Source organism: Microbacterium terrisoli (assembly GCF_030866805.1).
Lineage (GTDB): Bacteria > Actinomycetota > Actinomycetes > Actinomycetales > Microbacteriaceae > Microbacterium > Microbacterium terrisoli.
In genome coordinates this window covers 2852923-2910188 of the sequence record NZ_CP133019.1, presented here as the reverse complement: position 1 = coordinate 2910188, position 57266 = coordinate 2852923, and the positions used below count along the sequence as shown (strand labels likewise).

The 57266-nt window shown below is 70.1% G+C and carries 50 protein-coding genes and 1 tRNA gene (2 of these 51 only partly in view); 29 read left to right on the top strand and 22 right to left on the bottom strand.

Features of this window, described 5'->3' with window-relative positions; all coding sequences use genetic code 11:
• Positions 1-773: the 5' portion of a sodium-dependent transporter gene (locus tag QU603_RS13185; RefSeq protein WP_308491835.1), read on the bottom strand. Its footprint begins 817 nt before the window's first position; the window shows 773 of its 1590 coding nt (coding positions 1-773); it begins with the start codon at positions 771-773; the stop codon falls past the left edge of the window.
• Positions 774-885: 112 nt separating this feature from the next.
• Here QU603_RS13185 and QU603_RS13180 point away from each other — a divergent pair, with 112 nt between their 5' ends.
• The gene (locus QU603_RS13180) at positions 886-1893 is read left to right on the top strand and encodes a LacI family DNA-binding transcriptional regulator (protein ID WP_308491834.1); all 1008 of its coding nucleotides are present in this window, start codon (positions 886-888) and stop codon (positions 1891-1893) included.
• A 50-nt stretch (positions 1894-1943) separates the two neighbouring features.
• Here QU603_RS13180 and QU603_RS13175 read toward each other — a convergent pair whose 3' ends face one another.
• Genes QU603_RS13175 through QU603_RS13165 form a run of 3 tightly spaced genes read right to left on the bottom strand, consistent with a single transcriptional unit; the run spans position 1944 to position 5154 of the window.
• Complete coding sequence (locus QU603_RS13175) at positions 1944-2846, bottom strand: carbohydrate ABC transporter permease (protein ID WP_308491833.1); 903 nt, start codon at positions 2844-2846, stop codon at positions 1944-1946.
• 1 nt (position 2847) lies between these two features.
• Complete coding sequence (locus QU603_RS13170) at positions 2848-3789, bottom strand: carbohydrate ABC transporter permease (protein WP_308491832.1); 942 nt, start codon at positions 3787-3789, stop codon at positions 2848-2850.
• Positions 3790-3813: 24 nt separating this feature from the next.
• On the bottom strand, positions 3814-5154 hold the full coding sequence (locus QU603_RS13165; protein WP_308491831.1) for an extracellular solute-binding protein: 1341 nt from the start codon (positions 5152-5154) through the stop codon (positions 3814-3816).
• A gap of 155 nt (positions 5155-5309) precedes the next feature.
• Here QU603_RS13165 and arfA point away from each other — a divergent pair, with 155 nt between their 5' ends.
• Positions 5310-6851 carry an arabinosylfuranosidase ArfA gene (arfA, locus tag QU603_RS13160; RefSeq protein ID WP_308491830.1) on the top strand — a complete coding sequence of 514 codons (1542 nt, stop codon included), beginning with the start codon at positions 5310-5312 and terminating at the stop codon, positions 6849-6851.
• Between the two features lie 30 nt (positions 6852-6881).
• The gene (locus QU603_RS13155) at positions 6882-8123 is read left to right on the top strand and encodes an FAD-binding protein (RefSeq protein ID WP_308491829.1); all 1242 of its coding nucleotides are present in this window, start codon (positions 6882-6884) and stop codon (positions 8121-8123) included.
• On the opposite strand, the gene QU603_RS13150 is transcribed toward QU603_RS13155, so the two are convergent.
• A complete protein-coding gene (locus QU603_RS13150; protein WP_308491828.1) occupies positions 8120-8734 on the bottom strand; it encodes a CapA family protein in 615 nt (204 codons plus the stop codon). The two genes, QU603_RS13155 and QU603_RS13150, sit on opposite strands and share 4 nt — an antisense overlap.
• Here QU603_RS13150 and QU603_RS13145 point away from each other — a divergent pair.
• Positions 8733-9704, top strand: coding sequence for a 2-hydroxyacyl-CoA dehydratase (locus QU603_RS13145; RefSeq protein WP_308491827.1), 972 nt, complete (start codon positions 8733-8735; stop codon positions 9702-9704). The genes QU603_RS13150 and QU603_RS13145 overlap by 2 nt on opposite strands.
• Before the next feature lie 21 nt (positions 9705-9725).
• Here the strand turns inward: QU603_RS13145 and QU603_RS13140 are convergent, their stop codons facing one another.
• Together QU603_RS13140 and QU603_RS13135 are read right to left on the bottom strand one after the other, a co-directional pair.
• Positions 9726-10640 carry an NAD-dependent epimerase/dehydratase family protein gene (locus QU603_RS13140; RefSeq protein ID WP_308491826.1) on the bottom strand — a complete coding sequence of 305 codons (915 nt, stop codon included), beginning with the start codon at positions 10638-10640 and terminating at the stop codon, positions 9726-9728.
• Positions 10641-10675: 35 nt separating this feature from the next.
• On the bottom strand, positions 10676-12595 hold the full coding sequence (locus QU603_RS13135; protein ID WP_308491825.1) for a glycoside hydrolase family 127 protein: 1920 nt from the start codon (positions 12593-12595) through the stop codon (positions 10676-10678).
• Positions 12596-12709: 114 nt separating this feature from the next.
• On the opposite strand from QU603_RS13135, the gene QU603_RS13130 reads away from it, so the two are divergent.
• The 4 genes from QU603_RS13130 (at position 12710) to QU603_RS13115 (ending at position 17737) form a co-directional block, all read left to right on the top strand.
• Positions 12710-13441, top strand: coding sequence for an L-ribulose-5-phosphate 4-epimerase (locus QU603_RS13130; protein WP_308491824.1), 732 nt, complete (start codon positions 12710-12712; stop codon positions 13439-13441).
• Positions 13438-15015, top strand: a complete 1578-nt coding sequence (locus tag QU603_RS13125; RefSeq protein WP_308491823.1) for a xylulokinase — start codon at positions 13438-13440, stop codon at positions 15013-15015. Before QU603_RS13130 ends, QU603_RS13125 begins: the two co-directional genes overlap by 4 nt.
• A gap of 130 nt (positions 15016-15145) precedes the next feature.
• Positions 15146-16648: an L-arabinose isomerase gene (gene araA, locus QU603_RS13120; RefSeq protein ID WP_308491822.1), complete on the top strand. Its 1503-nt coding sequence runs from the start codon at positions 15146-15148 to the stop codon at positions 16646-16648.
• Between the two features lie 48 nt (positions 16649-16696).
• A complete protein-coding gene (locus QU603_RS13115) occupies positions 16697-17737 on the top strand; it encodes an NAD(P)H-dependent flavin oxidoreductase (RefSeq protein WP_308491821.1) in 1041 nt (346 codons plus the stop codon).
• A 108-nt stretch (positions 17738-17845) separates the two neighbouring features.
• On the opposite strand, the gene QU603_RS13110 is transcribed toward QU603_RS13115, so the two are convergent.
• Positions 17846-18436 carry a DnaJ family domain-containing protein gene (locus tag QU603_RS13110; RefSeq protein ID WP_308491820.1) on the bottom strand — a complete coding sequence of 197 codons (591 nt, stop codon included), beginning with the start codon at positions 18434-18436 and terminating at the stop codon, positions 17846-17848.
• A 182-nt stretch (positions 18437-18618) separates the two neighbouring features.
• Between QU603_RS13110 and QU603_RS13105 the strand changes: the two genes are divergently transcribed.
• The 7 genes from QU603_RS13105 to QU603_RS13075 all read left to right on the top strand — a co-directional run bounded on the left by QU603_RS13105 (position 18619) and on the right by QU603_RS13075 (position 26510).
• The gene (locus QU603_RS13105; RefSeq protein ID WP_308491819.1) at positions 18619-19569 is read left to right on the top strand and encodes an aldose 1-epimerase family protein; all 951 of its coding nucleotides are present in this window, start codon (positions 18619-18621) and stop codon (positions 19567-19569) included.
• A 168-nt stretch (positions 19570-19737) separates the two neighbouring features.
• On the top strand, positions 19738-20346 hold the full coding sequence (locus QU603_RS13100; RefSeq protein WP_308491818.1) for an asparagine synthase: 609 nt from the start codon (positions 19738-19740) through the stop codon (positions 20344-20346).
• A 66-nt stretch (positions 20347-20412) separates the two neighbouring features.
• Positions 20413-20485, top strand: a tRNA-Arg gene (locus tag QU603_RS13095).
• 75 nt (positions 20486-20560) lie between these two features.
• On the top strand, positions 20561-22051 hold the full coding sequence (locus tag QU603_RS13090; protein WP_308491817.1) for an L-serine ammonia-lyase, iron-sulfur-dependent, subunit alpha: 1491 nt from the start codon (positions 20561-20563) through the stop codon (positions 22049-22051).
• Between the two features lie 90 nt (positions 22052-22141).
• On the top strand, positions 22142-23515 hold the full coding sequence (locus QU603_RS13085) for an MFS transporter (RefSeq protein WP_308491816.1): 1374 nt from the start codon (positions 22142-22144) through the stop codon (positions 23513-23515).
• A 2-nt stretch (positions 23516-23517) separates the two neighbouring features.
• Positions 23518-25485: a glycoside hydrolase family 2 protein gene (locus QU603_RS13080; protein WP_308494022.1), complete on the top strand. Its 1968-nt coding sequence runs from the start codon at positions 23518-23520 to the stop codon at positions 25483-25485.
• Positions 25467-26510: a DUF2804 domain-containing protein gene (locus tag QU603_RS13075; protein ID WP_308491815.1), complete on the top strand. Its 1044-nt coding sequence runs from the start codon at positions 25467-25469 to the stop codon at positions 26508-26510. Before QU603_RS13080 ends, QU603_RS13075 begins: the two co-directional genes overlap by 19 nt.
• Before the next feature lie 18 nt (positions 26511-26528).
• Here the strand turns inward: QU603_RS13075 and QU603_RS13070 are convergent, their stop codons facing one another.
• Positions 26529-26984, bottom strand: coding sequence for a MarR family winged helix-turn-helix transcriptional regulator (locus QU603_RS13070; RefSeq protein ID WP_308491814.1), 456 nt, complete (start codon positions 26982-26984; stop codon positions 26529-26531).
• A 35-nt stretch (positions 26985-27019) separates the two neighbouring features.
• On the opposite strand from QU603_RS13070, the gene QU603_RS13065 reads away from it, so the two are divergent.
• Positions 27020-28906 carry a DUF2207 domain-containing protein gene (locus tag QU603_RS13065; protein ID WP_308491813.1) on the top strand — a complete coding sequence of 629 codons (1887 nt, stop codon included), beginning with the start codon at positions 27020-27022 and terminating at the stop codon, positions 28904-28906.
• A 22-nt stretch (positions 28907-28928) separates the two neighbouring features.
• Here the strand turns inward: QU603_RS13065 and QU603_RS13060 are convergent, their stop codons facing one another.
• Complete coding sequence (locus QU603_RS13060) at positions 28929-30236, bottom strand: HNH endonuclease signature motif containing protein (RefSeq protein ID WP_308491812.1); 1308 nt, start codon at positions 30234-30236, stop codon at positions 28929-28931.
• 420 nt (positions 30237-30656) lie between these two features.
• Between QU603_RS13060 and QU603_RS13055 the strand changes: the two genes are divergently transcribed.
• The gene (locus tag QU603_RS13055; RefSeq protein WP_308491811.1) at positions 30657-32675 is read left to right on the top strand and encodes an FUSC family protein; all 2019 of its coding nucleotides are present in this window, start codon (positions 30657-30659) and stop codon (positions 32673-32675) included.
• 27 nt (positions 32676-32702) lie between these two features.
• On the opposite strand, the gene QU603_RS13050 is transcribed toward QU603_RS13055, so the two are convergent.
• Positions 32703-33473, bottom strand: coding sequence for an MBL fold metallo-hydrolase (locus tag QU603_RS13050; RefSeq protein WP_308491810.1), 771 nt, complete (start codon positions 33471-33473; stop codon positions 32703-32705).
• A 23-nt stretch (positions 33474-33496) separates the two neighbouring features.
• Positions 33497-34141: a TetR/AcrR family transcriptional regulator gene (locus QU603_RS13045; protein ID WP_308491809.1), complete on the bottom strand. Its 645-nt coding sequence runs from the start codon at positions 34139-34141 to the stop codon at positions 33497-33499.
• 90 nt (positions 34142-34231) lie between these two features.
• Here QU603_RS13045 and QU603_RS13040 point away from each other — a divergent pair, with 90 nt between their 5' ends.
• From QU603_RS13040 to QU603_RS13020, 5 genes are all read left to right on the top strand, one after another.
• Positions 34232-34933, top strand: coding sequence for a DUF899 domain-containing protein (locus QU603_RS13040; RefSeq protein WP_308491808.1), 702 nt, complete (start codon positions 34232-34234; stop codon positions 34931-34933).
• Between the two features lie 83 nt (positions 34934-35016).
• Complete coding sequence (locus tag QU603_RS13035; protein WP_308491807.1) at positions 35017-35919, top strand: amidohydrolase family protein; 903 nt, start codon at positions 35017-35019, stop codon at positions 35917-35919.
• Positions 35920-36011: 92 nt separating this feature from the next.
• Entirely contained in the window at positions 36012-36317 is a 306-nt protein-coding gene (locus tag QU603_RS13030; RefSeq protein WP_308491806.1) for a cupin domain-containing protein, read from the top strand.
• A 62-nt stretch (positions 36318-36379) separates the two neighbouring features.
• Complete coding sequence (locus tag QU603_RS13025) at positions 36380-37411, top strand: Dyp-type peroxidase (protein ID WP_308491805.1); 1032 nt, start codon at positions 36380-36382, stop codon at positions 37409-37411.
• Positions 37412-37427: 16 nt separating this feature from the next.
• Positions 37428-38222, top strand: a complete 795-nt coding sequence (locus tag QU603_RS13020; protein WP_308491804.1) for a family 1 encapsulin nanocompartment shell protein — start codon at positions 37428-37430, stop codon at positions 38220-38222.
• On the opposite strand, the gene QU603_RS13015 is transcribed toward QU603_RS13020, so the two are convergent.
• Together QU603_RS13015 and pip are read right to left on the bottom strand one after the other, a co-directional pair.
• Positions 38212-38736 (bottom strand): RDD family protein, encoded by a 525-nt coding sequence (locus QU603_RS13015; protein ID WP_308491803.1) that lies wholly within the window; start codon positions 38734-38736, stop codon positions 38212-38214. The genes QU603_RS13020 and QU603_RS13015 overlap by 11 nt on opposite strands.
• Positions 38733-39689, bottom strand: coding sequence for a prolyl aminopeptidase (gene pip / locus QU603_RS13010; RefSeq protein WP_308491802.1), 957 nt, complete (start codon positions 39687-39689; stop codon positions 38733-38735). The genes QU603_RS13015 and pip overlap by 4 nt, the downstream gene beginning before the upstream one ends.
• Positions 39690-39784: 95 nt before the next feature.
• Between pip and QU603_RS13005 the strand changes: the two genes are divergently transcribed.
• Both QU603_RS13005 and QU603_RS13000 read left to right on the top strand, forming a co-directional pair.
• Positions 39785-40624, top strand: coding sequence for an aldo/keto reductase (locus QU603_RS13005; protein WP_370655306.1), 840 nt, complete (start codon positions 39785-39787; stop codon positions 40622-40624).
• A gap of 297 nt (positions 40625-40921) precedes the next feature.
• Positions 40922-41209, top strand: coding sequence for a hypothetical protein (locus tag QU603_RS13000; RefSeq protein WP_308491800.1), 288 nt, complete (start codon positions 40922-40924; stop codon positions 41207-41209).
• 36 nt (positions 41210-41245) lie between these two features.
• Here QU603_RS13000 and pgi read toward each other — a convergent pair whose 3' ends face one another.
• The 3 genes from pgi to QU603_RS12985 form a co-directional block, all read right to left on the bottom strand.
• The gene (pgi, locus tag QU603_RS12995; RefSeq protein ID WP_308491799.1) at positions 41246-42925 is read right to left on the bottom strand and encodes a glucose-6-phosphate isomerase; all 1680 of its coding nucleotides are present in this window, start codon (positions 42923-42925) and stop codon (positions 41246-41248) included.
• 148 nt (positions 42926-43073) lie between these two features.
• Positions 43074-43709, bottom strand: coding sequence for an NADPH-dependent F420 reductase (locus QU603_RS12990; protein WP_308491798.1), 636 nt, complete (start codon positions 43707-43709; stop codon positions 43074-43076).
• Between the two features lie 27 nt (positions 43710-43736).
• A complete protein-coding gene (locus QU603_RS12985; RefSeq protein ID WP_308491797.1) occupies positions 43737-45431 on the bottom strand; it encodes a class I adenylate-forming enzyme family protein in 1695 nt (564 codons plus the stop codon).
• Positions 45432-45491: 60 nt separating this feature from the next.
• Between QU603_RS12985 and QU603_RS12980 the strand changes: the two genes are divergently transcribed.
• Positions 45492-46328: an aldo/keto reductase gene (locus tag QU603_RS12980; RefSeq protein ID WP_308491796.1), complete on the top strand. Its 837-nt coding sequence runs from the start codon at positions 45492-45494 to the stop codon at positions 46326-46328.
• A 51-nt stretch (positions 46329-46379) separates the two neighbouring features.
• Positions 46380-48485, top strand: a complete 2106-nt coding sequence (locus QU603_RS12975) for a S9 family peptidase (RefSeq protein ID WP_308491795.1) — start codon at positions 46380-46382, stop codon at positions 48483-48485.
• 31 nt (positions 48486-48516) lie between these two features.
• On the opposite strand, the gene QU603_RS12970 is transcribed toward QU603_RS12975, so the two are convergent.
• The 5 genes from QU603_RS12970 to QU603_RS12950 all read right to left on the bottom strand — a co-directional run bounded on the left by QU603_RS12970 (position 48517) and on the right by QU603_RS12950 (position 52717).
• The gene (locus tag QU603_RS12970) at positions 48517-49125 is read right to left on the bottom strand and encodes a YdeI/OmpD-associated family protein (protein ID WP_308491794.1); all 609 of its coding nucleotides are present in this window, start codon (positions 49123-49125) and stop codon (positions 48517-48519) included.
• Positions 49092-49508 carry a VOC family protein gene (locus QU603_RS12965; RefSeq protein WP_308491793.1) on the bottom strand — a complete coding sequence of 139 codons (417 nt, stop codon included), beginning with the start codon at positions 49506-49508 and terminating at the stop codon, positions 49092-49094. The genes QU603_RS12970 and QU603_RS12965 overlap by 34 nt, the downstream gene beginning before the upstream one ends.
• A gap of 58 nt (positions 49509-49566) precedes the next feature.
• A complete protein-coding gene (locus QU603_RS12960) occupies positions 49567-50568 on the bottom strand; it encodes a DNA-3-methyladenine glycosylase family protein (protein ID WP_370655359.1) in 1002 nt (333 codons plus the stop codon).
• Between the two features lie 93 nt (positions 50569-50661).
• Complete coding sequence (locus tag QU603_RS12955) at positions 50662-51903, bottom strand: FGGY family carbohydrate kinase (protein ID WP_308491791.1); 1242 nt, start codon at positions 51901-51903, stop codon at positions 50662-50664.
• Between the two features lie 64 nt (positions 51904-51967).
• Entirely contained in the window at positions 51968-52717 is a 750-nt protein-coding gene (locus QU603_RS12950) for a winged helix-turn-helix domain-containing protein (RefSeq protein WP_308491790.1), read from the bottom strand.
• Positions 52718-53273: 556 nt separating this feature from the next.
• Between QU603_RS12950 and QU603_RS12945 the strand changes: the two genes are divergently transcribed.
• The 3 genes from QU603_RS12945 to QU603_RS12935 all read left to right on the top strand — a co-directional run.
• On the top strand, positions 53274-53570 hold the full coding sequence (locus tag QU603_RS12945; RefSeq protein WP_308494021.1) for a GNAT family N-acetyltransferase: 297 nt from the start codon (positions 53274-53276) through the stop codon (positions 53568-53570).
• A gap of 112 nt (positions 53571-53682) precedes the next feature.
• On the top strand, positions 53683-54831 hold the full coding sequence (locus tag QU603_RS12940) for an exonuclease SbcCD subunit D (protein ID WP_308491789.1): 1149 nt from the start codon (positions 53683-53685) through the stop codon (positions 54829-54831).
• Positions 54828-57266 carry the 5' portion of an AAA family ATPase gene (locus QU603_RS12935; protein WP_308491788.1) on the top strand. It continues 609 nt past the right edge of the window, so the window shows 2439 of its 3048 coding nt (coding positions 1-2439); it begins with the start codon at positions 54828-54830; the stop codon falls past the right edge of the window. The genes QU603_RS12940 and QU603_RS12935 overlap by 4 nt, the downstream gene beginning before the upstream one ends.

The window sequence follows — 57266 nt, the reverse complement described above, 5'->3', positions numbered from 1 at the left end:
GACGCGTAGGTGATCATGATGCCGAAGGCGATCGACAGCGAGAAGAAGATCTGGCTGTAGGCGGCGATCCACACGTCCGGATTGCCCAGGGCGTCCCACTTCGGGGTGAACAGGGCGTTGAGGCCGTCGGCCGCGCCGGGCAGGAACAGGGCGCGCACGACGAGGATCGTGAATCCGACCGCCAGAAGCGGCAGGAACACGTAGTTCACCGTCTGCAGGCCCTTGGCCACGCCCAGCACCAGCACCACGATGGCGGCGATCCAGATGAGCACGAGCGGGATCAGCACGGCGGGCACGAACTGCAGGCTGAAGCCGGGATCGCCGGACTGCAGGTAGTCGTTGACGAGGAACCCCGTCGGGTCATCTCCCCACCGCAGGTCGAACGAGAACACGAAATAGCTGACGGCCCAGGCGATGACGACCGTGTAGTACAGACCGATGACGAACGGAATGGCCACCTGGAACCATCCCAGCGATTCGGTCCAGCGGCCGAACCGTCGACCCACACGGCGGAACACGGTGGGCGCGGACCCGCGGAAGCGGTGCCCGAGCGCGTAGTCGAGGAACAGGATCGGGATGCCGGCGGTCACCAACGCCACCAGGTACGGGATGAGGAACGCGCCGCCGCCGTTCTCGTAGGCGACGCCGGGGAACCTCCAGATGTTGCCCAGGCCCACCGCGGACCCGATGGCAGAGAGGATGAACCCGAGCTGCCCGGCCCACTCCTCGCGGGGTGCATCGGTCGATGCGGGGGTCGTCGTGGTCCGCGACATGGCATCACTCCTCGTCGTCACCGTCGGTGCCGGTGCAGTGTCGGTACGATATCAGCCGCGTCGGCGGTGGAGAGTGCATCCGGATGAGTAGGCTGACACCGCAGGGGGTGCGATGCGTGCAACGCTCAAGGATGTCGCGGCGCAGGCGAACGTGTCGCCGAAGACCGTCTCGAACGTGATCAACGGCAGCGCCGTGGTGAGTCCGGACACACGGGCCCGAGTCGAAGCGGCACTCGTCGAACTCGACTATGTGCCCAATCTCAGCGCGCGCGGCCTGCGCAACGGCCGTTCCGGGGTCATCGCACTCGCCCTGCCGGACCTTGCGACGGCATACTCCGCCGAGACCGCGCACGCCTTCGTCGAGGCTGCGCACGAGCACGGCTGGGCCGTGCAGATCGAAGAGACCGGAGGTCGGCCGCATCGTGAGGCCACACTCCTCTCGCGCGCCCGTGCACGGATGGTCGACGGGGTCGTGCTCAATCCGACGGTCGCCGACGAGTTCGAACTGCCCGAGGACCCGCAACTGCGACCCGCGGCCGTGCTCCTGGGCGAGGTGCCACAGAACCAACTCGATCAGGTCACCGTGGACTCCGATGCCGCCGCGTACGACATGACCATGCTGCTCGTGCGGACGGGACACCGGCGCATCGCCGTGGTCGGTGCGGCCCTGGTGACGAACACCTTCACCTCGATCCTGCGCACCCGGGGGTATCGCCGGGCGCTGGTCGATGCCGGGATCGAACACGACGGCGAACTGGAGATCGCCTGCGACGACTGGACGGCGCGCGGAGGCGCTCTCGCCGTGGCGGCCTTCCTCGACCGCCAGCCGCCGGTGGATGCGTTCTTCTGCTTCACCGACACGCTTGCCATCGGCGTGCTCAGCGAGCTGTGGCGTCGCGGCATCCGTGTTCCCGACGATGTGTCGGTCGCCGGTTTCGACGATGTCGCCCACGGGGAGTTCGCGGCGCCGCCGCTGACCACCGTCTCGTTCGACAAGCGCGTGTTCGCCGCCGAGGCGCTCACGCTGCTGGGGGAGCGGATCGCCGATCGCGCGGCCCCGGCGCGATCGGTGACGGTCCCGTACCAGATCGTGCAACGCGACAGCACGCGGCCGCGCTGACGGATCAGGCGGCCGCGTGCTGTCGTGTGTGCTGTGTCGGCCCTTCGGTGTCAGCCTTTGAGGCCGCTGCCGGTGACGCCCTCGACGATCTGCCGCTGGAAGATCAGGTACAGGATCACCAAGGGCAGCGCTGCCAGGATCGCCCCGGCCTGGATGTCGGCGTATCGCTGGCCGAAGCTGCCCTGGACGGTCGCCAGGCCCACCGGAATCGTCATCAGATCGGGGTTCGACAGCACGAACAGCGGCAGCAGCAGGTTGTTCCACACGCCCACGAACGTCAGGATCGTCACCGCCGCGATCACCGGCCGTGACAGCGGCATGATGACCGACCAGTAGATGCGCCACTGGCTCGCCCCGTCGATGCGCGCGGCCTCTTCGAGTTCGCGGGGGATGCCGTCGAAGAACTGCTTGAAGATGAACACCGCGATCACGGCCGGAACCTGCGGGAAGATCACCGACCAGTACGTGTTCAGCAGGTTCATCCAGTTCAGCAGCTGGAAGATCGGCACGATCAGCACCTGGGTGGGGATCATGATGCCCAGGATGATCAGCAGCAGGACGAGGTTCGAGCCGCGGAAGCGCAGTCGCGACAGGGCGAAGGCCGCCATCGAGGCGAACAGCACCGTCAGCACCGCGGTGATCACCGAGGTGATGGCGCTGGCCGTGTACCAGTTCCAGATGTCGCTCTGCCCGAGCAGCGTCGAGTACGAGTAGAGAGTCAGGTTCCAGTTCTTCAGGATCGCGGTCGCGCCGGTGGCGGCCACACCGTTGTCGGTCAGCGAGGTCTTCAGCGCGAACAGGCTCGGGATGAGCCAGATGACCGCGAAGACGATCAGCACGATGAGCGCGACGATGTTGAAGGTTCGCGAATCGACCGGGCGGTGGGGGCGCCGGGGAGGCGCGGCCGAGGAGATGGGGGACGACGTGCGGCGACGTTCGGTGACCGTGGTCATCTCAGAACTCCTTCCGGGCTGCGGCGCGATCGGCTATCTGCCGGACGACCGCGATCACGATGATGACGATGAACAGGAGAACGCTGGCGGCGCTGGCGGCCCCGACGCGGTTGTCGGTGAACGCGGTGCCGGTGATCAGCTGCAGCGAGACCTGCGTCGAGATGCCCGGACCGCCGCCGGTCATCAGGTACACCTGGTCGAAGATCTTCAGGCTGGCGATGATCTGCAGCAGCAGCACGAGCGTCGTGGTGCGGCTGAGCATCGGAACCGTGATGCTCCAGATCTGCTGCCAGGGGGTGGCGCCGTCCACGGCGGCCGCCTCATACAGGTCGCGCGGTATCTCCTGCAGGCCCGCCAGGTAGAGCACGTAGTTGAACCCGAGGGTCCACCACAGCGTGGCGATGGCGATGCCGATCATCGCGGTGTTGGGGCTGGAGAGCACGCCCGAGCCGGGCGTCATCCCGAGCGCCTCCTGCGCGAGCGCCCACAGCCCAGTGGACGGGGTGAAGATGAAGACCCAGATCAGCGAGATCGTGGCCGACGGCAGGATGAACGGCAGGAAGAACGCGAGCCGGTAGAACCACTGCGCGTGCCGCATGCGGTTGGTGAGCACGGCGAACACGAACGCGATGATCACCAGCGGGGGCGTCGTATAGATCGTGAACTGCAGGGTGTGCCACAGCGAACTCCAGAAGTCCGAGCGCGTGAGCATCTCGGCGTAGTTCGCGAACCCCGCGAACGAGCCGAGCCCTGTGCGCACCGTCGACGTGTTGAAGAAGCTCATGACGAACATGTAGATCGTCGGCCCGAGCAGGAACGCCAGGTAGAAGACCCCGAACGGGGCGATGAACAGCCACGCCGAGCGCGTGTCGCGTCTCGCGCGGGGATGCGCCGCGTAGCGACTGCGCCCTCGGGGCGGAACGATGAGAGTTGTGGTGGTCACGTCGTTGTCCCTCCAGAATCGATGTCAGAGCGGGCTCGGGGTGTTCAGGTACACCCGCAGCTGGGTTTTGATGGCGGCCATGGCCTGCTTCGGGGTGCTGGCCAACTGCTGGATCAGGCCGAGCTGCGCGCCGACGATGCCCTCGAACGTCGACCCGGAGCCTCCGTACCAGGCGGCGTCGTCATAGACGGCGTGCTCGGCTGCCGACGCGTACTGCGACTGCGGCTGCAGCGCCTTGTACTCAGCGCTGTCGGCGACCGGAAGATACGCGGGGACGTGACCGCCCTTGGCCCAGATCATCGACTGATCGAGCATGGCCTTGATGAACTTCATCGCCTGCAGACGCTGCTCGTCGGACCGGTTCTTGCGCGGCAGGATGAACGTATGCGAGTCGGCCTGCGACGCCGGGGTGTCGTACAGCGTCGGCAGCGGCACCATGCCGAACTCGAAGCCCTTCACCGATTGCGCCGTGGTGATCTCCCACTCGCCTTCCAGGTACAGGCCCGCCTTGCCGGTGAACAGGTACGACTCGGCCGTCGCATAGTCGAGCGCCTTGTTGACCCAGCCCTGCTTGACCCACTTCTGCAGTCGGTCGTTGACTTCGAGGAAGATGTCCTCGTCGACCGTCAGCCGGGCGCCGTTGTCGGACAGGAACGGCGTCGCATCCTTGTGCTGGTTGTAGAAGGTCCAGAACACGCGCCACGGCGTCGCCGTCTCGCCTCCGACGTTGGCGATGGTCATCGCCGCCCCGCCGGTCACCTTGCTGATGGCGGCCAATGCCGCCTCGAAGGTGTCCATGTCATCGAGCGGCACGAGGTGACCTGCGCTGTCGAGCAGGCCCGCCTTCTTGCACACGTCGGAGTTGAAGAACATGACGAGCGGGTGTGTGTCCAGCGGGACCGCGATGTTCTTGCCGTCGGTGGCCTGTGCCTGCCACGGTCGCTGGTTGAAGTCCGCTGAGCTCAGTCCCACGGAGGCGAGATCGGCCTCGGTGATCTGCTCGAGCAGTCCGCCGTCCCACAGCGGCTTGGCGCGCGTGAGGTGCGCGACGGCGACGTCGGGCGGCCGGTTGCCCACCGTCGCCAGCGTCACCTTCGTGTAATAGGGGTTGCCCCACGCGAACGTCGTCGCCTGCAGCGAGTTCGCCCCGTAGATCTTGCGGTAGCCGGCTTCCATCGCCTCCATGCGGGTGCCGTCGCCACCGCCGAAGAGGTTCCAGTAGACGAGCGTCTCGGGCGAGAGTTGGGCGCCGAACAGCCCTGCACTGACCGGCGACGAACAGCCGGCGAGCAGGGGGATGGCCGCGGCTCCCATCGCTGCGGTCAGGAAGCCGCGGCGGGAGAGCGTTCCGGTTCTTTGGTCCATGGCGATCGAAGACCTCCTCGTCGACGATGAGCGGGGTGCATTTCAACGTGGTAAAGCTAGCACCGCGTGCCGCCGGATGTAAACGTTGACATCAGATCCGGTGTTTGCGCCCGCCGGTTGTGCGCGGTCAATTCAACGATGTAATAATGTCTGCCATGACTCGCGCAACAGTCACCCTCGATCGTGACTTCACCGTCGGCCCCGTGCCGCGCCGCCTGTTCGGCTCGTTCGTCGAGCACATGGGCCGGTGCGTCTACACGGGCATCTACGAGCCCGGACACCCCACTGCCGACGAGAACGGCTACCGGCAGGACGTGCTCGACCTCACCGCCGAGATGGGGGTGAGCGTCGTGCGGTATCCCGGCGGCAACTTCGTCTCGGGCTACAACTGGGAAGACGGGGTCGGACCGGCCGATTCCCGCCCCCGCCGACTGGACGGCGCGTGGCACACCGTGGAGACGAACGCCTTCGGGCTGCACGAGTTCGCGGGGTGGGCGCGCAAGGCCGATGTCGAGCTCATGGAGGCCGTGAACCTCGGCACCCGTGGGGTGGATGCCGCGCGCCGCCTGGTCGAGTACGCGAACCACCCAGGCGGCACCGAGCTCAGCGATCTGCGCCGGCGCAATGGCGCCGAAGAGCCGTTCGGCATCACGCTGTGGTGCCTGGGCAACGAGATGGACGGTCCCTGGCAGATCGGCCACAAGACCGCCGACGAATACGGTCGCCTGGCGCTGGAGGCCGGCAAAGCCATGCGCCTGGTCGACCCCTCGATCGAGCTCGTCGTGTGCGGCAGCTCGGGCAGCGGCATGCCCACCTTCGGCGCATGGGAACGCACGGTGCTCGAGCACACCTACGACATCGCCGACTACATCTCGCTGCACGCCTATTACGAGGAGAAGGACGGAGATGCCGCGAGCTTCCTCGCCTCGGCGGTCGACATGGACCACTTCATCGAATCGGTCGTCGCGACCGCCGATGCCGTGCGTGCCGAGCGCAAGGCCACCAAGCGCATCAACCTGTCCTTCGACGAGTGGAACGTCTGGTACCAGACGGCCCGCACCGGCGACGACATGCCCGCCACCATCGAGGCGCGCGGCACCTGGCAGGAGCACCTGCGCATCATCGAAGACGAATACAACGTCACCGACGCGGTCGTGGTGGGCACTCTGCTCAACTCGCTGCTGCGCCACGGCGACCGCGTCGCGATCGCCAACCAGGCGCAGCTGGTGAACGTGATCGCTCCGATCCGCAGCGAAGCAGGTGGCCCGGCCTGGCGGCAGTCGATCTTCTGGCCGTTCGCGCGGATGTCCGCTTTCGCGCGCGGTGAGATCCTCTCGGTGCGCACGAGCTCCGACCGGTACGACACGGCCCGCTTCGGCGAGGTGGATGTCGTGGACACCAGCGCGACATGGGATGCCGAGACCGGTCGTATCGCCGTGTTCGCCGCCAATCGCGGGCTGGACGAGGCCGCCGAGGTCACGGTGGGCCTGCACGGATTCACTCCGACCGGCATCGCGCGCGCCGAGGTGCTGACCATCCCCGAGGGCGGGGACCGGTTCGCGAGCAACACCGAAGACGCTCCCGAACGCATCGGACTGGTGGCACTGGAGGGCGCGGCGATCGATGGCGACGCGCTGACCTTCACCCTGCCGCCGCTGTCGTGGGGATGGGTGCTCGTCGAGGCATCGGCGCACTAAGCATCGCCGCCGAGATGGAAAGATGAGGGCGTGCACGAGCAGACGAACTGGGCCGGAAACCACCACTACGACGCGGCGCGCTTCGCCGAACCGGGGGGCATCGACGAGCTCGCCGCGCTGATCACCGGTTCGTCTGCGGTGCGCGTCATCGGCAGTCGGCACTCGTTCAACGACATCGCCGACACCGATGACCTCCTCATCAGCACGGCAGGTCTGGCCACCTCGATCGAGATCGACACCGAGGCACGGTCGGTGACCGTCGGCGGGGGAGTGCGCTACGGCGACCTCGCCGTCGTGCTTCAGCAGGCCGGCTGGGCGCTGCACAACCTCGCCTCACTCCCGCACATCTCCGTCGCCGGGGCGGTCGCCACCGCCACGCACGGGTCGGGCGATCGCAACGGGAACCTCGCCACGGCGGTGCGCGGCATCCGACTTCTCACCGGCGCCGGTGAGAGCGTCGAGCTGCACCGCGGAGACCCCGGGTTCGAGGGCGCTGTGGTGGCGATCGGCGCGCTGGGCGTCGTCGTGGAGGTGACCCTCGACATCGAGCCCGCATTCGCGGTGCGCCAGCGCCTGTTCGGCGGACTGGGGTGGGATGTCGTGGCCGACCGGTTCGACGAGATCTTCGCCTCTGCCTACAGCGTGTCGCTGTTCACGCTCTGGGACGAGCCGACGGTCTCGCTGGCATGGATCAAGGAACGCGTGGATGCTCCCTCGCGGGTGGGCGAGGACTTCTTCGGTGCCGTGGCCGAAGTCGCACCGCGGCACATGATCGCGGGCATGGACGTGCGAAACGTCACCGAGCAGCTGGGCGTGGCGGGCCCCTGGAGCGAGCGGCTCGCGCACTTCCGCTCTGAGTTCACACCCTCGGCCGGGGCCGAGATCCAGTCCGAGTATCTCGTGCCGCGCGTACATGCCGTCGAGGCGATCGCCGCCGTGCGCGCACTCGGCCCGCGGCTGCGCGACCTGCTGCAGATCACCGAGCTGCGTTCGGTCGCCGCCGACGATCTGTGGCTGTCGACGGCGTACGGCACCGACGTGGTCGGACTGCACTTCACCTGGGTGCGCGACACCGAGGCCGTCGCCGCAGCGCTGCCCGCGATCGAAGACGTCCTGTATCCGCTGGGGGCCCGGCCGCACTGGGGCAAGGTCTTCGCGGGACTGGACGCGGCGGCGATGTATCCGCGGCTGGCCGACTTCCGCGCCCTCGCCGACCGGTACGACCCGGAAGGGCGCTTCCGCAACGCGTTCGTGCGACGCGCGATCGGCTAGCGCACCCGCACCAGATCGCCGTCCCATTCGTACTGCGTCGCAAGGCCCGCTGCGTCGGTGATCGCACGCACGTAGTCCAGCACCGCCTGGCCGCCGGCATCCGCGCCCTTGGGCACGGGACGGGCATCGTCGTCGATCCAGCACGGCACGAACCCCGCGCGGACCTGGTCTGCGTCGATCTCGAGCTGGGCGATCATCGTGTTGCGGCTGTGCGGATGGAACGGGTACGACGGCATGGCGGGATCGGGGGTGAATCCGAACAGCGCCAGCCGCCGCGCAGCCCAGGCCTCGGCCTCGGCAGTGGTCGCGTGCACCGGGGTGAGCGCATCGGTCACGGTCACGAAATTGCCCAGCCCGTGGAAGATCGGCCGTCCGCGGTAGACCTCGACGCCGCGCAGGATGTGCGCGTGGTGCGCGATGACGGCTGCCGCCCCGGCATCCACCGCGGCATGGGCGACCTCTCGTTCGTAGTCGGCCAGCAGTGCCGGGGTGTGCACGAGTCGCTTGTGCAAGGCGACGATGACGATGTCGTGGGACTGTGCCGCCGCGCTCACGTCGGCGTGGAAGCGCTGGAGCGAACCCGGCTCGCAGAAGGTGTGGATGTCGGTCATGAACGGCCCCGCCGATGCCGTCGACGGGTGGGGCGCGCTGCCTCGCCCCGCGCTGGTGGCCACCGACTACACGGGTGATGTCACCCGAAAGCTCTTCGAAGCCTGGCGCGACGTCGTCGGAGTGTCGCTGTTCGCCTTCGAGAGCACGGTGCAGACGGCCCCGGTGGCGCAGTGGTGGCGCACGATCGCCGACGACTGGGAGCGCGTGGTGGGATCGGGTCGCATCGACCTCATGGTCGACGAGCTGCACGCGCTGGCAGACGTGCTGGCCGATCTCACCGGCGGTCGATACGACGAGGGCGCGATGCGGGAGATCCTCGACCTCGGCAACGAGCAGGCGGAGTGGAACCGTCGCACCCGCGATCTCATCGCCTCAGCGTCGCGGCTCCCCGTGCGCGTGAACGACACGATCCCGGCGGTGATGCTGCCGCAGTGGCACCGCGGGACGACCTGGGCGCGCGATGCCGCACGAGAGCTGCACGACGAGATCGCCGAGCGGGTCGACGCGGGCTACGCCGTCGTCCCCGACGAACGGGCGCGCCTGATGTGGATCGGACGGGGCCTCTGGTTCGACATGGGCTTCTACCGGCACTTCGAAGAGCATTTCGGCGCCGTGTTCGTGTGGTCGATGTACTTGTCGATCGCCGCCGACGGCTACGCGCGGCGGGGTGGAGACCCGCTGCGTGCGCTCGCCTCGCGTTTCATCGGATTCCACGAGCGCCTGTACGTCGCGCCCGAGGCCCCGGAGTGGTACGTCGCCCAGGCGCGGCAGCACCGCGTCGACGGCGTCGTCCATCTCGTCTCCGACGACCCGCGCGGCGGACGGGCCATCACCGCAGCGCTCGAGCGGGCCGGCATCCCCGTCTATGTGCTGCGCGCCGACAATGCCGACGAGTCCTCATACGACGCCGACACCGTCCGTGCCGACGTGGCGCGGTGGCTCACCGGAACCGTGGGCACGGGCCGCTGAGCCCGCCACGCGGGTGGCGCGTCATCCCTGCCGCACCTCGTCGCGCCAGGAATGCCGCGGCTCGTAGCCGAGCAGCCGCCGTGCCTTTTCGATCGACAGCAGCGTGTCGTGCTCGCCGACCGGCCGGCGTCGCGGCACGTCGGGGAACACCTCGGCCAGCAGTTGCTCGTTCGACCGCTCCATGACGGTGTCGGCGGCGGCGATGATGAACTGGTCGAAACCGGGTCGAGCATTCTCGAGCGCGCGCTGCACCGCCTGTGCGCCGTCGCGGGCATCGATGTAGCCCCACAGGTTCCACTTGCGGGCCCACGCGTCATCCTGCACGGCGGCGAATGCCGCATAGTCCTCGGGCCACATGACGTTCGAGAACCGCAGTGCCGTGATAGAGAGTTCCGGATGCTCCCCGCGCCCACTCCACGTACCGCCGGCGCGCTGCGCGGAGCCTGCGGGCGCGTGGGACCACCGCACGAGCTCGCTCGCCATCCGCTCTTCGAGCACCTTGACCAGTGAGTACACCGACTCGGGCCGCGGCAGGTACTCCTCGTCGACGGGCACGTACGGCGGCGGCACGTCGAACGGAAGTCCCAGCACCGTCTCGCTCGACGCGTACACGATGCGCCGGATGCCGAGCCTGGTCGCCGCCCAGAAGACGTTGAAGGTCGCGACCATGTTGTTGTGGAAGGTGGCCACGTCGCTGCGGATCCCCGGCGCGGGAATCGCCGCCAGATGCACGAGCGCGTCGAACCCGTCGTGCTGATCGTTCACGGCGGTCAGAGCATCCACAGTCTGGCCGTAGTCGGTCAGGTCGACCTGCACGAATCCCGGACCGCGCGGGCCCGTGGCATCCAGCCCGATGACCTCGTGCCCCGCCGCGCGCAGCTCGCGCGCGACGACCGAACCCAGCTTGCCGGACGACCCGGTGACGGCGATACGCATGTGCTCAGCCTCTCACCTCTCACTGCTCGCGCTGCTCAGACGGTGGGGATCCACACCCGCATGGTGGACGACCCGCGGTTGCCCCAAGAGTGATAGGGGATCAGCGCCACCTCGCCGGGGTCGACGGATGCCGACGGCTCGACGCTCGCGTACGGCCACAGATCCTCGTGCCCGCTCCGTCGCGCGACCGGCAGCCAGATGCGCCCGTCATGTTCGACCGGCACCGCCCCGGCGACGGCCACGACATCGTCGACATGGTCGACGCCGACCAGGTCGACGGACTCCAGGGCGAGCACTTCGGGCCCGCGCTCGATCGCGATGCACCCGCGCACGGCGTCGATGTGTGGATCGGGGCGGGTCACCCGCGGGGCGACCGGCAGCATCAGCGTGACGACGTCTCCACGGTGGAACTCGCGCTCGATCCGCGCGTACACACCGGCGGCGACGCGCCGTGCGGGCTCGACGGCCGTCCCGTCGGCAGTCAGCACGTGAAGCGTCGCCCCCTCGGCCCAGGCGGGCACCCGCAGCGACAGCGTGAACGATGCGTCGGCGGCCACCGCGATGCGCACCTCCCCGTCGGCGGGGTAGCGCGTGTCGATGTCGAGCGCGACCTCGGCGCCCGAGGGGACAGTGGTCCGCACGCGCGCGGAGGCATACTGCTGCACCTGGATGCCGTCTTCCGAGGCCGTCGCGATGTAGGCGTCGAGACTGGCCAGCGTCCGGGCCACGTTCGGCGGGCAGCACGACACCTCGAACCACGGCGCACGCAGTGATGAGGACGCGCGCGGTGAGGTCTCGGTGGGATCGGGCACGGTTCCGGGGGTGCGCTGATGCAGCGGGTTCGCGTAGAAGAACGCCGTGCCGTCCTCGGCGGGCGAGGTGGCCACGACGTTGTACAGCGTGCGTTCGATCAGGTCGGCGTATCGCGCGTCGCCGTCGGCCAGCAGCATCCGCCAGCTGAACATGATCGAGCCGACACCTGCGCACGTCTCCGAATACGCGCGGTCGCCGGGCAGCTCCCAGTCCTCGCCGAACGCCTCGTCCTCGTGCCGCGAGCCCTGGCCGCCGGTGAGGTAGGTGCGGCGTGCGACGGTGCGCTCCCATTGCGTGCGCAGAGCATCGTGCAGCGCAGTGTCGTCGTTCTCGGTGGCGACATCGGCCGCGCCGGCGGCCAGATAGTTGGCCCGCACGGCGTGGCCGCGCAGCACGTGGGCCTGACGCACCGGCGTGTCGTCTTGGAAGTACTCGCGCCCCCACGGGGTGTCGCCGAGCACGCCGTGTCCGCGTCGGTCGACGAACAGTGCGGACTGCGCGAGGTACGCCGGCTCGTCGAGTGCGCGGCCCAGCTCCGCCAGCCCCGTCTCGATCTCGGGGTGGCCGCACACTCCCGGGTTGCCGCCGGCACCGAACGTCTCGCACACCAGATCGGCGGCCCGGCGCGCGAGGGTGACGAGACCGTCGTCGGCGTCGGGCACCGTGCGGTGCCGGGCGACCGCCGCCTGGAAGAGGTGGCCGAGGCAGTACAGCTCATGGCCCCACGTGAGGTGTGCCCAGCGCGGCTCCTGACCTGGGCGGCCGAACGCCGTGTTCACGTACCCGTCGGATTCTTGGGCCGCCGCGACACGGGCGACCACCGCGCGCAGACGCGCGTCGAGGGCGCGATCGCCGCTGCGCCCCACCTCCCACGCGAGAGCCTCGAGGTACTTGTACACCTCGGAGTCCGCGAATTCCCGTCCGCGGCGGCCTTCGGGCAGACGCCCGGCGGCGGCCAGATCGAAGTTCGGCAGCCAGCCCTCGGATTCGAGGCGGTCGCCGATGTGCGTGAGCGTCGCTGCGGCGTTCACTCTCTGGCGCTGCGCCCAGAAGCCGCCGGTGATCTGCACGTCGTTCAATCCGAGCGGGCGCAGCCGCCCGTGCGTGGGCACCACGGGGGCGGAGGGAACGGGTCGAGTCATCATCATCCTTTGAACGCGCCCGACATGTGGCCGCGGATTCAAGATAGCGAGTAGTGGCGCAAAGCGCATGTGACCGGTAACATTGACGACCAGGCAAGACCGATGGAGGCAAAGGTGACAGACATCGATGAGGCCGCTGCGGCGCTGATCGACCAGACGCGCGCGGATGTCGCGCGGCTGCACGGCGAGCTCGTGCGGTACGGGCTCGTGGTGTGGACCGGCGGCAATGTGTCGGGGCGGGTGCGGCTGGGCGGCGATCCTGCGGACGACCTGTTCGTGATCAAGCCGTCGGGTGTGCTCTACGACGATCTGGCTCCCGAGAACATGATCCTGTGCCGCCTCGACGGCACCGTGGTGCCCGGCTCTACCGGCAGCGACCGCAGCCCCTCCAGCGACACCGCCGCACACGCGTATGTGTACCGGAACATGCCCGAGGTCGGCGGCGTGGTGCACACGCACTCCACGTACGCGGTGGCATGGGCTGCGCGCGGTGAGGAGATCCCGTGCGTGATCACCGCCATGGCCGATGAGTTCGGCGGCCCGATCCCCGTCGGGCCTTTCGCGATCATCGGTGACGACTCGATCGGCCGCGGCATCGTGCAGACGCTGCAGGGCCATCGCAGCCGTGCCGTGCTGATGCAGAACCACGGTCCGTTCACGATCGGGGCGAGTGCGAAGGATGCTGTGAAGGCGGCGGTCATGCTCGAAGACGTGGCCCGCACCGTGCACATCGCCCGTCAGGGCGGTGACCTGCTGCCGATCCCGCAGCAGGCGATCGACAGCCTCTACGACCGCTACCAGAACGTGTACGGACAGACTGCCGACGACAGGCGGAGCAGGTCATGAGCGCCGAAGACATCGCCGCCGGGCGCGCGACGCTCGGCATCGAACTGGGGTCCACCCGCATCAAGGCCTGTCTGGTCGGCGAGGATCCGAACGAGATCCTGGCCACCGGTTCGCATGAATGGGAGAACGCGTTCGTCGACGGACGCTGGACGTACGACCTGTCCGAGGTGCACGCCGGGCTGCAGGCGGCCTTCGCCGATCTCGCGGCCCAGGTGCAGGCCGCGTACGGCGTGCCGCTGGATCGCCTGCGCGCGATCGGCGTGTCGGCGATGATGCACGGCTACCTGGTGTTCGGTGCCGATGACCAGCTGCTCGTGCCGTTCCGCACGTGGCGCAACACCTCCACCGGGCCTGCCGCAGCGGAGCTCACCGAACTGTTCGGGCAGAACATCCCGCTGCGCTGGTCGATCGCGCACCTGCACCAGGCGGTGCTCGATGACGAGCCGCACATCTCCGAGGCCCGCTTCCTCACGACGCTGGCCGGCTACGTGCACTGGCAGCTGACCGGGCAGAAGGTGCTGGGAGTGGGCGACGCCTCCGGCATGTTCCCGATCGATGCCGCCACAGGCGACTACGACCAGGCTCTGGTCGCCCGCTACGACGAGCGTGTCGCCGGCCGGGTGCCGGCGCTGCGCGAACTGCTTCCGCGGGTCCTGTCCGCCGGCCTGCCCGCCGGCGAGCTGACTGCGGCCGGAGCGGCGCTGCTGGACGCGTCGGGCACGCTGCAGCCGGGAGCGATCGTCTGCCCGCCCGAAGGGGATGCCGGCACCGGCATGGTCGCCACGAACGCGGTGGCACCGCGCACCGGCAACATCAGCGCGGGCACGAGCATCTTCGCCATGGTGGTGCTCGAACGCCCGCTGTCGGCCGTGCACCACGAGATCGACCTGGTCACCACCCCTGCGGGCTCGCCGGTGGCGATGGTGCACTGCAACAACGGGGCCAGCGAACTGGCCGCCTGGGTGGGACTGTTCGAGCGGTTCGCCGCCGCCTCGGGGCGCCCGGTCACCGCCGACGGCGCGTTCGACGTGCTCTTCCGCGAGGCTCTGGCCGGCGCTGCCGACGCCGGTGGGCTGCTCGCCTACAACCATCTGGCCGGTGAGCCGATCGCCGGCACCGATGCCGGCCGCCCGCTGTTCGTGCGCACGCCGGAGAGCGAACTGAATCTGGCCAACCTCATGCGCGCGCAGCTGTACGGAGTGTTCGGCACCCTCGCGCTCGGCATGCGCATCCTCGACGGCGAGAGCGTCGCCCTGGATCGGATGTATGCCCACGGCGGAATGTTCCGCACCGCGGGTGTCGCGCAGCGGTTCCTCGCCGCTGCGCTGAACGCTCCGGTGGCCGTCGGTGAGACGGCATCTGAGGGCGGAGCGTGGGGAATCGCGGTGCTGGCGACATTCGCCGCCGCCTCATCGGGCCTCGGCCTGGCCGCCTACCTGGACGAGCGTGTCTTCACGGACGCGAAGACCGAGATCGCTGCTCCCGACCCAGCCGACGCCGCCGGCTTCGCCGCGTACCTCGACCGCTACCACGCCGGCCTCGCCGTCGAACGCGCCGCCGTCGCCCACCTCTGACAGCTCCTCCGCTGCATCAGCACCCCCGCATCAGCACCCCCGCATCAGCACCCCTGCATCAGCACCCCCGCATCAGCACCCCCGCATCAGCACCCCCGTACAGCACTCCCCGCATAAGAAGGACGACTCCATGACCCTCTCCACCTCCTTGGACGGCTACGAAGTCTGGTTCGCCACCGGCAGCCAGACCCTGTACGGCGACGAGACGCTGCGCCAGGTCGCGGCCCAGGCGCAGCAGGTCGTGGCAGGGCTTGCCGGTCTGCCGGTGAAGGTCGTGTTCAAGCCGGTGCTGATCGAGCCGGACGGCATCCGTCGCCTGGCGCTGGATGCGAACGCACGCGACGAGGTGATCGGTGTCATCGCCTGGATGCACACCTTCAGCCCCGCCAAGATGTGGATCGCCGGCCTGGACGCCCTGCGCAAGCCGCTGCTGCACCTGCACACGCAGGCCAATGTCGACCTGCCGTGGGATGAGATCGACTTCGATTTCATGAACCTCAACCAGGCCGCGCACGGCGACCGCGAGTTCGGGTACATCCAGACCCGCCTGGGCGTGCCGCGCAAGACCGTCGTGGGGCACGTGTCCAACCCGGTCGTGCTGCAGCAGATCGAGCACTGGCAGCGCGCGGCGGCGGGGCTGGCGGCATCCCGCACCCTCAAGCTCGCCCGCTTCGGCGACAACATGCGCCACGTCGCAGTGACCGAGGGCGACAAGACCGAGGCGCAGCTGCGCCTGGGCGTGCAGGTGAACACCTGGGGCGTGAACGAGCTTGCCGCGGCGGTGGATGCGGCGTCCTCGGCCGACGTCGACGCCCTGGTCGCCGAGTACGAACAGCTCTACGACGTGGCGGCCGAGCTGCGTCGCGGAGGCGAGCGGCACCAGTCGCTGCGTGACGGCGCGGCGATCGAGCTCGGGCTGCGCGCGTTCCTGGACGAGGGCGGTTTCGCCGCGTTCACGACGTCGTTCGAAGACCTCGGATCGCTGAAGCAGCTGCCGGGTCTGGGCGTGCAGCGGCTGATGGCCGAAGGCTATGGGTTCGGTGCCGAGGGCGACTGGAAGACGGCGATCCTCGTGCGCGTGGCCAATGTCATGGGGGCCGGCCTGCCCGGGGGTGCGTCGCTCATGGAGGACTACACATACGATCTGATCCCCGGCGATGAGAAGATCCTCGGCGCGCACATGCTCGAGGTCTCGCCGTCGCTGACCACCGCGCGCCCGCGGCTCGAGGTGCACCCGCTGGGCATCGGCGGCAAGGACGACCCGGTGCGCCTGGTGTTCACCGCCGATGCGGGGCCGGCAGTCGTGGTGGCCATGAGCGACATGCGCGACCGGTTCCGGCTCGTGGCCAACGTCGTGGACAACGTTGCCGCCCCCGACCTGCCCCAGCTGCCGGTGGGCCGTGCGGTGTGGAAGCCGCAGCCCGACTTCACGACCTCGGCGACCTGCTGGCTGACCGCCGGCGCCGCCCACCACACAGTGATGACCACCGCCGTGGGCATCGACGTGTGGCGCGACTTCGCCGAGATGGCCCAGACCGAGCTGCTGGTCATCGACGAGGGCACCACGGTGGCCGGCTTCCAACGCGAAGTGCGTTGGAACCAGGCGTACTACCGTCTCGCGCAGGGGCTGTAGGCGACGCTCCTGCGCCGCTGCCTCGCCGTGGCGGAGTAGCGTCGAGGCATGACCGTGTCAGCCGCGCTCGGCATCGAGCATCCGATCGTCCTGGGCCCGTTCGGCGGACTGTCCTCCGTGGCGCTGGTCGCCGCTGTCAGCGACGCCGGCGGCCTCGGCTCGTACGGCCTGTACGGGTATTCGGCCGACCGCATCCGCGACACGATCGCGCAGCTGCGCTCTGCCACAGACCGGCCGTTCTCGGTGAACCTGTGGCTGCCCACCGGCGACGAGGTCACCCCGGCCGACGTGGACCTCGGCCCTGCCTCAGACGCCGTCGCAGGGCTGTTCGACGAGTTGGGTGTACCGGTGCCCGTGCCGCCGGCGCGGTTCCTGCCCGACGTGCAGGAGCAGTTGGATGCGGTGCTGGATGCCGCCCCCGCCGTGCTCTCGCTCGTATTCGGCGTGCCCTCGGCCGAGCTTGTCGCCGCCGCGCACGATCGGGGCATCCGCGTGATCGCCGGGGCGACGACCGTTGCCGAGGCTCGGGCGATCGATGCGGCCGGAGTCGACGCGATCGTCGCCAGCGGTGCCGAGGCCGCAGGCCACCGGGTCTCGTTCCTCGCCCCGCCGGAGGACTCGCTGATCGGGTTGGTCGCGCTGGTTCCCCAGGTGGTGGATGCCGTGACCGCCCCCGTGATCGCCGCTGGCGGCATCGCGGATCGGCGAGGGGTGGCCGCGGCCTTCGCGCTGGGTGCGTCCGGAGTGCAGGTGGGAACCGCGTTCCTGCGCACGCAGCAATCGGCCGCCTCGGCCGCCCATCGCGAAGCGATCGCTGCGGCCGTGGACACGACCACCCGGCTCACCCGGGCCATGAGCGGCCGGCCGGGCCGCGGCATCCCGAACCATGCCGTGCGCGAGATCGAGGCGGCCGATCGCATCGCGCCGTTCCCCGCGCAGAACTGGCTGACCGGCCAGTTCCGCGCTGAGGCGGGCCGACGTGGGCTGGGGGAGTATCAGTCCCTGTGGGCCGGGCAGGGCGCCGCCCTTGCCACCCGCACCGACGCCGCCGACGTGTTCGCCGAGCTGCGCGCGGGCCTGCCCGCCTGACCCGTCCCGCGTCGAAATCACGTGTGTTCGTCCAGCACACATCGATTCGACGTCAATTGCGTGTGCTCTCGTCGAAACCACATGATTTCGACGCGGGCGAGAGCGGACTCAGCGGCGGCCGAACAGCCGGCGGCGCGGGCGCGCAGACGACTGGTCCGAGGCCGCACGCGCGGCGGCATCGGCGGCGACCGCACGCTCACGATCGGCGCGCCGCCGTCGCCAGGCGGCGAGCTCGGCGTCCACATCGCGGGTGGGCGTGACCACCGGCGGGCCGCCCAGCAGCTGGCGCCGCGCCTCGATCACGCGGCGGTTGAAGTCCTCCAGCGCTTCGCGCACTTCGTCTTCGCGGCGCAGCGCATCGAGGGTCTGCTCGAGCTCGGCGCTTTCGACACGCAGCGTCAGCGCGGCCGGCCCCAGACCGGTCAGCTGCTCGGTCTGGATCTTGCGGCGGATCCACCAGTCCGGATCGTGGTGGTCGCCGAGCCCCTCCAGGGGCTTGCCGGCTCCGGGAAGATCGTCGAACTCGCCGCGGCGGATCGCCTGCTGCAGCGACGTCTCGACGTACGCCCACCGTTCGGTCTCGGTCATGGCCCGCGGCGTCGCCCGGGGCTCGTCGTGGTCGGTGAAACGTTCGGGATGCTCGCGCCGCTCCTGCTCGAGACGGTAGCGGGCAGCGGCTTCGCGTGGGTCGTCGGGCATCTGGCACCTCCCGTTCCTGCGAGCCTACGACACGCGCCGGGCCCCCGCGAAGGCCTGGTACAGCCCGACGGAGCACCGCCCACAGGGTGGCGGAGCCCTCCGAGTAGACTCGAAGCTCATGCACGGTCGCCCGCTGGCGTCCGGCCGCGGCATCCCCCCGATACCCAGGAAGACTTCGCACCATGGCACGCACACCCTTGTCCGGTACGCAACACGCGCTTCGTGCGGGAGATTACGAGGCGGTCGTGGCCGGCGTCGGAGCCTCTGTGCGCCTTCTCACCTTCGCCGGTCGGCATCTGACGGTGCCGTTCGGCGCCGACGAAGTGCGCCCGGGGCATCGCGGTGCGACGCTGGTTCCCTGGCCCAACCGCATCGTCGACGGCCGCTACACGTTCGACGGCGTCGACTACCAGCTGTCGCTGACCGAGCCTGCCCGTGGGCACGCACTGCACGGTCTGAACTCCTGGGTCGAGTACCTGCCGGTGCGCAAGGGAGCAAGCCACGTCACCCTCGAGTCCGTCGTCGAGGCGCAGAAGGGCTACCCGTGGCGAGTGGTCGTGCGCACGACCTACACGCTGGACGCCGACGGCCTCACGCAGGCGGTGACGGCGACCAACGAGTCCGAGCGGCCCGCCCCGTGGGGCACGTCCGCCCACCCGTATCTGGTCGCCGGCGACGGTCATGTCGACGACTGGACGCTCGAGCTGCCGGCCGCGCAGGTGCTGCACGCGGCGGGCGAGCGCATGCTGCCCGACGGGCTGACCTCGGTCGAGGTCGACGCCGAGCGCTTCGACTTCCGCACGGCGCGCTCGATCGGTGGCGTGCAGTTGGACCACGCGTTCACCGATCTGACCTCCGACCCTGACGGTGCCTTCGCCGCGCGGCTGACGGACCGCTCCGGTGCGGGTGTGGAGATGTCGTGGGATGCTGCGTGCCCGTGGGTGCAGGTCTACACGTCCGATCAGCCCGGTGGTGCCGCCGATCCGGCGCACCGTGCCGGGGTCGCCGTCGAACCGATGACCTGTGCGCCCGACGCGTTCAATGCCGCGACGTATCCGTACAAGACCGGCCTCATCGTGATCGAGCCGGGCGAGTCGGTGACGGCGCAGTGGCGCATCGCCGCGATCGCCTGAGCGCATGCCGTGCGGGTGCCGCCCCGCGAGGGAGATTCCCTGCGTTGGACGCTGATGCCGCGCACTACGCTTGAGGAGGATCATCGAGCGGGCGCGGGAGGTGCGGTGTCGGACACCAACCGGACTGTGCGGTCATGGCGACGTCCGAAGCGCATGAAAGTGGCCGACATGGTCGCCGAGGGCCTCTACGTCGCTTCGGCGGCGACCCGGCTGTCCCTGAAGAACCGGATCCTCGTCGAGACCCTCGCCGGCGGCAAAGACTTCGACGTGCAGCGGTTCGTGCCCGAAGCGCGCGCCACACTGCTGGACCTGGCTGCCGAAGCCGAACAGGACGCTCAGCGCATCGAAGCCGACCGGCGCCGGGCGCGTGGCCGCTACACCGACTCGTATGGCACGCACGACTACCGCAGCCGCGACGTGCGCAATCTGCGCACGCGTCAGCGCCAGTCCGAGCGTGTCGCGCAGGAGCTGCGCGAGCGAGCCGACGACCCCGACGAGCTGCGCACCCTCGTCGAGGACGCCCGCGAGGCGGCCTGGGCCGAGGTCGAACGCAACCTCGACAGCACGTTGCGCATCGAGGCGGCCCGCCCCGACCTCGAACCCGACTATGCGAAGCTGCGCGAGGCGCGCATGCAGTCGCTGCGGCTCGTGGATCTGCCCCGCCTGGCCGCCCATCGCCGCCGCAATGCGCAGGGCGCGGCGGGCGGGCTCAACGGACCCGTCGTGGACGACGCGCCGGTCGTCGTCGGCGGTGTGGACCTGTCCGAATTGGAGTGATTGCTCGATTCGCGGTGGGCCTGTTCGTCGGTTAGGATGAATGACTGTGCGCGGCAACGTGCGCGAGCGCTCGTAGCTCAATGGATAGAGCATCTGACTACGGATCAGAAGGTTGGGGGTTCGAGTCCCTTCGAGCGCACACTGTGTTGAGACAGTGGTCGAAGCCCCCTCGCGAGAGGGGGCTTTCGACGTCTGCGGGGCTTAGCCTGAACGGGTGAGTGCATACGTCTCGGCCTTCGAACTGTTCTCGATCGGCGTCGGACCGTCGAGTTCTCATACGGTGGGCCCGATGCGCGCCGCCCGTGACTTCGCTGCCCGCCTGCGCGAGGCGGGAGCCCTGCCGCGCGTCGCGCGAGTGGCCTGCACGCTGTTCGGGTCGCTGGGCGCCACCGGCCTCGGGCACGGCACGCCCGACGCCGTGGTCGCAGGGTTGCGGGGCGAGGCGCCCGAGACGGTCGATCCGGCGTCGGTGCGCGCGGCGTGGGTCGATTGGAGCGACGGCGCGATGCTGACGGTCGACGGATCGCATCCGGTGCCTTTCGCTAAGGCCGACATCGCTTTCGCCGCGCGCACGCGTCTGCCCGCGCACCCGAACGCGATGACTCTGACCGCGTATGACGAGGATGCCGCGACCGTCGCCGAGGAGACGTACTACTCGATCGGAGGCGGCTTCATCCGCCGCGAGGGCGAACCCACCGCCGTGTCGAAGCATCCGTATCCGCTGGCGTTCGACACCGCGGCCGAGCTGCTGGCGCTGTGCGACGAGCAGGGCCTGACGATCGCCGAGGCCGCACGGCGCAACGAAGAGAGCCTGCGCGGCGAGCAGGAGGTCGCCGCCGCCCTCGACGCGATCTGGGACGCGATGGCCTCGTGCGTCGAGGGGGGACTGTCGGCCGAGGGGGTTCTGCCGGGAGTGCTCAAGGTCAAGCGCCGCGCGAGCACGATCCGCGCGCAGCTCGAAGAGAGCGAGGCCGACCGCGGCCGTGAGCTGCCGGGGGAGTGGCTGGGCGCCTTCGCGCTCGCCGTGAACGAAGAGAACGCGTCGGGCGGCCGGGTGGTGACCGCACCGACCAACGGCGCGGCAGGCATCGTGCCCGCCGTCGCGATGTACTGGTGGCGGTTCTTGGCCGATTCCGGCCTGAGCGTCGGCAACGCCGTCACCCCGCACGGCGAACTGGTCGGCAGCGCGCTGCTCGACGTCGACGGCAGGGCGCAGGACGCCGAGACCGCCGCGGCCGATGACGCCGTCGCCGAAGCCAACCGGCGCCGCGGCATCCGTCGCTATCTGCTGACGGCGACGGCCCTCGGATCGCTGTTCAAGGCGAACGCGTCGATCTCGGGCGCCGAAGGCGGTTGCCAGGCCGAGGTCGGGTCGGCCTGCGCGATGGCCGCCGGCGGGCTGACCGCGGTGATGGGCGGCACGAACCGCCAGATCGAGAACGCCGCCGAGATCGCGATGGAGCACCACCTGGGCCTGACGTGCGACCCGGTCGCCGGGCTCGTGCAGATCCCGTGCATCGAGCGCAACGCGATCGCCGCCTCCACCGCCGTGACCGCCGCCCGCCTCGCCTTGCGCGGCGACGGCTCGCACTATGTGCCGTTGGACACGGTCGTGGAGACCATGCGCCAGACCGGCATCGACATGTCGACGAAGTACAAAGAGACCAGCGAAGGCGGGCTCGCCGTCAACGTCATCGAGTGCTGAACCGCTGCGCCCTCCCGGCGCGGTCGGGGCCGAGCGCCCGGCGTAGGATCGACAGAACCCGAACCGCCGCTCGTTTCAGCAAGGATGCCGATGCCCGCCGATCCCCCCGTCGTTGCGCGCGCTGAGACCGCTCCCCGCCGCCTCCGCGCGCCGTTGACCGCACGCACATGGACCGTCGTCATCGTCTTGGGGCTGGTCGGCCAGCTCGCGTGGACGGTCGAGAACATGTACCTCAACGTGTTCGTGTACGACACGATCTCGACCGATCCGAACGTCATCGCCGTGCTCGTGGCATCCTCGGCCGTCGCGGCCACCCTCGCCACGATGCTCATCGGAGCCGCCTCCGACCGCGTGCGGCGGCGCCGGCCGTTCATCGCGGTCGGCTACGTGCTGTGGGGCGTCACGACGGCGCTGTTCGGCTTCGTGCAGACTCCCGGAGGAGTGGATGCCGCACAGGGCGTGGGACTGGCGATCGTGGCGATCGTGCTCCTGGACTGCATCATGTCGTTCTTCGGCTCGGGTGCGAACGACGCCGCGTTCAACGCGTGGGTGACCGAGTCGACGGTGCCGGCCAACCGCGGGCGGGTCGACGGCGTGCTCGCGATCATGCCGCTGATGGGCATGCTGATCGTCTTCGGGGCATTGGACGGACTCTCCCGCGACGGGCAGTGGATGCTGTTCTTCGCAATCGTGGGTGCAGCCACCGCCGTGGTGGGGGTGATCGCGTGGTTCCTCGTGCGCGAGCCCGATGAGCAGCGCACTCCGCCGGACGGGTACTTCGCCGCCGTGGTCCACGGACTCACGCCGGCCACCGTGCGCGCAAACCCCCGGCTGTACATCCTGCTGGCGGCATGGGCGGTGCTCGGCACCAGCACCCAGGTGTTCATCCCGTACCTGATCATCTACATCCAGCGCTATCTGCGCATCGAGGGCTACGCGATCGTGCTGGCGAGCGTGTTGATCCTGGCCGCGGTGATGAGCGTCCTCGGCGGCCGGGTGATCGACCGCGTGGGCAAGACCCGGGCGATCATCCCGGCCACCGCGATCATGGTCGTAGGTCTTGTGGGCATGTTCTTCGTGCGCGACATGCTGCCGGTGATCGTGTTCGGCACGATCATGATGGGCGGCTTCATGCTGTCGGTCGCGGCGCTGTCGGCCAGCGTGCGCGATGTCACCCCGGTCGACCGGGTCGGCATGGTGCAGGGTCTGCGGATGATCGCGATGGTGCTGATCCCGATGGTCGCCGGGCCCTTCATCGGCGCGTGGGTCATCGTCGGGGCGAACCAGACCTACACCGACCTCGGCGTGGTCAAGCAGGTGCCGACGCCATGGATCTTCGTCGCCGCGGCCGTGGTGGCCGTGCTCGTCGTGATCCCGGTGCTGCTGCTGCGCCGGGCGCCGCTGCCCGAGCCCGGCGAGCCTGCTCCTGCGCGAGAGTCCGACGCGGAGGATGCCACAGCGTGACGATGATGACCTCGTGGGGCGAGGCGCTCGATCCCTCGGCGCCCCTGCCGGAATACCCCCGTCCACAGCTCGAACGCGACCGCTGGCAGAACCTCAACGGGCCGTGGCAGTATGCGATCACACCGCTGGCGGCCGATGCGGCAGCCGACCCGCTCGCCGTCGCCGACCCGGCAGATCCGCCTGCCGCATGGGACGGCTCGATCATCGTCCCGTTCTCGCCCGAGACGGTGCTCTCGACGGTGCAGAGGATGCTGGTGCCCGGCCAGACGCTCTGGTACCGACGCTCGTGGCGCCTGACGCATCAGCCCGTCGGAGATGAGCGCGTGCTGCTGCACCTGGGAGCGGTCGACCAGTCCTGCCGGATAGCGGTGGACGGCGTGGAGGTGGGAGCCGCCGGTGCTGGCGGCGCACCGGCTGCCCACGTTGGCCACACCGGCGGTTACCTGCCCATCACGGTCGATGTCACCGACGCGCTCGCGCCGGGCGAACAGCACGAGATCGTCGTCGCCGTCCGTGACGTCACCGACACGTCGTGGCTCGCCCGCGGCAAGCAGTCCCGCGGCCGGGGCGGCATCTGGTACACGCCGCAGTCCGGCATCTGGCAGACGGTGTGGACCGAGACCGTGCCGCGCATCGCCGTCGACGCGGTGTGCCTCACGCCGCAGCTCGGCTCGGCTGTCGTCGGCGCTGTCGATGGTGCTGTCGGCGCCGGCGCCGGTGCCGACAGCGGCGTGGGTGACTCCGCCGTCGTGGTCGAGATCGACAGCACCGGCGCAGACACCGCGGCCACGGCATCCCTCACCATCCGCGCGGACGGCGAGACCGTGGCCATCGCTGACGTGCCGGTGGGGGTGCCCACCCGCGTCGACCTCGGCCCGGTGCGACCGTGGTCGCCCGAAGACCCGTTCCTGTACGACGTCGATATCGCCCTCGGCGAGGACCGGGTGCGCTCGTACGTCGGCATGCGCTCGCTCGGAGTGGGGCACGACGAGCGCGGCAATCCGCGCCTGCTGCTGAACGGACGACCGTACCTGCCGGTGGGGCTGCTCGATCAGGGTTACTGGCCCGACGGCGGATACACCGCACCGTCGGATCAGGCGCTGCAGTCCGACATCCTGCTGGCCAAGCGCCTGGGCTACACGATGCTGCGCAAGCACATCAAGGTCGAACCCCTGCGCTGGTATCACCACTGCGACCGCATCGGCATGCTCGTCTGGCAGGACGCCGTCAACGGCGGCACGACCTACCGGCCGCGCGTGATCATGGCGCCCGCCCTGGGGGCCCCGTCGACGCGTGACGACCGATATGCGGCGTTCGGGCGCGCGTCGGCACGCGGACGCGAACGCTTCGAGGCCGAGCTGAAGGAGCTGATCGATCACCTGCGCGGTGTCACCAGCATCGTGCTGTGGGTGCCGTTCAACGAAGGCTGGGGCCAATTCGACGCCGCACGGATCGCCGAACTGGTCCGCCGGTGGGATGCCACCCGCCCCGTCGACCATGCGAGCGGATGGCACGACCAGGGGGCCGGCGATCTGCAGAGCAGGCACGTCTACTTCCGGGCGGTGCGGGTGCCGCGCCGTCGCGACGATCGGGTGCTGGCGCTGACCGAGTACGGAGGCTACAGCCTGGCGGTCCCGGGACGCACGTGGGGTTCGCATCGGTTCGGCTACCGCCGCTACCGCACCCGCGAGCGGCTGCAGGCAGCGTTCGAGCGGCTGCATGAGCGCGAGATCATTCCGGCGGTGCAGGCGGGACTGGCCGCCCTCGTCTACACACAGCTGACGGATGTCGAAGACGAAGACAATGGGCTCGTGACCTACGACCGGCGCTTCGTGAAGGTCGACGAAGCCGCGGTGCGGCGGATGAACGACCGTCTGCGCGCCGCTGCCCGAGACGACGCTGCCCGAGAGGACGCTGCCCGAGACGACGCTGCCCGAGAGGATGATCCGGCATGGATGCGCGAGAGCTGACCGCGCCCGTCCCGCTCACCGGGCCCGACGGCACGCTCAATCCGGACGCGGTGGGCTGGGCGCGGCATCCCCTCGTCGAAACCGGCGGGATCGGACGTCGGGTCAACGACACCGGTCGGGTGGTGAGCTGGGGGCGCAACAAGCGCTGGGAGTACTGGAACATCATCACCCCCACCCATGTGCTCGCGGCCACGGTGTCATCGATCGACTACGCCGCCGTGCACGAGGTGTGGGTGCTCGAGCGTCCGACGCGGTTCGAGATCGCGAAGGCGGCGACGGTGATCCCGGCCCGGGGCGTCGAGCTGCCGCCGCGGCTGGATGCCGGCCCTGCCCGCGCCCGGGCGAAGGACCTCGAGATCGACATCGACCCGCTCGGCCCACTCGTCGAAGGCGCAGCCGGACGCGTGCGTCTGCGCGCCCGCATCCCTCGGGCACGGTTCGACGTCACGATCACCCGCCCCGCCGGCCATGAGTGTCTGGCGGCGGTGGTGCCGTGGAGCGAGAAGCGCTTTCAGTACACCGTGAAGGATGTCGCGCTCCCCGCGGCCGGAACCGTCACGATCGACGGAGTCGTGCATGAGGTGCCGGCCGGAGAATCATGGGCGGTGCTCGACCACGGGCGCGGCCGCTGGCCGTACGACGTGCGCTGGAACTGGGGCGCGGGCTCGGGCATCTCGCGTGGGCGCACGATCGGCCTGCAGGTGGGCGGGCAGTGGACCCGAGGCACCGGGCAGACCGAGAACGGGCTCGTGATCGACGGCGTGCTGCACAAGATCCACACGGAGCTGGACTGGGACTACGACCCGGCCGACTTCCTGCGGCCGTGGCGCATCAGCGGCGGCGGGCTGGAGGCATCCTTCACCCCGCTCTACGACAAGACCTCCGGAACCGATCTCGTCGTCCTCTCCAGCCGTACGCACCAGCTCTTCGGTAGCTGGGCCGGTTCGCTGACCGTGCCGAACGGTGATGTCGTCGCCTTCGACGGCATCGACGGGTGGGCCGAAGACGTGCACAACCGCTGGTGACGTCGGGCGTCCGCCCGCTCAGCCGGCCGGCGCGCTGCCGTCGTCGAGCGAGCCGCGCAGCTTGTCGGTCAGCGCCTTCAGGGTCGCCAACTCGGCATCGTCCAGCGCGGACATGTGCTCGGCGATCGTGCGGGCGTGCTGGGCCGCCAGGGCCCGGAATGCCGCGGCACCCCGGTCGGTCGCACGCACGAGCGACCCGCGACCGTCATCGGGGTCGGCGCACTTGGACAGCAGCTCTTGGGAGACCATCCGATCGACCAGCCGCGAGACGCTGGGCTGGCTGATCAGCATGTTGGCGGTGACGTCGCGCAATCGCGCGGTCATCTCGGGTGCGCGGGCCACGGTGAGCAGGACGTCATACTCCGCCTGAGTGAGTCGGGCTTCGGAGAAGTCGCCGCTGATCCGGTCGAAGACGTCGTGCTGTGCGCGGAACAGACTCTCCCACGCAGCCACGGCGAGGCGACGATCGGTCATCGCACCAGCGTAGCCGGACAATAGGCTGGTCAACGATGCGCACTCTCCGTAGGACTCTGCTCGCACTGGTCGTGGCCGTCGCGGCATCCGTCATCCCGATGCTGCTGGCCGCCGACGCCGCTGCGGCCGCACCGGCCACGCACGTGCTGCGCGCCTCCGTGTCATCCGCCGACGTCGCGGGCGCCGAGCCCCTGCCCGCCGGCGACCGCGCCCGCGCCGGCGTCGACGATTTCTCGTTCCAGAGCATGCACGCCGACTACACGCTCGGGCGCGACAAGGACGGGGCGAGCACGCTGCGGGTCGTCGAGACGTTCGTCGCGCTGTTTCCCGACACCGATCAGAACCACGGCATGCGCCGCAGCATCCCCGACACCTACAACGGTCAGCCGCTGGAGCCGCACCTGGTCTCGGTCACCGACGGGAACGGCGCGCCGCGCCCGGCAGAGGTCGATCACGACGACGGCACGTTCACCGTCACCTCTCGTGCGCCCGGCTTCGTGCACGGCGCTCAGACCTACGTGTTCACCTACACCCTGCGGCACGTCACGTGGGCATTTGCCGACACCGACGCCGACGAGTTCTACTGGGACGTCAACGGCGTCGACTGGCGGCAGCCGTTCGGCTCGGTGACTGCCACGCTGCACGTTCCGGCCGATCTCGCAGCCGAGATGACCGGCGCGCAGAGCTGCTATCAGGGTGCCCAGGGCACGAGCCAGGCGTGCCGCATCACCGCGGGTACGGCCGCGGACGGCGGGCAGGTCGTGACCGCGTCGGCGCAGAGCGTCGGCCCTCGGCAGACGATGACGATGGCCGTCGCATTTCGACAGGGCACGTTCACGCCGTTCGACCCGTCGTTCCTCGCCTCGCCGTGGGGGTGGGTGCAGGGGGTCGCCGGCCTCGGCGCGATCGCCGCGCTGGTGACGGCGGTGTTCACCCGGTCACGAAGGCTGAAGGATGCCGCGGGCCGCCCCACGATCATCGCCGAATACACTCCGCCCGAGTCAATCGACGCACTGATCGCCGCGGTGATGCGTCGCGCGACGTCGAAGGCGGTGCCGGCCGAGGTGCTCGAGCAGGCAGTGGGCGGCAGCATCCGGATCATCGAGGGCGAGAAGCGCCTGTTCGGTGCGCACAAGATGCAGGCCGAGCTCGTGGACCGCAGCAAGGCGATCGATGAAGACGGCCGCATGCTGCTGCGTGGATTGTTCGGTGAGGATGCCGCACCCGGCGCGGTGTTCGCGTTCGGAGGTTCGAACTCGCGTTTCGCCAAAGCGGGACAGAAGATGCTGCGCTGGGGTGCCGCGCAGCTGTCGCAGCGCGGGCTGCGGCGCACGGTGCCGGCGAGAACACGGGCGGTGCCCATTCTGCTGGCGTCGGTCTTCTTCGCGGTGGCATTGATCGCCGGTGTCGTGGCGTTGGCCTCATATGTCAGTGCGGTGATCCCGGTGATCGTCATGATGCTGGCCACTGCGGTGTTCGTCACAGCCGTCATGCTGATCTCGCGCAAGCCGCTGACGGCTGCCGGCGCCGAGGTGCGCGACCACCTGGAAGGGCTGAAGCTGTTCATCGAATGGGCCGAAGCGGACCGCATCCGCATGCTGCAGTCGCCGTCGGGCGCTGAGCGTGTGCGGGTGGACGTGAACGACTCGCGCCAGATGATCCGCCTGTACGAGAAGCTGCTGCCGTATGCGGTCGTGTTCGGACAAGAGAAGGAATGGTCCGAGCGGCTGGCCGCGATGTACCCCGCAGGCCAGACACCGTATTGGTATGCCGGCACAGCGGGTTTCAACGCCGCGACGTTCGCCGCCGGCGTCGGTTCGCTCTCGTCTGCCGCTGCGTCCTCGTCATCGACTTCGGGCGGCTCGAGCGGCGGCGGCTCCGCCGGCGGTGGTGGCGGCGGTGGCGGAGGCGGCGGGGTCTGACAGCATGCCCAGGCGACTGGCCTCATCCCGGCGTCGTTCGTCGCGCCCGGCTGCGCGCTCTTCCCGCGCCGCCGTCGAAGGCGCGTCGGATTCCGTCGCGTGCGCGGTGCAGTGATCCTGGATGCCGTCGCCAGCGGCGGTTCGGGTCGATCGTGGACGGCGCGCGTACTTCCGGCACCCCACCGACCATACGGATCTGCCATCCGCTCGTCTCGATCGTGCGGTGGTGCCACCAGCACAGGGGAACCCCGTTGTCGACGTGCGTGCGGCCGCCCTCCGCGTACGGGACGACATGATGGATTTCGCACCACGAAGCCGGGATGTGGCATCCGGGAATGATGCACTCCCCGTCGCGGTCGACTTCGTCGGCGCCGATCGTGACCAGCAGTGTCGGCGGCAGGCCGCCCAGAGTGGGGGAGTCCGCGGACCGCGCAGCGACACCGAGGATCGTGGCGAGGATGTCGTGGCGGCGCTGCGCGCGCGTGCGTGGGTCTGCCTGCTGGGCGTCGCCGTGCTCACCTGCACGGTCGCGGAACGCGACACCGGCATCCTGCGTGCGGTCTTCCACCCGCGGATTCTCATATGCGTCGAACAGTCGCTCGAGCTGAGCTGCAACCTCCGGCAGCAGCGCCCCGCTGATCGGAACGAGATCATCGTGCTTGCGTCCCAGCCGCAGGAATCGGCGACGTGCAGCGCGCTCGTCGTCGGGAACAGGGCCGTCGGGGTCGAGCACCAGCAGCCACACCTTCGCCTGCAGCCGGGTGTCATCCGCGCTGCACGGCGGTGCTCCGTCGGGTGAGGTGTCGGTGGCGGCGGCGACCAGCTCCCGTTCTGCCGCAGCCAGCAGTGCAGGATCGCAGCGGTCGGCGACCGGAGACAGCGTGCTGACGATCGCGGCCACAGTGTCGGCGCCGATCGTGCCGGCGGCAAGCGCGGTGCGGATCGCGGGGAACTGCGCCGGCAGCGGCGTTCCGGTCAGTGTCGTACGCGTGGCCACGGCGTGTGCGTGTCGAATCCGTCCGCGGGCGCTCGCCGAAGCGATGCAGGTCAGCCGGGTGAGCAGGTCGGAGGCGTTCATACAGCCCTGACGTGCCGACAGCCGTTGTTCGCCCCGTTCGGGGCGCGACCGTTCAGCGATCTCGCCGGCGGAAGTGATGCGCATGGCGTCGACCCGCCGCCCCAGCGACTCGGTCACGCGCGTGAGAGTGACAAGCTCGGCATCCGTCATCCCTCGCGACACATCGCCGTCGATGGCTTCTCGCGCGCACGCGGCCAGCGTCTGATCAAGGCGCGTGAGCGTCGTGATCAGGTCTGCCGGTGCTGTGTGCATACCTCCATCATGGTGTGGACCTCCGACATCGAGTCCCGCACGTTTCCCAGGTCACAGTGTATTTCTGTGGATAACTCCACTGCTACCCGACCTGTGGAGGAGGCTCCGCCGGTGAGATCGTCCCCAGACACGGTAAGAGCCGGTCGGAGAGGCTCCCGACCGGCTCTTTCCCTTGCACCAAGAGTGTCCTGCAATCACATGTCGGCAGCTGCCACAGCAAAACAACTACCGTGCGATCACTATATAACGAGAAGATAACGGAAGCTAGCGTTTGTCGTTATCTTTTTGTGATTTCTTTTTCATGGCCCGATCTGACATGCGTCTGCGTCTGGTGAAGGCGCACGCCGGGCGCTCTGTCGCGGGCGCGGCGCAAGGCCCCGCGTCCCTCGTCGCCGATCGCTCCCGACGTAGGCTGTGCGCGTGTCTGCCTCGTCGAAGTGGGTGCGCGAACTCACGCGCCAGCAGCGCCTGCCCGTGCCGTGGGCGAGGATGCTGCGGGTCGCGGTGGCCGTGGCGGTGCCGGTGTCGATCGGCGCGGTCATCGGCCAGCTCGGGCTCGGGCTGCTGTGTTCGATCGGTGCGCTGGGCGGCAGTCTCGCCGATGCCGAAGGCACCGTCCGCTTTCGGATCGTGCGGGTCGCGGGGGCGACCACGGGTGGCTTCATCGGGTTCGTCGTCGGCGGTCTGGTCTTCGGGCACCCGGCGTGGACCGCGGCATCCGTCGTCATCGGCGGGCTCGTCGCCGGCGTCGTGAGCGTGCAGGGGGCGGTCGCCTCGGTCGCCGCCCTCCAGTTCCTGCTGTACCTGATCGTGGCCTCCGGCGCCGACTTCGGACCGGTTCCGCCCTGGCTGCCGTCGGTGGGATACGTGGCCGGGTCGGCGTGGGCGCTGATGCTGGCCCTGATCGAGAGCGCTGGATCGTCGCGGGACCCCGGGCGGGACACCGTCGCCGACGTGTACGCGAAGCTGTCGGATTACATGGCGGCGTGCGGCGGGCCCGGCACCGCCGGAGGGCCCGCAGCCTCCAGTGCCGTCGACGCGCGCAGCCGACTGACTGTCGCGATGAACAAGGCGTACGACACCGTCCAGACCTCGCGGGCGCACGTGGGCGGCAGCGACCGGCATATCCGTCGTCAGGCCGCGTTCCTCAACGCCGCCACGCCGGTGATCGAGGCCACGACGGCGCGCGCCGTGCATGATCAGCCGGTTCCCTCGTCGGTGGTCGCGTGGGTGGCCGCGCTCGCCGACCGCATCCGGCGCACCGAACCGCCGCGCACCGATGACGACCTGCCGGTCCCGCTGCTGGCCGGGGCCGACTGGCGTGATCTCGCCGAGGGGCTGGAAGCCGTCGATGAACTGGCACGGCACACCGCGCACTCGGCAGTGCCCGCAGTCACAGGTCCCTCGCCGGTCACCCGCGCGATGCGGCTGCCGGGCGCAGTGGTGCCGCGCGTGACGGTCCGCAGCCGCATCGGCGCTGTGTGGGACACCGTCGCGGGCGGTCCCGAGACATGGATGCCGATCCTTCGGCTCGTGCTGTGCCTGGCCACCGGCGAGCTGGTCGTGGGCCTGAGCTCTGCCGAGCGTCCGTATTGGATCGTCATGACGATCGCGGTGACGCTCAAGCCCGACTACGGCAGCGTCTTCGCCCGCGCGGTGCAGCGCGGCGTGGGAACGGTCGTCGGGGTGCTGATCGGCAGCGCCCTGCTCGCGCTGTCTCCCGGTGCTGTCGTGCCGCTGGTGGGGATCGCGGTGTTCGCCGCGCTCGTGCCGTTCGCGCAGCGGCGCAACTACGGCCTGTTCACGACGTTTCTGACCCCCGTGATCGTGCTGCTGCTGGACCTGGGCGCCGGCGGCGGTTTCGAACTGGTGATCAGCCGGGTCGCCGACACGGCGATCGGGTGCGCGATCGTGCTGATCGTGGGTTATCTGCCGTGGCCCGACACCTGGCGCTCGCGGCTGCGGTTCGGCCCGCGCATCGCCCGGGCGGCCTCGGCGCTGGCCGCCTACATCCGCATCGGGTTGGGAGCGGCCCCCGGCACGCGCCAGGCAGTGCGCCGCGAAGCCTACCGGCAGCTCTCAGATCTGCGCACGGCGCTGCAGCAGGCGCTGAGCGAGCCGCCGCCGGTCAGCAGCACGGCGGCCGGGTGGTGGCCCGTGATCGTGACGCTCGAACGCGCCGTCGATGCGACCACCGCGATCATCGTGCAGCAGGGCGCCGACGAGGGGGAGGGCGCTGCCGCCGGCGATCCGCCTGCGATCGACCCCGTCGCCGTGGAGCAGCTGGCCCGTGCCGCCGAAGCGATCGGTGAGGCCGCCCGCGACCGTGGGGTCGCCGCCGCCCCGCCGCTGCCGCGCGACGTGCGGCTCGAGCCGCTGACCGCCGAACTGCGTGCGGGCCAGGCGGTGCTGCGGCATCTCACCCGCCCGCCGGAGTGAGCTCAGCACCCGCCCGCCGGAGTGAGCTCAGCGCGCTCCGACGAGCTGCTGCAGGTGCTCGTGCATGTCGGCCATGCCGTCGTTGCGGATGCGGGGATCGGTCGAATCTCCCGTGCGGACCACATCGTCGAGGTAGCGACGATCGGCGTTCAGTCGCCGGCGGGCATCGGTGCCGACGGTGCCGTGACCGGGGATGACGAGCTCAGCCTGCGCCGCGAACGGGGCGAGCACATCGAGCGCCGCGAGGTAAGACGCGAGGTCGTCGGGAAAGAACGGCAGCGGCAGCTCGATGTCGCTGAGCATGTCGCCGGCGATCAGCACCCGCTGACGGGGCAGCCACAGGGCGGTGTGCCCGGGCGCGTGGCCGTCGTGCACGATCAGCTCGATCTCGAACCCCGCAGGGATGGAGTCGTCGGGCAGCACGTCGGTCACTGCACCTATCCGCCCCATCAGCTCGACGAGGTCGGGCGGAAAGCCTGCGCCGAGCGCGTCGACCAACCCGTCTCGTTCCGTGCGCGCGAGTTCTGCCGTGCGCGGCGAGGCCCACCGTGGGGCTGCGGCCCAGCGCGGGTGCCACAGCAGGTGATCGTGATGCGCGTGGGTGCTGAAACCGCCGATGACGGTCAGGTCGCGGGCGTCCAGCTCGTCGGCGATGTGCTCGAGCTCGTCAGGCTGCCAGCCCGGATCGACCAGCAGCGCGTGGGTCCGGTCTGCGAGCACCGTCGAGTTGGTCAGCATCCGACGGCTCGTGAAGACGGTGATGCCGGGCGCGATCTCTCGCGCGGTGTTCGATGTCATGGTCGCTCCGTGCCGGGGTGCGCTCAGCGGACGGGGACCGGACCGGCAAGTGCGAGCAGCCCCGCGATCGCTGTGTCGACGGTGCGTTCGGCGGCCGACTGCACGGTTGCCTCGGGCAGCTGCCGCAGAGGCCCGCGCAACCACAGGCGCGCGAATCCGTGCACGGCCGACCAGCACGGCCACTCGGCACCGATGCGGTCTTCGGCCGAGAGATCGCCATCGACGACCAGGGCGTCCAGCGCAGCGGTGAGGGCGATCAGTGGTGAGGGCAAGGGGGTGGGAGGCGCAGACGCTGCGGCAGTGGATGCTGCGGGGAGGGCCGTGATCGTCGCGAACGCGGTCTCGAACCAGCCGGGCTCTTCCCGGGCGAAGGCGATGTAGCCGAGACCCACCGCGCGCAGCCGGTCGCGGCCGGTCGCAGCATCCGGCTCGAACGCGCTCATGCGCTCGGCCATCGCGTCGCGGATCCGTTCGCTGACCGCGGTGGCCAGCGCGTCGCGGTCGGAGAAGTGCCGGTAGGCGGCGCTCGCTGAGACACCCACCTGCCGTGTGGCATCCCTCAGCGTCAGCGCGTTCTCGCCGCCCGTGCGGGCCAGCTCGAGCGCGGCATCGATGAGTGCCTCACGCAGATTTCCGTGGTGATAGTGATCACTCACTGGCTCCGGCATCCATCCCCCTTGACTCTTGACCCGCGCCGCGAAATGTGTACGCTGTCAACATACCATGTGAACGTCGTCAACATGATTTTGGAGGACCTCATGGCCACTGCATTGCCTCCCGTCGTCGACACCGAGACCTGGCGTGCCCAGCTTGCCGCCCTGCGCGTGCGCGAGAAGGCCGCCACGCGCGAGCTCGACGCGATCGCCGCCCAGCGCCGGCGGCTGCCGATGGTCAAGCTTCCCGACTATGTGCTCGAGGGGGAGGACGGTCCGGTGCGCCTGGCCGACATCTTCGAGGGCAGGTCGCAGCTGATCACCTACCACCACATGTGGGAGGCCGGTGCCGAATGGCAGTGCGGCGGGTGCACGGGGTTCACTGCTCAGTACACGCGGCTCGAGTTCTTGGACAACTACGACGCGCGGTTCGTCGTGGTCACGCAGGGCGAGATCGGCGAGGCGCTGGCGTACCGCGACAAGACCGGCAATCGCATGCAGTGGTATTCGACGTACGGCAGCACGTTCGGCGCCGACATGGATGCTCCCGCCGACGGCGGCGGCTTCGCCGTGAACGTGTTCCTGCGCGACGGCGACGACGTCTACCGCACGTGGCACACGAACGGGCGCGGCACCGAGATCCTCACCCACACGTTCCCGATGATCGACATCCTGCCGTACGGACGCCGCGAGGAGTGGCAGGACGTTCCCGACGGCTGGCCGCAGGACGGTCCCGCCGGCGCCGGCTGGGGCACGGCGCAGGATGTCGCCCTCGCCTACGGTCCCGGCTCGGGGCATCAGGACTGACCGGCCGACCTGCTGGCCGGCCGACTGTCGCCGCGGCGGGCCCGCCGAACGCGCCCCGGGGAGGATCTGCCTAATGTGGAGACATGCAGACCACCCCGGGGCCGCTCGATGACGCCGCGATCCCCGCGTACCTTCGCGCCCTCGATGTGCCGGGCATCGCCGACGTGCACGTGCATTTCATGCCGCAGAACGTGCTCGACAAGGTCTGGGCGTTCTTCGATCGGATCGGCGACGATGACGGCCGTGCGTCGTGGGGCATCGCCTACCGCACCGCAGAACCCGAGCGCGTCGCGACCCTCGAGCGGCTGGGCGTGATCGCCTATCCGACCCTGAACTACGCCCACCGCCCGGGCATGGCCGCGTGGCTGAACGCCTACTCGCACGACTTCGCCGACGCCCACCCGCAGGCCGTGCCGTCGGGCACGTTCTACGCCGAGCCGTCCGCCACCGCCGATACCGAGGCCGCCCTGGCGTACGGTGCGCGGATCTTCAAGATCCACGTGCAGGTGGGGGAGTTCGCCCCGGACGATCCGATCCTCGACGGCGCGTGGTCGGCGCTCGAACGCGCGCGGGTGCCGGCGGTCGTCCACTGCGGCTCCGGTCCGCACCGCGGCAGGCACACCGGCCCGGAGCCGATCGCGGCGCTCTTGCGGCGGCATCCCGACCTGAGCCTGATCATCGCGCACGGTGGCATGCCCGAGTACGCGGCGTTCACCGACCTCGTCGAGCAGTACGCCGGGGTGTGCCTGGATACGACCATGGTCTGCACCGATTATGCGCGTGCCCTCGCGCCGGTTCCGGATGCGGTGCTCGCGCGCTGGCAGCGCCTGCCTGACAAGATCGTGCTGGGCACGGATTTTCCGAACATCCCCTACCCGTACGCGCACCAGATCAGGGTGCTGGCCGACCTCGGGTTCGGCGACGACTGGATGCGGGCGGTGCTGTGGCGCAACGGTGCGCGGCTCATGCGCGTGCCGGCGCCGTGATCGGCAGAGCACACGCGCGATCCGCGCCCGGCGATCTGGGCCACCGATCCGCGCCCGACGCGTCGAATCGACGGGAGGATGGACACATGGGAATGACCGCTCTTGAGAATGTGGATGCACTCGTGGCCGTCGAGCCGGGCCAGCGTACGGCGCAGCTGGCGCTGTCGGCAGACGGGGCACGGGTCGTCGTCTTCGCCTTCGACACCGGCGCTGAGCTGACCGAGCACAGCGCACCCGGCCCGATTCTGGTCCAGGCACTCGAAGGGCGCCTGGAGTTCACGGCCGAGGACGTCACGAAAGAGCTGGTGCCCGGCGGTCTGCTGCACCTGGATGCGCGCATTCCCCATTCGGTGCGGGCGCTCGAACCGTCGAAGATGATGCTGACGATCATCCACTAGCGCCCCCCGTCGTGCACGGGTGCGCATTTGCCGAGCCTCGCACGGAGTGGTGAGATCGAATCATGGTGACCCAGCAGATCGTGGCCCCGCCCGCCCGGGCCGCGATATTCCTCGTGCTCACCATCGCTCCGGGTGGCCATGCGCGGGTGCGCGACGCGCTCACCGAGATCTCGGGGCTGTCACGATCGGTGTCGTTCCGCCGCGGCGAAGACGGGCTGAACTGCGTCGTCGGGATCGGCGCCGACGCGTGGGACCGGCTGTTCGACCGGCCCCGGCCCGCCCTCCTGCACCCGTTCGTTCCGCTGCGCGGCCCGCGGCATGCGGCCCCGGCCACGCCCGGCGACCTGCTCGTGCACCTGCGGGCGGCGCAGCTGGACGTGTGCTTCGAGTTGGCGCGACTGATCACCGACCGGCTGGGCTCGGCGGTGAGGGTGGTCGACGAGGTGCACGGCTTCCGCTACTTCGACGAGCGCGATCTGCTCGGCTTCGTCGACGGCACCGAGAATCCCGAGGGGGATGCTGCCACCGCGGCAGTGCTCATCGGCGACGAAGATCCCGCCTATGCGGGTGGCAGCTACGTCATCGTGCAGAAATACGTGCACGACCTGGCCGGTTGGGCGGCGCTGTCGGCCGAGGAGCAGGAGCGCGCGTTCGGTCGCACCAAGCTCGACGACGTCGAGATGTCCGATGACATCAAGCCCGACAACTCCCACATCGCGTTGACCGTGATCGAAGGCCCCGACGGCACCGAGCGGCAGATCCTGCGCGACAACATGCCGTTCGGCAGCATCGCGGCGGGGGAGTTCGGCACCTACTTCATCGGCTACGCCGCCGACGTGCGGGTGACCGAGCAGATGCTGCGCAACATGTTCCTCGGCACCGACGCCGCGGCATACGACCGCATCCTCGATTTCTCCACCGCGCTGACCGGGTCGCTCTACTTCGTGCCGACGATCGACTTGCTCGACGACCCGGCTTGGGGAGCCGCTGCGGACAGCCGGGCATCCGGCAGCCAGGAGTCCGGCAACGTTCAGGACGAAGCATCCATCGCCCCAGAGGGCAGCCTGCACATCGGCGGGCTGAAAGCACACTGATTCAGAAGGGCACGACATGGACAACCTGCATCGCGCACTCGCGCCGATCTCGGAGGCGGCTTGGGACCAGATCGCCGAAGAGGCGGACCGCACCTTCCGTGCACGCATCGCCGGGCGTCGGGTCGTGGATGTTCCGGATGCCGCGGGTCCGACGCTGTCGGCCGTGGGAACCGGGCACGTCTTGCCCATCGATGCGCCCGCAGCCGGGGTGCGGGCGCAGCGGCGCCAGGTGCTGCCGCTGGTGGAGCTGCGCGTGCCGTTCACGGTCACCCGTGCGGCCGTCGACGACGTGGAGCGGGGAGCGGAGGATTCGGACTGGCAGCCGGTGAAGGATGCCGCGGAGCAGCTGGCGACCGCGGAGGATCGGATCGTGTTCGCGGGTGCGGCCGGCATGACCGGCATGGGGCCGGCCGGCTCGAACGAGCACGTGGCCCTGCCCGCCGACGTGCAGGATATGCCGGCCGCCGTGGCCCACGCGCTGACGGCGCTGCGCATCGCCGGGGTCGCCGGCCCCTATGCGCTGCTGCTGTCCAGCGACCTGTACACAGCCGCGACCGAGTCGGTCGATCACGGCTACCCGGTGATCGGACACCTCGAGCGCATCGTCGGCGACGGCGGGAGCATCGTGTTCGCACCTGCCCTGACCGGGGCGCTGCTGGTGACGCTGCGCGGCGGCGACTACACGCTGCAGCTCGGTCAGGACGTCTCGATCGGGTACCTCTCGCACGACGAGGAGAGCGTGACGCTGTATCTGCAGGAGTCGCTGGCGTTCATGGTCAACACGTCCGAGGCGAGCGTCGTCATCGGCTGATCGAGCGCACCGCGGTGCCCGTGGCGCGGTCGTACGGCGTGCGGCCTGCACCGACGAACAGCGACACGATCCAGGCGATCGGCAGCAGGTACGCGGCCGCGGTGAGCACCCAGACCCACGCCGGCGGCTGCGCTTGGACCGAGGTGGCGACGATCTCATAGACCGCGGAGTGGCCGATCAGCCACGGCAGCGCGATCTTCAGCGCATTGCGGCCGAGGGCTCGCGCGAATCCGATGCGGGCGCCGGCGCTGTCTGTCACCCGCAGGTGAAGCGCCCGCTTGCCGATCGTCGCCGCATGCCGACTGGACTCGAGTCCGGCGAAAGCGAGCGTGACCGGCACGACGAGCACGATCGCCGAGAGAAGATTGCCCCACACGGTCGTCAGTGCGTGCAGGTCGCCGGTCAGGGAGAACGGCACCGCTACGGCAGCCAGGATGCCGGCCCACACGAGGATGAGGCACCAATCGATCACCCAGGCGGCCAGGCGCTTCCCAGGGTGGCGATGCGCGGTCATCGTTCTCCCGCGAAGTCATCGGCCGCCTGCGCGACCAGGGCCATCATCTCGGGGCCACCGTGGCCCTCGGACTCGACGATGTGCAATCGGCTGCCGGGCCACGCCCGGTGCAGACGCCAGGCGGCGACCGCAGGCCCGCTCACGTCGTGCCGGCCGTGGATGAGTACCCCGGGGATGCCCGCGAGCTCGCCCGCGCGGTCCAGGATCCGATCGGGGCCCGCGAGGAATCCGTCGTGCGCCCAGTAGTGGGTGACCAGCGTGGCGAACACCGCGCGGGTGGCGGCGTCCTCGTGCAGCGGCGTGGGGGACGGCGTCGCAGAGTGCAGAGGGTCCAGTGACACGTGCGTCGACTCCCAGGCATCCCACCCGTCCGCAGCGCGGGCGCGCGTCTCCGGGTCGGGATCGCGCAGCAGTCGCGCGTACGCCTCGACGACGCGCTCGCCGGCTCGGCGCACAGACGCAAACTGCTCCCACGCCTCGGGGAAGACGGCCCCGACGGTCTCGGTGATCCAGTCGACCTCTTCGCGACTGGTCGTGGTCACCGCGGCCACGATCACCTCGGTGACCCGGTCGGGATGGGCCAGCGCGTAGGCGAGGGCCAGGGTCGACCCCCACGACACGCCGTAGACCAGCCAGCGCTCGATGCCCAGGTGCTCGCGCACCGCCTCGATGTCGGCGATCAGCGCGCTCGTCGTGTTCTCGTCGAGATGCTCGAGGTCATCGATCACCAGCGGGCGACTACGCCCGCAGCCGCGCTGCTCGATGCCGACGATGCGGAACGCCGTCGGGTCGAACAGCCGGCGGTAGCCCCCGCGGCCGAGACCTCCGCCCGGACCGCCGTGCAGGTAGAGCGCCGGGCGACCCTCGGGATCGCCCGATTGCTCCCAATAGATCTCGGCGCCGCCGGGGCGGCGGATCCACCCGTGGGCGTGGGGCTCGATCGACGGATGCACGAACGCGAGCCTAGCGTCCCGCCGAGAGCGTATGGGTTCGCACACCGGACCGGAATATCCGCGCCGTCGACCGGATTGCACTGGGTATGGCAACGGTGGCACAAGCGATCACGATCACAGACGTCGGCACGGTCAAGAGGCTCGGTTTCGGGGCGATGCGCATCACCGGCCCCGGAGTGTGGGGAGAGCCGGCCGACCCCGACGCGGCGCACGAGGTGCTGCGCAAGGCGGTCGAGTGGGGCGTCGACTTCATCGACACGGCCGATTCGTACGGCCCCGAGGTCAGCGAGCGGCTCATCGCCGAGACGCTGCACCCCTATCCTGCGGGCCTGCACATCGCGACCAAGGCCGGGCAGGTTCGGCCCGGTCCGCACAAGTGGGTGCCGGTCGGTCGGCCCGAGTACCTGCGCCAGCAGCTCGAGATGAGCCTGCGGCGGCTCAAACTCGACACGATCGACCTGTTCCAGCTGCACCGTGTCGACCCCAAGGTCGACAGCGCCGACCAGTTCGGAGAGCTGGCGAAGTTCCAGAGCGAAGGAAAGGTGCGTGCGATCGGCCTGTCGGCGGTGACCGTCGAGCAGATCGAAGAGGCGGGCCGCTACTTCACGGTCGCCAGCGTGCAGAATCGCTACAACAACGCCGACCGCGCCTCGCAAGAGGTGCTCGATTACTGCACGGCCCACGGCATCCCGTTCATCCCCTACGCCCCACTGGACTCGGGCAAGCTCTTCTCGAGCACCGGAGCGGTGGATGCCGTCGCCGCGCGGCTGGGTGTCAGCACCTCGCAGGTGACCCTGGCGTGGCTGCTGCAGCTCTCGCCGATGACGCTGCCGATCCCCGGCACCTCGCGCGCTGACCACCTCGCCGACAACCTCAAGGCCGCCGACCTCACGCTGGACGCGGAAGCGGTCGCCGCCCTCGACGCGGTCGCCTGACCCGGACATTCGCCCCAGTCCGTCACCCCTGGCTACGCGGGCCGTCTCGGCCGTTCAGTCGTCACCTCTGACGGTATGCACCACCTGTGGGTGGTAGCAAGTGGCGACCGAATATCGGGGCCTCACGTTCAGTCGGCACTTGCGATTTGTGCTGCGCCGCGTGGTGACAAGTGACGACTCAACCGGAGGCCGTGGCGCGGCGCACCGCGTGGCCGAGATCGGGTCTTGACGTGTGGCGCAGGATGTGTACGCTGTTTACATGAGATGTGAACAGTGTACACATCAGGTGGTCGGATCATGATCACTGCAACACCGGTGCCCTCGCCGACGCACGTCGCCGCCCGCCCGTACAGCGGCATCGACAGCGGCATCGACGGTGGCCCGCTCGATTCGCGGATGCGGCTCGCCGACCGGTTCGCGCTGCGCGTGGGCCTCTGGCTGATACAGCGCGCCGAGCATCGCGTCCGGCGGCGCGCCGAGCGGGGAATCGTCAGACCGCACTCCGCAGTCCGCGAGGCGACGGCCCGAGAGCAGTACGAGTCCCTCCGGCAGCATGCTTACACGTCGATGCTCTACCACGGATGATCGGCCGCGCGGGGCGGCCGACCGAGAAGCCTGTCGTCAGGAGCGGTGCGCCGCGTAGTACTCCAGCAGCCCGCGGGTCGAGGCATCCTGCGCGGCCACCGCGTCTTCGTCTCCCTCGATCGCCGGAGCGATCTGCAGCGCGAGCTGCTTGCCGAGCTCAACGCCCCACTGATCGAACGAGTTGATGCCCCACACCGTGCCCTGCGTGAACGTGATGTGCTCGTACAGCGCGATGAGCTCGCCGAGCACCCGCGGCGTCAGCGCCGGCGCGAAGATCGACGTCGTCGGGCGGTTGCCGCTGAACGTGCGCGCAGCCACCAGGGGCCCGGTCGTCCCTTCGGCCTCGACCTCTTCGGCGGTCTTGCCGAACGCGAGCGCCTTGGTCTGCGCGAGGAAGTTGGCCAGGAACAGCCCGTGCACGTCACGGTCGCCGTCCTTGAGCGGGTAGGCGGGGTTGGCGAAGCCGATGAAGTCGGCCGGGATCAGCCGCGTGCCCTGGTGGATCAACTGATAGAACGCGTGCTGCCCGTTCGTGCCCGGCTCGCCCCAGAACACCTCGCCGGTGTCGGTGACCACCGGCGACCCGTCCCAGCGCACGGACTTGCCGTTGGATTCCATCGTCAACTGCTGCAGGTAGGCCGGGAACCGGTGCAGCAGCTGCGCATACGGCAGCACCGCGTGCGACTGGGCGCCCAGCAGGTTGTTGTACCAGACGTTGAGCAGGCCCATCAGCACCGGCACGTTGCGTTCGAGAGGAGTGGATGCCACGTGCTCGTCGATTGCGTGGAACCCCGCCAGCAGCTCCTCGAACACGTCGGGGCCGAGTGCGAGCTCAAGCGACAGTCCGATCGCCGAGTCGACCGAATACCGGCCGCCGACCCAGTCCCAGAACCCGAACGCGTTGTCGGTGTCGATGCCGAACGCGGCCACCTTGTCGAGCGCCGTCGAGACCGCGACGAAGTGGTGGGCCACGGCATCTTTCTTCTGCTGGTCGGACCCGTCGATCGCGCCCGCAGCCTGCAATCCTGACCACAGCCAGTCGCGGGCCAGCCGCGCGTTCGTGAGCGTCTCGAGCGTCGTGAACGTCTTGGATGCCACGATGAACAGCGTCGTCTCGGGGTCGAGGTCTGACGTGGTCTGGGCGAGGTCTGTGGGGTCGATGTTCGAGATGAACCGCGCCTCGATGCCGGCATCGGCATACGGCTTGAGGGCCTCGTAGACCATGACCGGGCCGAGATCCGATCCGCCGATGCCGATGTTGACCACGTGTGTGACCTTCTTGCCGGTCACGCCGTTCCACGAGCCCTCGCGCACCCGGTCGGCGAACGCGCGCATGCGGTCGAGCACCTCGTGGACGTCGTGATCGACGTCCTGTCCGTCGACCACCAGTTCGGCTGTGGCGCCGGCGGGTCGGCGCAGAGCCGTGTGCAGCACGGCACGGTCTTCGGTCGTATTGATGTGGACGCCGGAGAGCATCTGCGCGAAGCGCTCGCCGACCCCGGTCTGCTCGGCCAGGCGCACGAGCGAGGCGACGACCTGATCGGTGACGAGGTTCTTCGATAGGTCGACGTGCAGGTCGGCCGCGTCGAACGACAGCCGATCGGCGCGGTCCGGGTCGGTGGCGAACCAGCCGCGCAGGTCGGGCTTCAGCTGCGCCTTCTGCTGCAGCAGTTCGGCCCAGGCGGAGGTGGTCGTGGGATCGATCGGAGCGCTCATGGTTTCCACGCTAGTCGCCTCGCCCCTCGTGAGATCGTGCACGTCTGCTGTGTATCAGTCGCGCCGACCACGCCTCTTCGAGGACGAACTGCGCGCGTCGCGCGAAGCCGTTGCACCCGCCTCTGCTGGTTGAGCATCCCGCCGAACCTCAGCGCACCGCGCGGGCGGCGTTCGCGCGCAGCTCGTCGGCGTTCTGCCGCACGACGTACGCCGGCTGGTCGCGCTCGATGCGCCAGCTCTCGCTGAGCGGTCCGAGGTTGACCGCGTCGTAGCCGAGGTCCTCATACAGCGCCATGACCAGTGCTGCGGCGTCGTCGTGGTCGCTGGCCGTCGGCAGCGCGCGCCGGTTGGAGGTGCCCGCCGGTGACCCGTCGGTGAGGATCTGGCCCGAGCCGATCTGGTTGAACGCCTTGACGACCTTCGCCCCGGCGAGGTGGTCCTGCACCAGCTGAGAGGTGGTGGTCTGCTTGTCGTCGAGGGCCGCGATGTGGCCGTCGCGCTCCCAGTAGTAGTTGCAGGTGTCCAGCACGATCTTGCCCGCCAGGGGCTCTGCAGGGATGTCGGGCAACGCCTTCAGCGGAACCGTCACGATCGCCCAGTCCGCGGCCTCGGCAGCCTCGACCGCTGTGGCCGCCCGCGCCGTGCCGCCGAGTTCGCCCACAAGGTCGGCGAGCGTCGCGGGCCCGCGCGAGTTCGCGATGACGACGTCGTAGCCGCGGTCCACGAGCCCGCGTGCCAGAGTCGATCCGATGTGTCCTGCGCCGATGATTCCTACAGTGGTCATGTTCAGGACAACGTGAGGTGCCGCGACTCATTCCCTGTCGGCGTGTGAGGCGACCAGCAGGTACTTCTGGATCTTGCCCGTGGTCGTCATCGGCAGGTCCTCGACGGTGACGATCGTGATTCCGCGGGGAACCTTGAACGGCGCCAGATGTTTGCGGGTGTGGGTCAGCAGCACCCGCTCGTCGAGCTCGATGCCCTCGACCGGCACCACCCACGCCCAGCCGACCTCGCCGTAGCGCTCGTCGGGGACTCCGGCGACATACGCCTGGCTCACGCCGTCCGCCGCGCTGAGCACCTGTTCGACCTCGGACGGCGACACCAGTTCTCCACCGACCTTGAACAGCTCCTTGCTGCGACCGCGCAGGTGGATGTAGCCGTCGGCGTCGACGAACCCGAGATCGCCGGTGCGCAGCCAGCCGTCGGCGTCCACCGCCTGCGGCGCGCCTGATCCGACATAGCCGCGGGTCACCTGCGGACCCCGCACCACGAGCTCACCCTCGGCGCCGTCGGGCAGCGCGTGCCCGTCGAACGGGTCGACCGTGCGGTACTCGGCGAGCAGACCCGACGCGTCCACCGCCGCGCGGCCCCCCTTCTTGAATGCGCCCACGACCGCCGAGACGGTCTCGATGGCATCTCCGGGATGCGTGAGCGCAGTGGCGGCCGACACCTCGGTCTGCCCGTACCCCGTGAAGATCATCTGCGGGTTCAGGTCGGTCATCACCCGCTCCCACAGCCACACCGGAGCAGGCGCGGCGGCCGAGAAGACGGACTGCAGGCTCGACAGATCGACGTGCGTCTTGGCCGCCTGGTCGACCACGGCCACGGTCATGGTCGGCACGAACAGCACCTCGTTGATGCGGTGGCGCTCGATCTGCTCGAGGGTGGCGCGGGGGTTGAACACCTTCTGCGGCACGATCGCACCTCCGGCGAAGATCACCGCGAGCATCCCCTCGATGTACCCGAAGACGTGATACAGCGGCAGCGCGAATCCGATGCGCCATCCGTCGTCGAAGGCCCGGTGATAGGCCGAGCCGTACGCGCTGCGCAGCAGCATGTCGTGCGTCAGTTCGGCGCCCAGCGCATGGCCGGTCGTGCCCGACGTGAATACGATGTCGGCCACGTCGTCGGCCGCGATGCGGGCGGATGCCTCATCCACGGCGGCGAGGCCGCCTCGTCCACTCAGCGCGGGAGCGGTCACAGCGCCGCTGCGCCATCCATCCTCGACCAGCACGATGCGACGCAGCGAGGGCACCTCGGTGCTGTGCACCTCGCGCTCCCAGCCGCCGAACCGCTCATCGAACACGGCGAGGAAGTCCGTGGCCACCGACCGGTCGATGCTGATCAGCACCGACGCTTCGGCCTGTGCGAGCCGCTGCACGATCTCATCGCCGCGATAGGAGTAGTTCAGCGCGACCGCGATCGCTCCGGTCCGCGCGATCGCGAACTTCAGCACCGGATAGTCGATGCGGTTGTCGACGAGCATCGCGACCCGGTCGCCCGGGCGCACGCCGAGGTCGATGAGTCCGGCGGCCAGGCGCCGTGATCGGTCTGCGACCTGGGAATACGTCAGGGTCTCGGCGTCCGTGATCGCAAACGGTCGGTCGCCGAATCGCGCGGCAGCGTCGTCGAAGGCCGCAGACAGGGTACGTGGCGTCCAGGAGCCGAGCGACTGCTCGAGCGCGTCGCGGCGGCGCGCGACCTCTTCGGGTGAAATCGTGCTCATGCCCAGACGCTACCGTCCGGCGCGTCGCGTGGCCAGAGCGAGCGGCGGCAGGATGGAGCCATGACCACGATTCCCACAGTGCCCCTCAACGACGGCACCTCGCTGCCCGAACTGGGCTTCGGCACCTACCTGCTCAACGGAGATGAGGGGGTGGATGCCGTCGCTTCGGCGATCAGCGTCGGCTACCGGCTGCTGGACTCCGCGGTCAACTACGAGAACGAGTCCGAGGTCGGCGAGGCCGTGCGTCGCAGCGAGCTGGACCGCGACGACCTCATCGTCACGACCAAGGTGCCCGGCCGGGACCACGGATACGAACAGACGCTGGCCAGCGCCCGCGCATCGATCGGGCGGCTGGGACTGGATCGCATCGATCTGTACCTCATCCACTGGCCCAACCCGAGCCTCGACAAGTACCTCGAGACGTGGCGGGCGATGATCCGGCTGCGCGAGGAGGGCCTGGTCCGCTCGATCGGCGTCTCGAACTTCACCGAGCCGATGCTGACCCGGCTGATCGATGAGACCGGGGTCACTCCGGCGGTCAATCAGGTCGAGTTGCACCCGTATTACCCGCAGGCATCCCTGCGCGACTTCCACATCGCGCACGGCATCCGCACCGAGAGTTGGAGCCCGCTCGCGCGGCGCAGCGAGCTGTTGACCGAGCAGGCGGTGCAGGATGTCGCAGCCGCCCACGACGTGACGCCGACGCAGGTGGTGCTGCGCTGGCACATCCAGCTGAGGTCGACGCCGATTCCGAAGTCCGCGCATGCCGGCCGTCAGCGTGAGAATGCGGACGTGTTCGACTTCGCCCTCACCGATGCCGAGGTGGCGGCCCTGTCAGGGCTGGAGCGCGGCCGCGTGCGCCCCGACATGGATCCGAACACCCACGAGGAGATGTAGCGCCGCCGGGTCGGACGTGCACCGGAAAGGCGGCGGCGATAGCGTGGGGCGATGCGCACAACGCCGTTCGACTCCCTCGATCACTACCTCGCCATCCCCCGCGTCGAAGACCTGGCGCTTTCGCCCGACGGACGCCGCGCCGTCCTCGCGGTCGCGACGCTGAACGAAGAGGGCACCGGCTTCGACCGTGCGCTGTGGGAGGTGCCCGCCGACGGTGCCGACGGCCCCGCGCGCCGGCTCACCCGGTCGGCCAAGGGTGAATCCGCCCCCGCGTACACGGCGGACGGTGACGTGCTGTTCATCTCGGCGCGACCCGACGGCTCGGACGCCGACGACGAGCCGGGCCAGCTGTGGCTCCTGCCCGCGGGTGGGGGAGAGGCACGCCCGATCACCCGGCTCGCCGGCGGCGTCACGTCCATCGAGGCGGTGGCTGCAGCATCCGACGTCGTCGTCATCTCGGCCCCGCTGCTGCCGGCCGCCGACACCGTCGAAGACGACGCGCGCCTGCGGGCCGACCGCAAGAAGCACAAGGTGTCGGCGATCCTGCACGAGGGCTACCCGGTGCGGTTCTGGGACCACGACCTCGGCCCCGACGAGCCGCACCTGTTCGCCCTGCACGTGAGCGAGCTGACCGAGCAGGTGGGCATCGCGCGCACCGAGACCGACGGTGATGACGAGAAGGATGGCGCGGCCACCCCGTATCCGGAGTTCCTGCCCCGTCCGCATGACCTGACTCCGCACCCGGGTCGCACCGCCGACGCCTCGGGTGTCGCGATCACCCCCGACGGGGCGACCGTGGTCGCCGCTGTGCCGCATCCGGAGGGCCGCGATCAGCGCGCCCGCCTGGTCGCCATCGACGTGGCGACCGGCGCGCACACGGTGCTGCGCGATGAGCCCCGGGTCGACCAGGAGGCGCCCGCGATCAGCCGCGACGGCACGACGCTCGCCTGGGTACGCGCGGCCAAGGCCACGCCGGCAGGTCCCACCGATCAGGAGCTGTGGGCGGCCTCGATCGACGGGACCGGCGCTCGCCGCCTGGCCGAGACCTGGGACCGCTGGCCGACCGGCATCGACTTCGCCGCGGACGGCACGGCGCTCGTGGTCACCGCCGATCAGAACGGGCGCGGTCCCGTGTTCCGGGTTCCGCTGGACGGCTCGGCGCCCGAGCAGCTGGTGGACGACGACTTCACGTACACGCACGCGATCGTCGACCGTGCGACCGGCGACGTGGTCGCGCTGCGCACGAACTGGATGGCCCCATTGCACCCCGTGCGCCTGAGCGGTGCCGGGACACGTGCCGGCTCCGGCACCGCCTGGGCGCTGCCCCTGCCAGCGCCGCTGCCCGAGGTGCCCGCCACGATGGTCGAGGTGGAGACCACTGTCGCTGACGGCGCGCGAGTGCGCGGGTGGCTGCTGCTTCCCGAGGGAGCCTCGAAGGATGCCCCGGCCCCACTGCTGCTGTGGATTCACGGCGGTCCGCTGAACAGCTGGAACGGCTGGAGCTGGCGGTGGAACCCGCAGCTGCTGGTCGCCCGCGGGTATGCCGTGCTGCTGCCGGACCCGGCGCTGTCCACGGGCTACGGCCTGGAGTTCATCGCCCGCGGGTGGAACAGCTGGGGCGCGGCCCCCTACACCGACCTGATGGCAGTCACCGACGCGGTCGTCGCCCGCGATGACATCGACCAGACCCGCACGGCGGCCATGGGCGGTTCGTTCGGCGGCTACATGGCCAACTGGGTCGCCGGGCACACCGACCGGTTCCGCGCGATCGTCACGCACGCGAGCCTGTGGGCGCTCGACCAGTTCGCCGGCACCACCGACCACTCCGGCTACTGGCAGTCGATCTTCACGCCCGAGGCGATGATCGAGAACTCGCCGCATCGGTTCGTCGGCGACATCCGCACCCCGTTGCTCGTCGTGCACGGCGACCGTGACTACCGTGTGCCGATCGGGGAGGGCCTGCGCCTATGGTCCGAGCTCAACGAGCACTTCGCCGCCCAGGACGGCACGCTGCCGCACAAGTTCTTGTACTTCCCCGACGAGAACCATTGGGTCCTCAAGCCCCAGCACGCGGTCGTCTGGTATCAGACGGTGTTCGCGTTCCTCGACCAGCACGTGCTCGACCACGAGTGGGTGCGCCCCGACCGGATCGGCTGAGCCGGTTCAGCGTCGCTCGGGTCGAGCCGGCTCACGACCGCTCAGCGTGGTCCGCCAGACGGGCGAGCGCGCGCTGCAGACGTGACTCGAACGTCTGCGGTGACGCGGCCGTGAGCAGCGGGTGCAGGATCGAATACCGATCGCTGCGGCTGAGTGCGTCGAACGCCGCCTGCAGGTCGGGGGCCGCCGCCAGCGCGGCGACCAGCGCCTCGGGCGGCTCGGCGGTCGCCGATCCCGCATAGGCACGGTCCCAGCGCCCGTCGGCCTGCGCACGCTCGACTTCGAGCCGCCCGCGTTCGCGCAGGCGGCCCTCGGCTGTCAGCTGCGCGATGCGGGTCACGTTGCGCTGCGACCAGATGGATCCGTTCCGGCGCGGGGTGAACCGCTGCAGGAACGTCCGCTCGTCGCGCCCGCGGATGGGCCCGTCGATCCATCCGCTGCACAGCGCCTCTTCGAGCGCTTCGGCGTAGGTCAGCGACGTGGGTTCGGTCGTGCCCTTCTTCGCGAGCACGAGCCACACCCCGTCCGAGGCGGACTCGTGCTCATCGAGCCATCGCCGCCAGGCGGCGGCGTCGCGGGCAGTGAGTGCGTCGGGCGGTGGTGCCGTCACGATGTCGGCGCGTCGACGGTGATCATCCACGCGGTGCCGAATCGGTCGACGAGCATGCCGAACAGGCCGCCCCACGCCGGCGGTTCGAGCGGCATCGTGACCGTGCCGCCCTCGGCGAGGGCATCCCACGCGGCGCGCATCGCCGCCTCGTCGTCGCCGCCGAGCGAGACGGATACACCGGACTGGGGTGCGAACGGCACACTGTCGGGGGTGTCGGACCCCATCAGCACCAAGCCGTCGTCGGTGCGCAGTTCCGCGTGCATGACGTGATCGGCCTCGGCCTCGTCGTGCGGCATCTGCGGGAAGTCGGCGAACGTCGTGATCTGGAGCGAACCGCCCAGGACCGACTGGTAGAGGTTCATCGCCTCGCGTGCGCTGTCTTTGAACGAGAGATATGCGTTGAGTGTTCTCATCCCGCGAGTATGGAGCGTCCCTCCGACATTGTCTACGGCATCGCCTGCGGGCGGTCGGTCAGCGGTCCCGGTGATCTTCGGGGTGCAGCCGCGGCCCGCGGCGCGGCTCGCGCGGCCCGCTCATGCGCACGAGCCGGATGACCCGCTGCCGCTGGCCGGGCCACGCGGCCAGAAGCCGCAGCATCCCGTCGTCATCGGTTCTGGTTCCGGCCAGCGCGAAGCCGATCTCGTGGGCGAGATGGTAGTCGCCGACGCTGACCGCATCGGGGTCGCCGAGGGCTCGGGCACGGGTCTCGGCGGCGGTCCACCGTCCCACACCGGGCACGCTGGTCAGCACGGCATCACGCGCCGGCCCGTCGACTGCGTCGGTCAGTGCGCGCACGAGCGAACGCCCCCGCCGAGCGGCCTCGACGACGGCGCGCGACTGCGCGGGCTCGACGCCGGCACGATGCCACGCCCACGACGGGATGCGGCGCCAGTCGTCGATCGCCGGCGGGGCGAACAGCGGCCGCGGCGTCGGCCCGGGCGCGCGCTGGCCGAACCGGGTGACCAGGCGCCGCCAGGCGCCGAAGGCCTGGATGCCGGTGACCTTCTGCTCGAGGATCGCCCCCGCCAGCGCGTCGAAGACGAGGTCGGTGCGCCCCAGCCGCAGGCCCGGGTGCCGATGGTGGGCACCGGCGACGATGGGATGCCTCGTCGCGTCGAATCCGGTCGCGTCGTCGCGAGCGCCACACAGGGCGGGCACCTGCGCGAGCGCCCATTCGGCACCGGGGCCCCAGGCAGCCGCGCGGATGACGCCCGGCGCGACCTCGCGCAGCGCCGTCGTGGCGATGCCGTCGGGAGTGCGCGCCGCGTGCCAGATGACGGCTCCGTCGATCGTCATCGTCGGGTCGCCCCCGCCGCGCCGGTGGATCGCGACGGTGGCGTGCAGGTCGAGCGGGTGCGCGGGCCGGTACTCCGTCTCACGCGGTCGCACCGGACCCGTTTGCAGGTCATGCGCGGTGGTTGCCGATGCCGACGGGCGCGCGGTGCGCGGTGCGCGCTCGTCGGCCACCGGCATCTGCATGACTCCACGATAGGTGCGGTCCCTGACAACCCTGGCCGGGGCGCGCTCGGCCCGCGACGACTGCGGCCGTGTGCGCCGTGATCCCGCTCAGGCAGATGCGGTGGTGGGCGCCCATTCGGGCAAGTGGCGGGTGAGCGCCCACGCGGCCTGCGCGGCCATGCCGTCGGCGACCAGGAACTGCGGTTCGGCGACCGTTGTCGTGGGCAACGCGCGGCCGAGCGACGCCGCCGCGTCTGCGCCGCCGTCGACGACCTGCAGCCGTTGTACCAGCGCACCGGCATCGCGCAGCAGCTGTACTGCCGCGACGGCATCCGCTGCCGTCGGCGCCTGCGGCAGCGGTGCCTCGAGCAGGTACCGCCCGGTTGCATCGGCTCGGCAGCCGACCCGCGGGGCGCGGACCGGCTCGTCTGCGACTGCGCACATCACGGGCCGGTCACCCAGCAGCACGATCGCGTCGTCGGGTGCCGCGCTGCGCACACCGGCACCGAGCACGCCCGCACCGAGCACGCCCGCACCGCGCACACCGGCACCGAGCACGGCCGCCGCGCGGCGCGTGGCACCCACTCCGATCACCCGGGCCGTGCGGATCTGCAGCTCCGGCCATTTCGCCGCTTCACCGCCCCAGCCGTCGGGACGCATCACGCGCGGCTTGATCGCCGCATGGCCGAGCGCTGCGGCCACCAGCGTGTGCTCGTATTTGCCGGTGGTCGGGTTCCACCACCCGGTCGCGCTGGCTTCGGATCGGTCGGTGGCCAGCTCTTCCAGACGCGGGCCGTTCGGCCCCTGCGGTCCGAATCCGCGCAGCAGCCAGGTGAGCCAGTCGTGCGGCGTCAGCACGGCATCGACCCGAGCCGCGACATCCGGAGCCTGTTCGCGCAGCGCGCGCACGGCGGCGATCGGCGTGGCGGCATCCGGCAGCGCGCCGGTTCGATCGATCAGTGCGTCCGCGCCGATCTCATCGATCAGCGCCTGGGCCGCGCGGGCGGATGCGCCGGACGCCGAGCCGTCCGATTCGGAGGCGCCTCGGATCAGGCTGTCGGCGTGCACGATCTCGCCGGCGGAGTCGAGTGCGACCAGCCCCGTGTGCGCGGCCAGCGCGAACGCCGAGACGTCGCCGAACCCGCCGACGTCGATGATCGCGTCATGCAGCGCCTGCCACCACCCGGCCGGGTCGTCCGGTGTCACCATGCGCGCGCGTCCGCTGCGCACCCGGGCGCCCGAGGCGGCATCGCAGATCACGGCGAGGCAAGCGTCTCGCGTGACATCCAGCCCGGCGACCAGTGTCGCCTTCACCGTGTGTGGCGGACGCGCGGGTGCCGGCTGCTGCATTCCTCCAGGCTATGCCTGCGCCAGAGCCGGTCCGGCGCGGCGAGCGCGGTGAAGGCGACGGCGCTCAGAAGCGGTCGGGTGAGGGAGTGCCGTGGCCGTAGCGGATCACGACGTCGGCGTGCCGGTCGAACCGGTAGCCGACCCCGCGCACCGTGCGCACGACGTCTTCGTAGCGACCGAGCTTGGCCCGCAGACGCCGCACGTGCACGTCGATCGTGCGCTCGCCCGGCGCGTCCTTGTCGGCACCCGGCTGCCACAGCGACGAGACCAGCTCGCCGCGCTCGATGGTGCGGCCTTCGCGCAGCACGAGGTACTGCAGCAGCTCGAACTCCTTGAACGTGAGGGCGGCTGACTCGCCGTCGATGACGACGCGCTTGCGTGAGATGTCGACCACCACGCCACCGGGTGCGGTCTCTTCCTCTTCTTCGGGCTCGGGCTTGGTGCGTGCCACGGCGCTCGGCTCGTGCAGCGCGAGGCGCACCACGTCGACGTCGCGCCCGCCGGCACCCTGCGGTGCCAGGGCGACGGTCGCATAGGTCTCGGCCTCGGGTGCGACCTCTGCCAGTGTGCGCCGCAGCGCGTCGACGATGGTGCCGAGCGAGATGCCGGATGCCGCGGCCTTGATCTCGTCGAATCCGACATACAGGGCGAAGCCGCGGGGAGTGGTCCCCGGGGGCAGGTTGCGCTGGTGCTGCGGCGTGGTCGGGTGCGACGCCGGCGCGGGGCGATCGGTGACCAGGCGCAGCGTGGGGCGCGTCGTGGTCGAGGTGGTACTGGTCGTGGTGGGTCGCTCGAGGAGGGCGGTGTTCGACATGATGTGTAGTCCTTGACGGAAGGACCCGGGACCGGGGTCTGCCGGTGGCGGGTACGAGTGTGCTCTGAACGCGGCCAGAACAGGCCGCTGTGGCGAGGCATCATTGCGCAGGGTGCGACGAGGTGCTCGGGGGCTTCCAGCAGTATCGGCTTCGAGGTGGCGAAGCGACGTGTGCGAGCCCGGCGGGGGTTACCGATTCAGCGGCACATTCGACAACACATGACGACACACGCCGGCATCATGGTGCCGGAAATCCCGTTCGCCTCCCAGGCGGACAGAGAATGCGTGTCGTGAGTCATGAGGCTGATTATTGCCGAATGCGTCCCAATGAGTCAAATCGCACGGACGCCGCGCTGTTCGCGTGACGGAATATGACAGATTGCTCAATCCTGCGTCGTGCAACGCAGTTCCTGATCGGGTGAGACGGGGTCTCGGTCGCCGTTCTGCTCGCCGGCGCACGCGCGTGCCGGAAGGCGGCGGCCTCCGGGATGCCGCTGCCCGGCGCAATTGCGACCCCGCCGGTCCGCAGCTGGGTTAGCCTTGGCGCGTGAGTGAGATGCGCTTCGCGAACGAACCTGACGCTTCGCGCTACGCGCTGTATCGGGGCGACGACCTGGTCAGCGCGCTGACCTATCGCGACGACGGACGCACGGTCGCCTTGACGCGTGCGTACACCGTGCCGCCGTTCCGCGGCAACGGATACGCGGCCGTGGTCGTCGACCGCGCCGTGGCCGAGCTCGAGCACAGCGGTGATCGCACGGTGCAGCCGGTGTGCTGGTACGTCGCCGATTGGTTCGCCGCGCACCCCGAGCGTGCCGGCATCCTGGCCTCTCGCCCGCGTACCGCGGTCTGACGGACCGACCCGCCCGATCCGCCCGATCCGCCCGACGCGTCGGCTGGGCCGCATCCGGTGCGTCGCGGCCTGGCTGCCCGGCGATGTCGCGGGCTGCTCGTACCGTGGAGGCATGCGCATCCTGCACACCTCTGACTGGCACATCGGGCGGACGTTCCACGGCAACGCGACCCTCGTCGCGCTGCGTGTAGTGCTCGATGCGCTGGTGGCCGAGGTGCGCGATCGCGACGTCGACGTCGTCGTCGTCGCCGGCGATGTGTTCGACTCCGCAGCCCCCGCCGGGGACTGCTACACGCTGCTCACCGACATGCTCGTCGCCCTGCGCGAGACCGGTGCGCACGTGATCGTCACGAGCGGCAACCACGACTCGGCGGCGCGGCTCGGATTCCAGGCTCGGCTGCTGCGCGACGGCATCCACGTGCTGACCGATCCCGCCGAGCTTCAGACCCCGGTCACCATCGACGACGCGTACGGGCCGGTCCACTTCTACGGCATCCCCTATCTCGAACCCGCGCTGGTGCGCCGGCAGTGGCCGGGCGTGCGCTCCCAGGCCCAGGCGCTTGCCCGTGCGATGGAGCTCGTGCAGCTGGATGCCGCGGTGCGCGGCGGGCGTTCGGTCGTGGCCGCGCACTGCTTCGCCGCGGGCGTGGAGGCCACGCCCCACCTCGAGCGCGACATCCAGCAGGGCGGGCTCGACGTCGTGCCCCTCTCGGTGTTCGACGGGCCCGACTACGTGGCGCTGGGGCACATCCACGGGCGCAGCACACTCAGCGAGCGGGTCCGCTACGCCGGGGCGCCGCTGCACTACAGCTTCGGTGAGCGCGACAAGCCCCGCGGGGCCTGGCTCGTGGAGATGGATGCCGCGGGCTTGGCCGGCGTCGAATGGGTGGCGCTTCCCGTCCCCCGCGCGCTGGCGGTGATCGAAGGGCCGCTGGAAGACCTGCTCACCGATGCACGCTTCGCGCACGCCGAGGACGCGTGGGTCAGCGCTCGCTACACGGACTCGGCGGCGCAGGTCGATCCGATGCGCCGGCTGCAGCAGCGCTTCGCGCACTGCGCCGAGGTGCGGCATGGTCCGGCACAGGTCGCGGCTGCCGACACCAGGTCGTTCAGCGCGCGGGTGGCAGCGACCCGGTCCGATGCCGAGCTGGTCGACGCGTTCCTGGCCCACGTGCGCAACGGCGACGGCCTCGCCGACGATGAGATCGAGCTCGTGCGCGACGTGCTCGACGAGCACACGGTCGCCGAGGTGACCGCATGAAGCTGCATCGCCTTCAGATCGAAGGGTTCGGGCCGTTCCTGCAGCGCCAGACGGTCGATTTCGACGCCTTCGACGACGACGGCATCTTCCTCATCGCCGGTCGCACGGGTGCCGGCAAGTCCAGCATTCTCGATGGCGTCGGCTTCGCGCTGTACGGCGGCGTCCCCCGTTACGACGGTGGTGCCAAGCGTCTGCGCAGCGACCACTGCGGGCCCGAGGACCGCACCGAGGTCGTGCTGGAGTTCACGGTGGGCGATCGGCGCTGGCGCGTGACCCGCGCCCCCGAGTACGAGCGTCCGAAGAAGAACGGCAAGGGCACGACCATCGAAGACCACCGGGCTCTGGTCGAAGAGCTCGTCGACGGCGACTGGGTTGCGCGCGCGGCCAAGCCCCGCGAAGCGGCCGAACTTCTCGATGAGATCCTGGGGCTGAATCGCGAGCAGTTCCAGCAGGTGATCCTGCTCGCGCAGAACAGGTTCGCCCGGTTCCTTCTCGCCCGCAACGACGATCGTCAGGCGCTACTGCGCACGCTGTTCGGCTCGCGCCGCTATCAGGACTACGAGCGGGCGCTCGAGCAGCGCCGCAAAGACGCCGAAGACGCCGTGTCAGGCCGTCGGCGTGACGTCGAGGCGATCCTCGATGCGGCCGAGGCCACCGTCGCCGCCTACGGCTTCGGCGGGTCCGAGGCCCGAAGCGATGCATCGACCTCGGTCGACGGCAGCGCGGCGGGTGCGTCTGCGGCCGAGGCGGCGATGCCGTCCGTCGCCGATCGCATCGCGCAGCTGGACCGTGCCCGCGACCGCGGGCGCTACCAGGTCGAGGCGTTGCAGTCTGCACGCACCGAGGCCCTGCACACGCGCGACAGCGCGGTCACCGCACACGAAGAGCTGCGTCGCACACATGAGCGGGTCGCCGCCCGGCTCGGGGCGCGTGACGCACTGGCCGCGCTCGAGGCGCGCGCCGACGAGATCGCCCAGGCCCGGCGCACGCTCGACGACGCGCGTCGGGCCGATGCGCTGCGGTCCGTGATCGAAGCCGCCGCGCGCGATGAGCAGTCCGCCGCTCGCCGAAGCCTCGCCGAAGACGACGCGCGCACGTTGTGGGCGGCCCACGGCGGTGCAGCCGTCGCCGACTCCGCCGCGCTGGAGACCCTCGTCGACGAGCTCACCGGATCGATCGCGGTGTGGCAGGCGGCGCTGGCCCACGAGCAGACGCTCGCGGCGCATCGCGCACAGCTCGAGGCCGCTGAGAAGGATGCCGCGGCCGCCGCGGCGCGGATCGGGGCGCTGGACGAGCAGCGTGCCGCCCTGCCCGGGCGGCGTGCGGAGCTTGACGCCGCGGTACGCACGCACGGCGATCTCGCCGCCACGCTCGAAGACGCCCGAGCCGCCGTCGACGATGCCGCCGGACGCCTGGCGGCTGCCCAAGACGCCCAGGCGTGCCAGGCTGCGATGCACGACGCCGAGAAGACGCAGCTGGCCGCTGACGATGCGGCGGCAGAGGCGGATGCGGCGGCCCGTGAGCTGTTGCGGCGCCGCGTGGCCGAGCGCGCCGGAGAGCTGGCGGCCGGGCTCGTCGACGACGAGCCGTGTCCGGTCTGCGGGTCACTCGCGCACCCGCACCCGGCCGAGCGCGCACCGCAGCCGGTCACCGACGACGAGCTCGAGCGCGCCGAATCGGAGAAGTCAGCGGCGCAGGACCGGGCCCGCGCGGCGGCCGAGGCGGCCTCGGCGGCGCGGGCAGCCCTGGCCGCCGCCGCAGGACGCGCCGCCGGTCTCGACGTGGCGTCGGCGCGCGCGGCTGCCGACGTCGCGACGGCGCGGTTCGAGGCGGCCGAGCGTGCCGTGCGGTTGCGCGACACTGCGCGAACAGCGCGTGCCGCACTGGACGACGAGGCAGACCTGGCCGAACGAGAAGTGGCCGACCTGCGGGCGCGCCGGAGTGAGTTGAGCGCGCAGGTGACGACGCTCGCCGAGCGGGTCCGCACCTCCGAGGCGGCGATCGATGCGGCCCGCGGCGATTTCGACAGCGTCGCCGACCGCATCGCGGATGGCGAGCGGCGGCGGCAGTCCGCCATCGACCTGCGCGCGGCCATCGATGCGGCCGCCACGGCCCGCGCCGCCGCGCGCGCCTCGCGTGAAGACCTCGACGCACGCGTTGCGGCATCCGCTTTCGCTGACGCAGCCGCGGCGCGCTCGGCGCTGCGTGACGAGGCCGTGCGCGACGAGCTGGAGAAGACGATCACCGAGCACGGCAACGCCGTCGAAGTGCAGCGCGCACGGCTGATGCAGCTCGAGATCGAACTGGCCGGCGCACCTGAGCCACTGCCCGGCCTGGCCGAAAGCGAGGCCGGCGTGGCCGCGGCGCGCGCGGCCGCCGACGCGGCGACCGCCGCCGCCGCCGGTGCCGCCCTCGCCGTGACGTCGCTGGACGAA

Coding starts and splice junctions, on each gene's coding strand:
- QU603_RS13180 (WP_308491834.1), top strand. CDS start 886: ATGCGTGCAACGCTCAAGGATGTCGCGGCGCAGGCGAACGTGTCGCCG.
- QU603_RS13175 (WP_308491833.1), bottom strand. CDS start 2,846: ATGACCACGGTCACCGAACGTCGCCGCACGTCGTCCCCCATCTCCTCG.
- QU603_RS13165 (WP_308491831.1), bottom strand. CDS start 5,154: ATGGACCAAAGAACCGGAACGCTCTCCCGCCGCGGCTTCCTGACCGCA.
- arfA (WP_308491830.1), top strand. CDS start 5,310: ATGACTCGCGCAACAGTCACCCTCGATCGTGACTTCACCGTCGGCCCC.
- QU603_RS13145 (WP_308491827.1), top strand. CDS start 8,733: ATGAACGGCCCCGCCGATGCCGTCGACGGGTGGGGCGCGCTGCCTCGC.
- QU603_RS13150 (WP_308491828.1), bottom strand. CDS start 8,734: ATGACCGACATCCACACCTTCTGCGAGCCGGGTTCGCTCCAGCGCTTC.
- QU603_RS13140 (WP_308491826.1), bottom strand. CDS start 10,640: ATGCGTATCGCCGTCACCGGGTCGTCCGGCAAGCTGGGTTCGGTCGTC.
- QU603_RS13135 (WP_308491825.1), bottom strand. CDS start 12,595: ATGACTCGACCCGTTCCCTCCGCCCCCGTGGTGCCCACGCACGGGCGG.
- QU603_RS13125 (WP_308491823.1), top strand. CDS start 13,438: ATGAGCGCCGAAGACATCGCCGCCGGGCGCGCGACGCTCGGCATCGAA.
- araA (WP_308491822.1), top strand. CDS start 15,146: ATGACCCTCTCCACCTCCTTGGACGGCTACGAAGTCTGGTTCGCCACC.
- QU603_RS13115 (WP_308491821.1), top strand. CDS start 16,697: ATGACCGTGTCAGCCGCGCTCGGCATCGAGCATCCGATCGTCCTGGGC.
- QU603_RS13110 (WP_308491820.1), bottom strand. CDS start 18,436: ATGCCCGACGACCCACGCGAAGCCGCTGCCCGCTACCGTCTCGAGCAG.
- QU603_RS13105 (WP_308491819.1), top strand. CDS start 18,619: ATGGCACGCACACCCTTGTCCGGTACGCAACACGCGCTTCGTGCGGGA.
- QU603_RS13100 (WP_308491818.1), top strand. CDS start 19,738: ATGGTCGCCGAGGGCCTCTACGTCGCTTCGGCGGCGACCCGGCTGTCC.
- QU603_RS13085 (WP_308491816.1), top strand. CDS start 22,142: ATGCCCGCCGATCCCCCCGTCGTTGCGCGCGCTGAGACCGCTCCCCGC.
- QU603_RS13080 (WP_308494022.1), top strand. CDS start 23,518: ATGATGACCTCGTGGGGCGAGGCGCTCGATCCCTCGGCGCCCCTGCCG.
- QU603_RS13075 (WP_308491815.1), top strand. CDS start 25,467: ATGGATGCGCGAGAGCTGACCGCGCCCGTCCCGCTCACCGGGCCCGAC.
- QU603_RS13070 (WP_308491814.1), bottom strand. CDS start 26,984: ATGACCGATCGTCGCCTCGCCGTGGCTGCGTGGGAGAGTCTGTTCCGC.
- QU603_RS13065 (WP_308491813.1), top strand. CDS start 27,020: ATGCGCACTCTCCGTAGGACTCTGCTCGCACTGGTCGTGGCCGTCGCG.
- QU603_RS13060 (WP_308491812.1), bottom strand. CDS start 30,236: ATGCACACAGCACCGGCAGACCTGATCACGACGCTCACGCGCCTTGAT.
- QU603_RS13050 (WP_308491810.1), bottom strand. CDS start 33,473: ATGACATCGAACACCGCGCGAGAGATCGCGCCCGGCATCACCGTCTTC.
- QU603_RS13045 (WP_308491809.1), bottom strand. CDS start 34,141: ATGCCGGAGCCAGTGAGTGATCACTATCACCACGGAAATCTGCGTGAG.
- QU603_RS13040 (WP_308491808.1), top strand. CDS start 34,232: ATGGCCACTGCATTGCCTCCCGTCGTCGACACCGAGACCTGGCGTGCC.
- QU603_RS13035 (WP_308491807.1), top strand. CDS start 35,017: ATGCAGACCACCCCGGGGCCGCTCGATGACGCCGCGATCCCCGCGTAC.
- QU603_RS13030 (WP_308491806.1), top strand. CDS start 36,012: ATGACCGCTCTTGAGAATGTGGATGCACTCGTGGCCGTCGAGCCGGGC.
- QU603_RS13025 (WP_308491805.1), top strand. CDS start 36,380: ATGGTGACCCAGCAGATCGTGGCCCCGCCCGCCCGGGCCGCGATATTC.
- QU603_RS13020 (WP_308491804.1), top strand. CDS start 37,428: ATGGACAACCTGCATCGCGCACTCGCGCCGATCTCGGAGGCGGCTTGG.
- QU603_RS13015 (WP_308491803.1), bottom strand. CDS start 38,736: ATGACCGCGCATCGCCACCCTGGGAAGCGCCTGGCCGCCTGGGTGATC.
- QU603_RS13000 (WP_308491800.1), top strand. CDS start 40,922: ATGATCACTGCAACACCGGTGCCCTCGCCGACGCACGTCGCCGCCCGC.
- pgi (WP_308491799.1), bottom strand. CDS start 42,925: ATGAGCGCTCCGATCGATCCCACGACCACCTCCGCCTGGGCCGAACTG.
- QU603_RS12990 (WP_308491798.1), bottom strand. CDS start 43,709: ATGACCACTGTAGGAATCATCGGCGCAGGACACATCGGATCGACTCTG.
- QU603_RS12985 (WP_308491797.1), bottom strand. CDS start 45,431: ATGAGCACGATTTCACCCGAAGAGGTCGCGCGCCGCCGCGACGCGCTC.
- QU603_RS12980 (WP_308491796.1), top strand. CDS start 45,492: ATGACCACGATTCCCACAGTGCCCCTCAACGACGGCACCTCGCTGCCC.
- QU603_RS12975 (WP_308491795.1), top strand. CDS start 46,380: ATGCGCACAACGCCGTTCGACTCCCTCGATCACTACCTCGCCATCCCC.
- QU603_RS12965 (WP_308491793.1), bottom strand. CDS start 49,508: ATGAGAACACTCAACGCATATCTCTCGTTCAAAGACAGCGCACGCGAG.
- QU603_RS12960 (WP_370655359.1), bottom strand. CDS start 50,568: ATGCCGGTGGCCGACGAGCGCGCACCGCGCACCGCGCGCCCGTCGGCA.
- QU603_RS12955 (WP_308491791.1), bottom strand. CDS start 51,903: ATGCAGCAGCCGGCACCCGCGCGTCCGCCACACACGGTGAAGGCGACA.
- QU603_RS12950 (WP_308491790.1), bottom strand. CDS start 52,717: ATGTCGAACACCGCCCTCCTCGAGCGACCCACCACGACCAGTACCACC.
- QU603_RS12945 (WP_308494021.1), top strand. CDS start 53,274: ATGCGCTTCGCGAACGAACCTGACGCTTCGCGCTACGCGCTGTATCGG.
- QU603_RS12940 (WP_308491789.1), top strand. CDS start 53,683: ATGCGCATCCTGCACACCTCTGACTGGCACATCGGGCGGACGTTCCAC.